General features: G+C 71.3%; 54 protein-coding genes and 1 riboswitch (1 of these 55 cut by a window edge). Of the genes, 31 read left to right on the top strand and 23 right to left on the bottom strand.

Features of this window, described 5'->3' with window-relative positions:
• Together erpA and AB0K28_RS24470 are read left to right on the top strand one after the other, a co-directional pair.
• On the top strand, positions 1-139 hold the 3' end of the coding sequence (gene erpA, locus AB0K28_RS24475) for an iron-sulfur cluster insertion protein ErpA (protein WP_043638338.1). The gene continues 215 nt to the left of window position 1, outside the view; only the last 139 of its 354 coding nucleotides appear in the window; its start codon lies off the left edge, out of view; it ends in the stop codon at positions 137-139.
• Positions 140-249: 110 nt separating this feature from the next.
• Positions 250-1,236 carry a carbohydrate kinase family protein gene (locus AB0K28_RS24470; RefSeq protein WP_364374004.1) on the top strand — a complete coding sequence of 329 codons (987 nt, stop codon included), beginning with the start codon at positions 250-252 and terminating at the stop codon, positions 1,234-1,236.
• 146 nt (positions 1,237-1,382) lie between these two features.
• Here the strand turns inward: AB0K28_RS24470 and AB0K28_RS24465 are convergent, their stop codons facing one another.
• From AB0K28_RS24465 to AB0K28_RS24455, 3 genes are all read right to left on the bottom strand, one after another.
• Positions 1,383-1,817, bottom strand: a complete 435-nt coding sequence (locus AB0K28_RS24465; protein ID WP_364374001.1) for a CBS domain-containing protein — start codon at positions 1,815-1,817, stop codon at positions 1,383-1,385.
• Positions 1,818-1,889: 72 nt separating this feature from the next.
• Entirely contained in the window at positions 1,890-2,135 is a 246-nt protein-coding gene (locus AB0K28_RS24460; RefSeq protein WP_195899870.1) for a sulfurtransferase TusA family protein, read from the bottom strand.
• Positions 2,132-3,274 carry a cysteine desulfurase family protein gene (locus tag AB0K28_RS24455; protein ID WP_364373997.1) on the bottom strand — a complete coding sequence of 381 codons (1,143 nt, stop codon included), beginning with the start codon at positions 3,272-3,274 and terminating at the stop codon, positions 2,132-2,134. The genes AB0K28_RS24460 and AB0K28_RS24455 overlap by 4 nt, the downstream gene beginning before the upstream one ends.
• 175 nt (positions 3,275-3,449) lie before the next feature.
• Between AB0K28_RS24455 and AB0K28_RS24450 the strand changes: the two genes are divergently transcribed.
• The 4 genes from AB0K28_RS24450 to AB0K28_RS24435 all read left to right on the top strand — a co-directional run bounded on the left by AB0K28_RS24450 (position 3,450) and on the right by AB0K28_RS24435 (position 7,692).
• Positions 3,450-4,247 (top strand): cytochrome c oxidase subunit II, encoded by a 798-nt coding sequence (locus tag AB0K28_RS24450; RefSeq protein ID WP_364373994.1) that lies wholly within the window; start codon positions 3,450-3,452, stop codon positions 4,245-4,247.
• 77 nt (positions 4,248-4,324) lie between these two features.
• Positions 4,325-5,914, top strand: coding sequence for a cytochrome c oxidase subunit I (gene ctaD, locus AB0K28_RS24445; protein WP_345409672.1), 1,590 nt, complete (start codon positions 4,325-4,327; stop codon positions 5,912-5,914).
• Positions 5,914-6,327 carry a cytochrome c oxidase subunit 4 gene (locus tag AB0K28_RS24440; protein ID WP_345400957.1) on the top strand — a complete coding sequence of 138 codons (414 nt, stop codon included), beginning with the start codon at positions 5,914-5,916 and terminating at the stop codon, positions 6,325-6,327. Before ctaD ends, AB0K28_RS24440 begins: the two co-directional genes overlap by 1 nt.
• 144 nt (positions 6,328-6,471) lie before the next feature.
• Positions 6,472-7,692 (top strand): Ig-like domain-containing protein, encoded by a 1,221-nt coding sequence (locus AB0K28_RS24435; RefSeq protein ID WP_364373991.1) that lies wholly within the window; start codon positions 6,472-6,474, stop codon positions 7,690-7,692.
• A 76-nt stretch (positions 7,693-7,768) separates the two neighbouring features.
• On the opposite strand, the gene trpD is transcribed toward AB0K28_RS24435, so the two are convergent.
• Entirely contained in the window at positions 7,769-8,815 is a 1,047-nt protein-coding gene (trpD, locus tag AB0K28_RS24430) for an anthranilate phosphoribosyltransferase (RefSeq protein ID WP_364373988.1), read from the bottom strand.
• 6 nt (positions 8,816-8,821) lie between these two features.
• Positions 8,822-9,247, bottom strand: a complete 426-nt coding sequence (locus AB0K28_RS24425; RefSeq protein ID WP_345400966.1) for a hypothetical protein — start codon at positions 9,245-9,247, stop codon at positions 8,822-8,824.
• A 179-nt stretch (positions 9,248-9,426) separates the two neighbouring features.
• On the opposite strand from AB0K28_RS24425, the gene AB0K28_RS24420 reads away from it, so the two are divergent.
• The 4 genes from AB0K28_RS24420 to AB0K28_RS24405 are packed head-to-tail and all read left to right on the top strand — an operon-like array spanning position 9,427 to position 13,704.
• A complete protein-coding gene (locus AB0K28_RS24420) occupies positions 9,427-10,080 on the top strand; it encodes a heme-copper oxidase subunit III (RefSeq protein WP_364373985.1) in 654 nt (217 codons plus the stop codon).
• A 14-nt stretch (positions 10,081-10,094) separates the two neighbouring features.
• Positions 10,095-10,904, top strand: a complete 810-nt coding sequence (locus AB0K28_RS24415; RefSeq protein WP_364373982.1) for a c-type cytochrome — start codon at positions 10,095-10,097, stop codon at positions 10,902-10,904.
• On the top strand, positions 10,901-12,013 hold the full coding sequence (locus AB0K28_RS24410; protein ID WP_364373979.1) for a Rieske 2Fe-2S domain-containing protein: 1,113 nt from the start codon (positions 10,901-10,903) through the stop codon (positions 12,011-12,013). The genes AB0K28_RS24415 and AB0K28_RS24410 overlap by 4 nt, the downstream gene beginning before the upstream one ends.
• Positions 12,010-13,704: a ubiquinol-cytochrome c reductase cytochrome b subunit gene (locus AB0K28_RS24405; protein ID WP_345400978.1), complete on the top strand. Its 1,695-nt coding sequence runs from the start codon at positions 12,010-12,012 to the stop codon at positions 13,702-13,704. The genes AB0K28_RS24410 and AB0K28_RS24405 overlap by 4 nt, the downstream gene beginning before the upstream one ends.
• A gap of 318 nt (positions 13,705-14,022) precedes the next feature.
• On the opposite strand, the gene AB0K28_RS24400 is transcribed toward AB0K28_RS24405, so the two are convergent.
• Both AB0K28_RS24400 and AB0K28_RS24395 read right to left on the bottom strand, forming a co-directional pair.
• Positions 14,023-14,310, bottom strand: a complete 288-nt coding sequence (locus AB0K28_RS24400; RefSeq protein WP_345400981.1) for an Lrp/AsnC ligand binding domain-containing protein — start codon at positions 14,308-14,310, stop codon at positions 14,023-14,025.
• Between the two features lie 17 nt (positions 14,311-14,327).
• Positions 14,328-16,052 (bottom strand): DEDD exonuclease domain-containing protein, encoded by a 1,725-nt coding sequence (locus tag AB0K28_RS24395; RefSeq protein ID WP_364373975.1) that lies wholly within the window; start codon positions 16,050-16,052, stop codon positions 14,328-14,330.
• A gap of 75 nt (positions 16,053-16,127) precedes the next feature.
• Here AB0K28_RS24395 and AB0K28_RS24390 point away from each other — a divergent pair, with 75 nt between their 5' ends.
• On the top strand, positions 16,128-17,639 hold the full coding sequence (locus tag AB0K28_RS24390) for a serine/threonine-protein kinase (protein ID WP_364373972.1): 1,512 nt from the start codon (positions 16,128-16,130) through the stop codon (positions 17,637-17,639).
• Positions 17,629-19,125, top strand: coding sequence for a serine/threonine-protein kinase (locus AB0K28_RS24385; protein ID WP_364373969.1), 1,497 nt, complete (start codon positions 17,629-17,631; stop codon positions 19,123-19,125). Before AB0K28_RS24390 ends, AB0K28_RS24385 begins: the two co-directional genes overlap by 11 nt.
• A 675-nt stretch (positions 19,126-19,800) precedes the next feature.
• On the opposite strand, the gene AB0K28_RS24380 is transcribed toward AB0K28_RS24385, so the two are convergent.
• Positions 19,801-19,929, bottom strand: coding sequence for a hypothetical protein (locus AB0K28_RS24380; protein ID WP_364373966.1), 129 nt, complete (start codon positions 19,927-19,929; stop codon positions 19,801-19,803).
• Between the two features lie 10 nt (positions 19,930-19,939).
• Here AB0K28_RS24380 and AB0K28_RS24375 point away from each other — a divergent pair, with 10 nt between their 5' ends.
• Positions 19,940-21,382 (top strand): hypothetical protein, encoded by a 1,443-nt coding sequence (locus AB0K28_RS24375; protein WP_364373963.1) that lies wholly within the window; start codon positions 19,940-19,942, stop codon positions 21,380-21,382.
• A gap of 71 nt (positions 21,383-21,453) precedes the next feature.
• Here AB0K28_RS24375 and AB0K28_RS24370 read toward each other — a convergent pair whose 3' ends face one another.
• The 6 genes from AB0K28_RS24370 to AB0K28_RS24345 form a co-directional block, all read right to left on the bottom strand.
• Positions 21,454-24,453, bottom strand: coding sequence for an ABC transporter permease (locus tag AB0K28_RS24370; RefSeq protein WP_364373960.1), 3,000 nt, complete (start codon positions 24,451-24,453; stop codon positions 21,454-21,456).
• On the bottom strand, positions 24,450-25,262 hold the full coding sequence (locus tag AB0K28_RS24365) for an ATP-binding cassette domain-containing protein (RefSeq protein WP_364373957.1): 813 nt from the start codon (positions 25,260-25,262) through the stop codon (positions 24,450-24,452). The genes AB0K28_RS24370 and AB0K28_RS24365 overlap by 4 nt, the downstream gene beginning before the upstream one ends.
• 147 nt (positions 25,263-25,409) lie before the next feature.
• Complete coding sequence (locus AB0K28_RS24360) at positions 25,410-26,072, bottom strand: ATP-binding cassette domain-containing protein (protein ID WP_364373954.1); 663 nt, start codon at positions 26,070-26,072, stop codon at positions 25,410-25,412.
• A 185-nt stretch (positions 26,073-26,257) separates the two neighbouring features.
• A complete protein-coding gene (locus AB0K28_RS24355) occupies positions 26,258-27,994 on the bottom strand; it encodes a PH domain-containing protein (protein ID WP_364373951.1) in 1,737 nt (578 codons plus the stop codon).
• A complete protein-coding gene (locus AB0K28_RS24350; protein WP_364373948.1) occupies positions 27,991-28,482 on the bottom strand; it encodes a PH domain-containing protein in 492 nt (163 codons plus the stop codon). The genes AB0K28_RS24355 and AB0K28_RS24350 overlap by 4 nt, the downstream gene beginning before the upstream one ends.
• Entirely contained in the window at positions 28,479-28,703 is a 225-nt protein-coding gene (locus tag AB0K28_RS24345) for a hypothetical protein (RefSeq protein WP_364373945.1), read from the bottom strand. The genes AB0K28_RS24350 and AB0K28_RS24345 overlap by 4 nt, the downstream gene beginning before the upstream one ends.
• A 111-nt stretch (positions 28,704-28,814) precedes the next feature.
• Here AB0K28_RS24345 and AB0K28_RS24340 point away from each other — a divergent pair, with 111 nt between their 5' ends.
• Together AB0K28_RS24340 and AB0K28_RS24335 are read left to right on the top strand one after the other, a co-directional pair.
• The gene (locus AB0K28_RS24340; protein WP_364373942.1) at positions 28,815-30,059 is read left to right on the top strand and encodes a histidine kinase; all 1,245 of its coding nucleotides are present in this window, start codon (positions 28,815-28,817) and stop codon (positions 30,057-30,059) included.
• Positions 30,056-30,739: a response regulator transcription factor gene (locus AB0K28_RS24335; protein WP_364373939.1), complete on the top strand. Its 684-nt coding sequence runs from the start codon at positions 30,056-30,058 to the stop codon at positions 30,737-30,739. Before AB0K28_RS24340 ends, AB0K28_RS24335 begins: the two co-directional genes overlap by 4 nt.
• Here the strand turns inward: AB0K28_RS24335 and AB0K28_RS24330 are convergent.
• Complete coding sequence (locus AB0K28_RS24330; protein ID WP_364373936.1) at positions 30,721-31,797, bottom strand: phosphotransferase family protein; 1,077 nt, start codon at positions 31,795-31,797, stop codon at positions 30,721-30,723. The genes AB0K28_RS24335 and AB0K28_RS24330 overlap by 19 nt on opposite strands.
• Before the next feature lie 144 nt (positions 31,798-31,941).
• Between AB0K28_RS24330 and AB0K28_RS24325 the strand changes: the two genes are divergently transcribed.
• From AB0K28_RS24325 to AB0K28_RS24300, 6 genes are all read left to right on the top strand, one after another.
• On the top strand, positions 31,942-33,264 hold the full coding sequence (locus AB0K28_RS24325; protein ID WP_364373933.1) for an NYN domain-containing protein: 1,323 nt from the start codon (positions 31,942-31,944) through the stop codon (positions 33,262-33,264).
• Between the two features lie 146 nt (positions 33,265-33,410).
• Entirely contained in the window at positions 33,411-34,325 is a 915-nt protein-coding gene (locus AB0K28_RS24320; protein WP_364373930.1) for an NlpC/P60 family protein, read from the top strand.
• A 680-nt stretch (positions 34,326-35,005) separates the two neighbouring features.
• A riboswitch (cyclic di-AMP (ydaO/yuaA leader) is annotated at positions 35,006-35,171 on the top strand.
• Positions 35,172-35,244: 73 nt separating this feature from the next.
• Entirely contained in the window at positions 35,245-35,772 is a 528-nt protein-coding gene (locus AB0K28_RS24315; RefSeq protein WP_364373927.1) for a C40 family peptidase, read from the top strand.
• 132 nt (positions 35,773-35,904) lie between these two features.
• The gene (locus tag AB0K28_RS24310; protein ID WP_345401054.1) at positions 35,905-36,714 is read left to right on the top strand and encodes a hypothetical protein; all 810 of its coding nucleotides are present in this window, start codon (positions 35,905-35,907) and stop codon (positions 36,712-36,714) included.
• Positions 36,715-36,725: 11 nt separating this feature from the next.
• On the top strand, positions 36,726-38,333 hold the full coding sequence (locus AB0K28_RS24305) for a M48 family metallopeptidase (RefSeq protein ID WP_364373924.1): 1,608 nt from the start codon (positions 36,726-36,728) through the stop codon (positions 38,331-38,333).
• An 11-nt stretch (positions 38,334-38,344) separates the two neighbouring features.
• Positions 38,345-39,430, top strand: a complete 1,086-nt coding sequence (locus tag AB0K28_RS24300) for a glycosyltransferase family 4 protein (RefSeq protein ID WP_364373922.1) — start codon at positions 38,345-38,347, stop codon at positions 39,428-39,430.
• Between the two features lie 3 nt (positions 39,431-39,433).
• Here the strand turns inward: AB0K28_RS24300 and AB0K28_RS24295 are convergent, their stop codons facing one another.
• The 3 genes from AB0K28_RS24295 to AB0K28_RS24285 are packed head-to-tail and all read right to left on the bottom strand — an operon-like array spanning position 39,434 to position 42,440.
• A complete protein-coding gene (locus AB0K28_RS24295) occupies positions 39,434-40,291 on the bottom strand; it encodes a carbohydrate ABC transporter permease (protein ID WP_364373919.1) in 858 nt (285 codons plus the stop codon).
• Positions 40,288-41,160, bottom strand: coding sequence for a sugar ABC transporter permease (locus AB0K28_RS24290; RefSeq protein WP_364373916.1), 873 nt, complete (start codon positions 41,158-41,160; stop codon positions 40,288-40,290). Before AB0K28_RS24290 ends, AB0K28_RS24295 begins: the two co-directional genes overlap by 4 nt.
• Positions 41,160-42,440 (bottom strand): ABC transporter substrate-binding protein, encoded by a 1,281-nt coding sequence (locus AB0K28_RS24285; RefSeq protein ID WP_364373913.1) that lies wholly within the window; start codon positions 42,438-42,440, stop codon positions 41,160-41,162. The genes AB0K28_RS24290 and AB0K28_RS24285 overlap by 1 nt, the downstream gene beginning before the upstream one ends.
• A 133-nt stretch (positions 42,441-42,573) precedes the next feature.
• Here AB0K28_RS24285 and AB0K28_RS24280 point away from each other — a divergent pair, with 133 nt between their 5' ends.
• On the top strand, positions 42,574-43,854 hold the full coding sequence (locus AB0K28_RS24280) for a hypothetical protein (protein ID WP_364373910.1): 1,281 nt from the start codon (positions 42,574-42,576) through the stop codon (positions 43,852-43,854).
• 5 nt (positions 43,855-43,859) lie between these two features.
• Here AB0K28_RS24280 and AB0K28_RS24275 read toward each other — a convergent pair whose 3' ends face one another.
• Complete coding sequence (locus tag AB0K28_RS24275) at positions 43,860-45,611, bottom strand: AMP-dependent synthetase/ligase (protein ID WP_364373907.1); 1,752 nt, start codon at positions 45,609-45,611, stop codon at positions 43,860-43,862.
• A gap of 154 nt (positions 45,612-45,765) precedes the next feature.
• Here AB0K28_RS24275 and AB0K28_RS24270 point away from each other — a divergent pair, with 154 nt between their 5' ends.
• From AB0K28_RS24270 to AB0K28_RS24240, 7 genes are all read left to right on the top strand, one after another.
• Positions 45,766-46,533, top strand: a complete 768-nt coding sequence (locus AB0K28_RS24270; RefSeq protein WP_345401079.1) for a metallophosphoesterase — start codon at positions 45,766-45,768, stop codon at positions 46,531-46,533.
• 49 nt (positions 46,534-46,582) lie between these two features.
• Positions 46,583-47,020, top strand: coding sequence for an SRPBCC family protein (locus tag AB0K28_RS24265; protein WP_364373903.1), 438 nt, complete (start codon positions 46,583-46,585; stop codon positions 47,018-47,020).
• 1 nt (position 47,021) lies between these two features.
• Positions 47,022-48,203 (top strand): ArsA family ATPase, encoded by a 1,182-nt coding sequence (locus tag AB0K28_RS24260; protein WP_364373900.1) that lies wholly within the window; start codon positions 47,022-47,024, stop codon positions 48,201-48,203.
• Between the two features lie 27 nt (positions 48,204-48,230).
• Complete coding sequence (locus tag AB0K28_RS24255) at positions 48,231-48,752, top strand: DUF5304 family protein (RefSeq protein ID WP_345401085.1); 522 nt, start codon at positions 48,231-48,233, stop codon at positions 48,750-48,752.
• 14 nt (positions 48,753-48,766) lie between these two features.
• Positions 48,767-49,699 (top strand): ROK family glucokinase, encoded by a 933-nt coding sequence (locus AB0K28_RS24250; RefSeq protein WP_345401089.1) that lies wholly within the window; start codon positions 48,767-48,769, stop codon positions 49,697-49,699.
• 125 nt (positions 49,700-49,824) lie between these two features.
• Entirely contained in the window at positions 49,825-50,523 is a 699-nt protein-coding gene (locus AB0K28_RS24245) for an endonuclease/exonuclease/phosphatase family protein (protein WP_364373896.1), read from the top strand.
• A 38-nt stretch (positions 50,524-50,561) separates the two neighbouring features.
• Positions 50,562-51,671, top strand: coding sequence for a hypothetical protein (locus AB0K28_RS24240; RefSeq protein WP_364373893.1), 1,110 nt, complete (start codon positions 50,562-50,564; stop codon positions 51,669-51,671).
• Between the two features lie 25 nt (positions 51,672-51,696).
• Here AB0K28_RS24240 and AB0K28_RS24235 read toward each other — a convergent pair whose 3' ends face one another.
• The gene (locus AB0K28_RS24235; protein WP_345401098.1) at positions 51,697-52,179 is read right to left on the bottom strand and encodes a hypothetical protein; all 483 of its coding nucleotides are present in this window, start codon (positions 52,177-52,179) and stop codon (positions 51,697-51,699) included.
• A 46-nt stretch (positions 52,180-52,225) separates the two neighbouring features.
• Positions 52,226-52,984 carry an alpha/beta fold hydrolase gene (locus AB0K28_RS24230; protein ID WP_345401101.1) on the bottom strand — a complete coding sequence of 253 codons (759 nt, stop codon included), beginning with the start codon at positions 52,982-52,984 and terminating at the stop codon, positions 52,226-52,228.
• Between the two features lie 162 nt (positions 52,985-53,146).
• Here AB0K28_RS24230 and AB0K28_RS24225 point away from each other — a divergent pair, with 162 nt between their 5' ends.
• Positions 53,147-53,854, top strand: coding sequence for a lysophospholipid acyltransferase family protein (locus AB0K28_RS24225; protein WP_345401104.1), 708 nt, complete (start codon positions 53,147-53,149; stop codon positions 53,852-53,854).
• A gap of 61 nt (positions 53,855-53,915) precedes the next feature.
• Here the strand turns inward: AB0K28_RS24225 and AB0K28_RS24220 are convergent, their stop codons facing one another.
• Complete coding sequence (locus AB0K28_RS24220; protein WP_345401107.1) at positions 53,916-54,377, bottom strand: MarR family transcriptional regulator; 462 nt, start codon at positions 54,375-54,377, stop codon at positions 53,916-53,918.
• 81 nt (positions 54,378-54,458) lie between these two features.
• On the opposite strand from AB0K28_RS24220, the gene AB0K28_RS24215 reads away from it, so the two are divergent.
• A complete protein-coding gene (locus AB0K28_RS24215) occupies positions 54,459-54,887 on the top strand; it encodes a DoxX family protein (RefSeq protein WP_364373887.1) in 429 nt (142 codons plus the stop codon).
• A 17-nt stretch (positions 54,888-54,904) separates the two neighbouring features.
• On the opposite strand, the gene mmuM is transcribed toward AB0K28_RS24215, so the two are convergent.
• Positions 54,905-55,771 (bottom strand): homocysteine S-methyltransferase, encoded by an 867-nt coding sequence (gene mmuM / locus AB0K28_RS24210; RefSeq protein WP_364373885.1) that lies wholly within the window; start codon positions 55,769-55,771, stop codon positions 54,905-54,907.
• Between the last annotated feature and the right edge of the window lie 84 nt (positions 55,772-55,855).

Raw genomic sequence — 55,855 nt, 5'->3', positions numbered from 1 at the left:
TGTGGTCACCGACCGGATGAGCGCCCCCTACCTGATGGGCGCCTCCATCGACTTCGTCGACACCATCGAGAAGCAGGGCTTCACCATCGACAACCCCAACGCCACGGGCTCGTGCGCCTGCGGTGACTCGTTCAACTAAACGGGTCGCGCCATAAAGGCCGCCAGGTCCCGTCCGCCTTTGAGCGGGCGGGACCTTCGCGTATTCTCGTGGGGCTCTTTGGCCTGCTGACAACGAGGAAGAAGAATCCCGTGCGCATCGCCGTAACCGGCTCCATCGCGACAGACCACCTGATGACCTTCCCCGGCAGTTTCGGCGAGCAGCTCATCGCCGAGCAGCTCGACCGGGTGTCGCTCTCCTTCCTGGTCGATGACCTGCAGATCCGTCGCGGCGGTTGCGCGGCGAACATCGCCTTCGGAATGGCCTGTCTCGGCCTGCGGCCGATCCTCGTGGGCGCCGTGGGCAACGACTTCGCCGACTACCGCTCCTGGCTGGAGCGCCACGGCGTCGACTGCGACTCCGTGCACGTCTCCGAGACCCAGCACACCGCGCGCTTCCTGTGCACCACCGACGAGCACCACAACCAGATCGCCTCCTTCTACACGGGGGCCATGGCCGAGGCCAGGCTGATCGAGCTCAAGCCGGTCTCCGACCGCGTGGACGGGCTCGACCTGGTGCTGATCAGCCCCAACGATCCCGACGCGATGCTGCGCCACACCGAGGAGTGCCGCCAGCGCGGCATCCCGTTCGCCGCCGACATCTCCCAGCAGCTCGCCCGCATGGAGGACGAGCAGATCCGCCAGCTCGTCGACGGCGCCGCCTACCTGTTCTCCAACGACTACGAGAAGGGGCTCATCGAGCAGAAGACCGGCTGGTCCGACGCCGAGGTCCTCGACCGCGTGGGCGTGCGCATCACCACGCTCGGCCCCAAGGGCGCCGTCATCGACCGCAAGGGCGAGCCGGCCATCCAGGTCGCCCCCGCTCCCGAGCGCGGCAAGGCCGACCCCACGGGCGTCGGCGACGCCTTCCGCGCCGGTTTCCTGGCCGGCCTGGCCTGGGACCTGTCGCTGGAGCGGTGCGGGCAGATCGGCAACCTCACCGCCACCCACGTGCTGGAGCGCGTGGGCGGTCAGGAGTACGAGCTGGGCCAGCAGGTCTTCCTCGAGCGGTTCGCGGCCGCGTACGGCGCCGACGCGGCCGCCGAGATCGCCCAGCACGTGCGCTGCTACCACCCCTGACCCGCACGCAGGTGAGCCGGGCCGCTCAGTGGCGGTCCGGCCCCGACCCGGACACAGGTGAGCAGGAACGCTCGACGGCGGTCCGGCCCTGACCCGCATGCCGTGAGCCGGGCCGCTCGACGGCGGTCCGGCTCTTTTCCGCGCGGTCAGCGCGGGGCGTAGACGCGGTGGACGAACTCGGCGAGCTTGTCGTCGCTCAGGTGCGCGGCCAGGTCCGCCTCGCTGATCATGCCGACCAGCCGGCCGCCGTCCATCACCGGCAGCCGCTTGATCTGGTGCTCCTCCATGCGGGCGAGCGCCTCTTCCACCGAGGCGTCCGGCGGCACCCACACCAGCCCGGTGGCTAGCTCGCCCGCCGTGGTCTCGGCCGGGTCGTGGCCGGCCGCGACGCATTTGACCACGATGTCGCGGTCGGTGATGATGCCCGTCACCTGGTCGTCGGGCCCGCATACGGGCAGTGCCCCCACCTCGTGCTCGCGCATCATCTGCGCGGCGCGGTCGAGGGTCTCTTGCGCGCTGATGCACTCGGCGCCCGTGCTCATGACGTCGCGTGCGCATTCTTGCGGCTGTGCGCTGCTCATGGCTTCCCCTGGATGTCGGCGGCTTCCTTCGGAAGTCTCCTACCCGACATATCGGGACAAATCGGGCATGCTCTAGTAATTGCGCCGGACGTGGATCGCCCAGCCCCCGTCCGGCAGCTCGTACGAGCCCACGTGGCGATGCGACTTCAGCCTGCACCACGCCGGCACGTCCGTGTACGCCGCGGGATCGTCGGCCAGCACCGCCACCACCGCGTTGAGCGGGACGTAGTTGATCTGCTCGGCGAGCATGATGATCGGGATCGGGCACTTCTTCCCGAGCGCGTCGATCGTCAAAGCCGGCTGGGTAACCTCGGTCATGCGACTCCTGCGTCCTGGCGGATGCGGCGCACCAGCTCGGGCAGCACGGCGAGGAACTCGTCGACCTCGGCCGCTGATGTGCCCCTGGGCAGCGACACCCGGACATTCCCATGCGTCAGCACGCCCATCGCTTCAAGAACGTGCGATGGACGAAGCGTACTAGCGGTGCACGAACTCCCGGACGATACGGCGAATCCGGCCTTGTCGAGCTCGGTCAGCAGCGCCTCGCCGTCGACGTAGAGGCACGAGAAGGTCACGATGTGCGGCGCCCGCTCGACCGGCTCGCCGATGACCTCGACGTCGGGCACGATCTTCGGGACGGTCTCCCTGATCCGGTCGACCAGCGCGGAGAGCCGCGCCTGCTCACGCTCCGCCTCGTCGAGCGAGGCGCGCAGCGCCGCCGCCGCCGCGACCGCCGCGGGCACGTTCTCGAACCCCGGCACCCGCCGCCGCTCGCGCTCGTCGTCGGGCAGGTGGGAGCGGAACCTGGTGCCCTTGCGCACCGCCAGCACGCCCACCCCGGCGGGGCCGCCCCACTTGTGGGCGCTGGCCGACAGCACCGACCAGCCCTGCGGGACGGGCAGCCGGCCGGCCGTCTGCGCCGCGTCCACCAGCAGCGGCACGCCGTGCTCGCGGCACGCCTCGGCCGCCTCGGCGACCGGCTGCAGCGTGCCGACCTCGTGGTTGGCCGTCTGCAGGCAGGCCAGCGCCGTGCCAGGACGCGCCACGGCCGCGGCGAACGCGCCGGCGTCGACCCGGCCGGTCAGGCTCACGCCCACCGTCTCGACCGTGCCGCCCGCGCGTTCGTGCACCTCGCCGGCGTGCAGCACGCTCGAATGCTCGACCGCGCTCGTGACCATGTGGCTCCCGGCCCTGCGCCTGCCGTGTAGGGTGCCGAGGACGCCGAGATGCACGGCCTGCGTGCCGGATGAGGTGAACGACACCTCGTCGGGCCGCGCGCCGAGCAGCTCGGCCACCTCTGTGCGGGCCTGCTCCAGCAGCAGGTGCGCGCGGCGGGCAGCGCCGTAGAGTCTCGCGGGGTCGGCCCAGCCGGCGTCGACGGCCGCCAGCAGCGCCTCGCGCGCCTGGGGGTGCAGCGGCTCGGTTGAAGCCGCGTCGAAATACGCCACGAGACTCATCGTCCCACTTCCGGCGCCATGGAGGGGTCGCGCGGTGGGGCAAGGCACCTGCACGCTAATGTGTCTGCAATCAGCTGTGCATCTGGAAATACGAGCGCCCAAGGGAAAGACTCTTGGGCTTCATCTGTGGGGTAGGCGATCCGTGAGTCCGACTCGCCGTACGACGCGGCGTTCGTTGGCCCGGCGCAGGGTGCCGCGCGCCGCCGCTTTGGCGTTGCTGCTGGCCACTGCTACGGCGTGTGCTAATGACGTCCCCGAGGCCTCCTGGTCTCGCGGCCTTCTTCCCGAACACGTCACCGAGCAGGGCGGCGTCGTTCAGAGCCTGTGGAACGGGGCCTGGATCGCCGCACTCGCCACGGGCGCAGTGGTCATCGTCCTGATCTTGTGGGCCTCGATGTTCCACCGCAAGCGCAGGGCCAAGGCCGAGCTTCCGCCGCAGGTGCGCTACAACCTGCCCATCGAGATCCTTTACACCGTGATCCCGCTGGTCATGGTCTCGGTGTTCTTCTTCTTCACCGCGCGCGACAGCGAGACGCTCACCAAGGTGAGCGGCGACGCGCCGGTCAAGGTCAAGGTCGAGGCGTTCCAGTGGAGCTGGCGCTTCACCACGACCGTCAACGGCAAGACGATCGAGCCGGTCGCGGGCGTGCCGGTCAGCGACTACAACCAGGGCCCCCAGCTGGTCCTGCCGACGAAGACGAAGGTCGAGTTCGACCTGTCGACCGACGACGTCATCCACTCGTTCTGGGTGCCGGAGTTCCTCTTCAAGCGTGACGTCATCCCCGGCATCCCCGAGGACAACCCCGGCCGCAAGTTCGAGATCACCACGCTCGACAGGACCGGCACCTTCGCCGGCCGCTGCGCCGAGCTCTGCGGTGTCGACCACAGCCGGATGCTCTTCTCGGTGAAGCTCGTGCCGCAGGCTGAGTTCGACCAGTACATCGCGACCCACCAGGCTGGGAGTGCCCAGTGACCGCCATCCAAGAACCACCCCTGACGACGACGCCGCGGGTCCGGCCCACCACCAAGGGCCAGATCATCGCCAAGTGGATGTCCTCGACCGATCACAAGATCATCGGGCACATGTACCTGATCACGTCGTTCGCCTTCTTCCTCATCGGCGGCGTGATGGCCCTGGTCATGCGGGCCGAGCTGGCGCAGCCCGGCCTGCAGTTCACCAGCAACGAGCAGTTCAACCAGCTGTTCACCATGCACGGCACGATCATGCTGCTGATGTTCGCGACGCCGCTGTTCGCCGGCTTCGCCAACGAGCTGATGCCGCTGCAGATCGGCGCCCCCGACGTGGCGTTCCCGCGCCTCAACATGGTGAGCTACTGGCTCTACCTGTTCGGCAGCCTCATCGCGGTCTCCGGCTTCTTCACCCCGGGCGGCGCCGCCTCGTTCGGCTGGTTCGCCTACACGCCGCTGTCCAACGCGATCAACTCGCCGGGCATCGGCGGTGACCTGTGGATCATGGGCCTGGCCCTGTCGGGTCTGGGCACCATCCTCGGCGCGGTCAACTTCATCACCACGATCATCTGCATGCGCGCGCCCGGCATGACCATGTTCCGCATGCCGATCTTCACCTGGAACGTCCTGCTCACCAGCATGCTCGTGCTGATGGCGTTCCCGGTGCTGGCCGCCGCGCTGCTGGCGCTGGAGTCCGACCGCAAGCTCGGCACCCACATCTTCGACTCCGAGAACGGCGGCGCGCTGCTCTGGCAGCACCTGTTCTGGTTCTTCGGGCACCCCGAGGTCTACATCATCGCGCTGCCGTTCTTCGGCATCGTGACCGAGGTCCTGCCGGTCTTCAGCCGCAAGCCGATCTTCGGTTACATCAGCCTCGTGGCCGCGACGATCTCGATCGCCGGTCTGTCCATCACGGTCTGGGCGCACCACATGTTCCCGACCGGGCAGGTGTTGCTGCCGTTCTTCTCGTTCATGACGTTCCTCATCGCGGTACCGACCGGTGTGAAGTTCTTCAACTGGATCGGCACGATGTGGCGCGGGCACCTGACGTTCGAGTCGCCGATGCTGTTCTCGGTCGGCTTCCTCATCACGTTCCTGCTCGGCGGCCTGACCGGCGTCATCCTGGCCTCGCCGCCGCTCGACTTCCACATCAGCGACACCTACTTCGTCGTCGCCCACTTCCACTACGTGGTCTTCGGCACCGTCGTGTTCGCGATGTTCGCCGGGTTCTACTTCTGGTGGCCCAAGTTCACCGGCAAGATGCTCGACGACAAGCTCGGCAAGCTGCACTTCTGGCTGCTGTTCATCGGCTTCCACGCGACGTTCCTCGTCCAGCACTGGCTCGGCATGCTCGGCTTCCCGCGCCGCTACGCCGACTACAGCGCGGCCGACGGCTTCACCGACCTCAACATGCTCTCGTCGGTGGGCGCGTTCGTGCTCGGCGCCTCGACGCTGCCGTTCTTCTACAACGTCTGGAAGACCTGGCGCAGCGCGCCCAAGGTCACCGTCGACGACCCCTGGGGCTACGGCGGCTCGCTCGAATGGGCGACCTCCTGCCCGCCGCCGCGGCACAACTTCACCTCGCTGCCGCGCATCCGGTCCGAGCGTCCCGCGTTCGACCTGCACTACCCGCACGCGTCCAGCAAGTCCGCCGGGGAGGTTGAGGCCTGATGAAGGTCCAGGGTTGGCTGTTCCTGCTGTGCGGGATCTTCTTCGCCGGCGTCGACATCGCGTACTGGTTCTGGACCAAGGCGGCCACCGGGCAGGGTGAGCCGGTCGGCACCACCGCGATGGCCATCTCGGTCGGGTTCGCCTTCATGGTGGGCTACTACCTGATGTTCACCTCGCGCCGCATCGGCGCGCAGCCGGAGGACGACAAGCAGGCCGACATCAGCGAGGGCGCCGGCGAGATCGGCTTCTTCAGCCCGAGCAGCTGGTGGCCGTTGTTCCTGTGCCTGGCGGCGGCGTTCGCCTTCGCCGGGTTCGTGATCGGCTTCTGGATGTTCCTGATCGGGCTCTTCCTGGTCATCATGGCCATGATCGGGTTCGTGTTCCAGTACTACCGGGGCCACTTCTCGCACTAGGCCGTACGTCTGGGAACGGGCGTCCTCCCTTGGGGGAGGACGCCCGTTTTTTGGTGTTCTTTACCGGTGTACGGATGTGGTGATTCGATCACTCAGGGTAATAAAGGAGGCAGAAGCGGTTCGATAGTGGGCGAGGGAGTACTCGTGGGGCGCAGTACGTATGGATGCGGCCTGCTGGCCATGGCCCTGCTGGCGGCGTGCTCGGCCGGGTGCTCGGCGAGTGAGCCGGCCGGCGCCCCCAAGGAGGGCGTCGCGATGGCGGGCGGCGCGCAGAGCGCCCCCGTGGGGGTCTCTCCGGCGGACAAGGCCGCGAACGTCCCCACCGACCGGCCCGTGGTCGTCGCCGCCAACGGCGGCACGCTGAAGAGCGTCAAGGTGGACGGAGGCAAGGCGGGGCCGCTCAAGGGCGTGCTGAGCGCCGACCGTACGCGCTGGCGCAGCCTCGGCACCGCCAAGCCGAGCGCGTCGTACACGGTGACCGCGGTCTCCCTGGACGCCACGGGCAAGGAGAGCAGGACCACCAGCGCCTTCTCCACGGCCAAGGGCACCAAGACGTTCGACATCGAGCGGATCACCCCGAACAAGGACGACACAGGACTGACCGTCGGGGTCGGCATGCCCGTCATGATCGCCTTCGACCAGCCCATCGCCGACCGGGTCGCCGTCGAGCGCAACCTCACCGTGCGCAGCTCCAAGCCGGTGGAGGGGGCCTGGCACTGGTTCGACGACCAGCACGTGGACTTCCGGCCGAAGAAGTACTGGCCGGCCAGGACCAAGGTGCGGGTGGAGGCCAAACTGGCGGGGGTGCGCGGCGGGCCCGGCATGTACGGCAAGCGCGACGTACGGCTCGACTTCAAGATCGGCCGCCAGCAGATCACCAAGGGCAGCGTCAACGAGCACGTGCTGGTGGTCAGGCGGGACGGCAAGAAGGTCAGGACGATGCCCATGAGCGCCGGCCAGGGCGGCCAGTGGAAGTACCACACGACCTCCGGCATCCACCTGGCCATGTCGCGTGAGCCCGTCACGATCATGACCTCGCCCGGCATCGGGCCCGGCTCGCCCGGCTACTACCGGCTGACCGTCTACAACACCGTCCGCATCTCCAACAGCGGCGAGTACGTGCACAGCGCGCCCTGGTCGGTCGGCTCGCAGGGCCACGCCAACGTCAGCCACGGCTGCGTGAACGTCAGCCCGGCCAACGCGATCTGGTTCCTGAAGAACACGCTGATCGGCGACCCGATCATCATCACCGGCTCGCCCCGCAAGCTGGAGCCCACGAACGGCTGGGGGCACTGGCAGGAGGACTGGAAGCAGTGGCTCAAGTGGAGCTCGCTCAAGGCGGGCCCCACCGTCACGCTGCCCTGAGAGCGCCGCTCAGAGCACGGGAACGGCGCCGCCACTCCGAGTGAGGGCGGCGCCGTTACTCGTGCTCAGGGGCTGCTCAGGAGCGCGGGAAGGCGCTGCTGACCTCGATCCAGCGGTCGAGGGTGGCCGCGGCGGCGCCGGAGTCGATCGCCTGGACCGCGCGGGCGTAGCCGTCGATCATGGCGGAGTCGAGGTCGTCGCCTGGCCCGTCGAGCGCCACCAGCGCGGCCGCCGCGTTGAGCAGCACCGCGTCGCGCACCGGCCCGGTCTTGCCCTGCACGAGGTCGTGCACGGCCTGGGCGTTGAAGGCGACGTCGCCGCCGCGCAGCGCGCCCACGTCGGCGCGCGGGATGCCGAGCACCGCAGGGTCGAACGTGGTCTGCGTGGCCGTGCCGTCCTTGACCACCCAGACGGTGGAGGTGGCCGCGATGGTCAGCTCGTCGAGGCCGTCGTCGCCGCGGAAGACCAGGGCGGACACGCCCCGCTCGGCGAACACGCCGGCCAGCACCGGCAGCATGCCGGCGTCGTAGACGCCGATGGCCTGCGCCGAGGGGCGGGCCGGGTTGGTCAGCGGGCCGAGGAAGTTGAAGATCGTCGGAACGCCGATCTCCTTGCGCGTCGGCCCGGCGAAGCGCAGCGCGGGGTGGTAGACGGGCGCGAAGCAGAACGCGATGCCCGCCTCGCTCGCCACCCGCGCCGTCTGCTCGGGTGTGAGGTCGAGCCTGATGCCGAGGTGCTCCAGGACGTCGGCGGCGCCGCACGAGGACGACGCGGCGCGGTTGCCGTGCTTGACCACCCTGGCGCCCGCGGCGGCGGCCACGATGGCGGCCATCGTCGAGACGTTGACGGTGTGGGCGCGGTCGCCGCCGGTGCCCACGATGTCGACCACCGGGCCCTCGACGCGGAGCGAAGTGGCGAGGTCGAGCATCGTGCGGGCCAGGCCCACGACCTCGGCCACGGTCTCGCCCTTGGCGCGCAGCGCGATCACGAAACCGGCGATCTGAGACGGCGTCGCGGCGCCGGACATGATCTCCCGCATCGCCCAGGCCGACTCGTCAGAGGTGAGGTGCTCTCCTGACAGGAGGGCGTTGAGCAGGGTGGGCCAGGTCGTCCGGGAGTCCATGGGCACCTACTTAGCGTTGAGACGGGTGGCGGAGCGGCGGCGCATGAGGTCGGCCACGGTGTCGGCGAGCACCAGGGGCTCGAGAGGCTGGGCCACCACGGCGTCGGCCTTCGACCAGTCGGCCAGCCACCTGTCGTCGCGCCTGGCGATGATCAGGCAGATGGGCGGGCAGTCGTAGACCTCGTCCTTGGCCTGGCGCGAGACGCCCATGCCGCCGGCCGGCTGGGTCTCGCCGTCGAGGACGGCGACGTCGATCTCACCGGAGCCGAGCCACTGGTGCACCTTGGGCTCGGTGGCGCACTCCACGATCTCCACGAGGGGTAGGTCGGCCGCGGGGCGCCTGCCGATGGCCTGGATCACCTCGGCCCTGGTGGCGGCGTCGTCGCTGTAGACGAGGACTTTCATCTTCTCGTCGGTGCTCCCACTGGACATCGGTCGCGCTCACTATCAGTCGAAGAGGTATGGTCACCTGGGATCGTACCGGTGCGTGGGCATGCGTACCCAGGCCACCATGCCTGGTGGGCGTTTTATGGCAATTATCCCAGGTTGGTCGGTGGTTCGTACCTGCTAACGGGGGGTCGTGCGCCGGACCGACCACCGGAGCCGCAATAATGCTGCCCGTGGCGACAGCATCCGCAATAACTTCGACGACGACAGCACAGTCGTACCGCAGACCCAACTTGGTCAGCGTGGGCACGATCGTGTGGCTGTCCTCTGAGCTCATGTTCTTCGCGGCGCTGTTCGCGATGTACTTCACCATCCGGTCGGTGAGCGTCGGCAAGGGCCTCGAGTGGGGCCCGGCGCTGCTTCCTGCTGGCGCGCACGCAGCAGAGGCCGCTCACCTGAACATCCCGTTCGCGACGGTCAACACGATCATCCTGGTTCTGTCGAGTGTGACGTGCCAGCTGGGCGTGTGGGCCGCAGAGAAGGGGCAGGTCGGAAAGCTCCGCTTCTGGTACATCGTCAGCTTCCTCATGGGCGCGATCTTCGTGGCCGGGCAGCTGTACGAGTACATTGAGCTGGCGTCAGAGGGCGCGACCCTGTCCGCTAACGCTTACACTTCGGTGTTCTACCTGACGACGGGCTTCCACGGCCTGCACGTGACCGGTGGCCTGATCGCGTTCCTGTTCATGCTGGGACGCACGTACGCCGCGAAGCGCTTCACGCATGAGCAGGCCACCAGCGCGATCGTCGTGTCCTACTACTGGCACTTCGTAGACGTCGTCTGGATCGGTCTTTTCGCGACCATCTACATCATTCGTTAAGGAACGGGATCTCTGTGACTAGGATCACCGCTTGGCGGCGGCATCCCCTCGCGAGATACGCCGTCCTGATTTTGGCGTTGGCGCTGGTCGGGATGGTATACGCCGCCTTTGTCCAGGCGGGTAAGCCTGCCGACGCGGCATTGGCGGCAGGCAAGGTCGATGACGTGGCCGAGGGCAAGAGCCTGTTCGTCCAGCACTGCTCCAGCTGCCACGGCATGAACGCGCAGGGCACCGGCACGGCGCCCACGCTCATCGGCGTCGGCGCCGCGGCCGTCGACTTCCAGATGAGCACCGGGCGCATGCCGGCGGGCGCTCCTGGCCCGCAGGCGCCGCGCAAGCCGCTCGCGCCCTGGGTCAACGAGACCACGACCCGCCAGATCGCCGCCTACGTGCAGTCGCTCGGCGGCGGCCCGCAGGTGCCGGGGCACGAGCAGGTCGACCCCAAACTCGGTGACGCCGGCAAGGGTGGCGAGCTGTTCCGCGCCAACTGCATCCAGTGCCACAACTGGGCAGGCGCGGGCGGCGCGCTGACGCAGGGCAAGTACGCGCCCAACCTGAACGAGGCGACGCCCACGCAGATCTACGAGGCGATGGTCACCGGCCCGCAGGCGATGCCGGTCTTCAACGACACGACGATCACGCCCGAGGAGAAGCGGAGCATGATCGCGTACATCACCCAGGTCCGCGAGCAGCGGGACCCGGGCGGCTTCGGCCTCGGCCGCATCGGCCCGGTCACCGAAGGTCTCGTGGCGTGGATCGTGGGCCTGAGCGCCCTCGCACTCGCCGCCATCTGGATCACCGCGAAGAAGCGACAGAAGCCATGACAGACAACGAGCACGAGATCGAGCAGCCGGACGAGCGCGTCCCCAAGCGCGTCATCGGCACCCCCGCACCGGGCACCTCGATGCTCGGCACGGCGGAGACCGAAGAGGTCGAGCGCGACGTCCCCGGCGTGACGCTGCAGGACGAGGCCAAGGCCCGCAAGGCCGAGAAGATCGTGGCGCTCTGCTTCACGATCACCTTCCTGGCCGCCATCGCGTTCATCATCTCCTACGTGGTGTTCCAGGTCGGCAGTCCCGAGGCCACGGGCACCTCCACCTTCGCGCTGGGCACCTCGCTCACCGTCGCGATCCTCGGCCTGGCGGTCGGCATCGTGATCTGGGTCCGCCAGATCATGCCGAAATACTCGCTGGTCCAGGAGCGCCACACGATGGCCTCCGAGGAGGACGACCGCGAGGTCGTGAGCGACACCTTCGTGCAGGGCGCCAACGAGAGCGGCTTCGTCAAGCGCAAGCTGCTGCGCCGCACCCTGCTGCTGGCCGCCGCGCCGCTGGGCCTGGTCCCCCTGGTCCTGCTGCGCGACCTCGACAACAGCAAGATGCCGGGCGCCAAGTTCAACAAGACGCTGCGGCACACGGTCTGGGGCGGGACCACCAAGGAGGGCAAGCCGCTCAGGCTCGTCGTCGAGGGCACCGGCCAGCCCATCAGGGCGGCCGACTTCAACTCGCCCGGCGGCATCCTGTCGGTCGTGCCCGAGGGTTACGAGCACGACCTCAACGCCCTGGCCAAGGCCACGCTGATCCTGATCAAGTTCCGCCCTGAGGAGATCAAGGGCGGCACCAACAGAAACTGGACGCACGACGGCATCGTCGCGTACTCCAAGATCTGCACCCACGTGGGCTGCCCCGCGGCCCTGTACGAGCAGAACACCCACCACATCCTCTGCCCGTGCCACCAGTCGACGTTCGACGCCGCCGACGGCGCGAAGGTCATCTTCGGCCCGGCCGCCCGGCCGCTGCCGCAGCTGCCCATCACCGTCGACGCCGAGGGCTACCTCATCGCCAAGGGCGATTTCCCGGTGCCCCCCGGGCCCAGCTACTGGGAACGCGGTGACGCGGAGGCCGAGGCCAGGTCGAAGGGAGGCCAGGCATGAGCACCGAGCTGAAGGCCCCGCCCAAGGCCATCGCCGGCCCGTCGAACTGGCTCGACGAGCGCCTTGGCGGTGCCAGCTTCCTCAAGCGCAACATGCGCAAGATCTTCCCGGACCACTGGTCGTTCCTCCTGGGTGAGATCGCGCTCTACTCCTTCGTCGTGCTGCTGCTGACCGGGACGTTCCTGACGCTCTGGTTCAAGCCCAGCATGATGGAGATCGCCTATGACGGCTCGTACGCGCCGCTCAAGGGCGTCATGATGTCCGAGGCCTACGCGTCGTCGCTGGAGATCAGCTTCGACGTCCGCGGTGGTCTGCTCATGCGGCAGATGCACCACTGGGCGGCCCTGCTCTTCGTGGCCGGCATGATGGTCCACGCGCTGCGCGTGTTCTTCACCGGCGCCTACCGCAAGCCGCGCGAGATCAACTGGATCATCGGCGTGCTGCTGCTGACGCTGGCGCTGGCCGAGGGTCTGACCGGCTACTCCCTCCCCGACGACCTGCTCTCCGGCGCCGGTCTGCGGATCACCGAGGGCGTGGCGATCTCGCTGCCGCTGGTCGGCACGTACATCACGTTCTTCCTGTTCGGCGGCGAATATCCGGGTGAGGATGTCATCTCCCGGTTCTACTCGCTGCACATCCTGCTCATCCCGGGCATCATCCTGGCGCTGGTCTCCGCCCACATGGTCCTCATGTGGGTGCAGAAGCACACCCAGATGCCGGGCAAGGGCCGGACGAACAAGAACGTCGTCGGCGCGCCGTTCTACCCGGCCTTCATGGCGAAGGCGGGCGCGTACTTCCTGTTCACGCTGGGCGTCATCACCGGTCTGGCGACCTTCACCCAGATCAACCCGATCTGGCTGTTCGGTCCCTACACGCCGGCCGACGTCTCGGCGGGTTCGCAGCCCGACTTCTACATGGGCTTCCTCGAAGGCGCGCTGCGCATCATGCCGCCGTGGGAGATCAACCTCTTCGGCACCTCGCACGCCGGCACGCTGCCGCTGAGCGTCATCATCCCGGCGCTGGTGCCGATGGGCATCATCATGACCGGCCTGGCGCTCTACCCGTTCCTCGAACGCTGGGTCACCGGCGACAACCGTGAGCACCACGTCGTCGACCGTCCGCGCAACAACCCCCACCGCACCTCGATCGGCATCTCGGCGATCACCTTCTACGGGGTGCTGTGGCTGCTCGGCGCCAACGACGAGATCGCGGCGAACTTCCACATCAGCCTCAACGTGACGACCTACGCCGGTCGAGTGCTGATCTTCGTCGCCCCGGCGCTCGCCTACCTGATCACGTACCGCATGTGCCTCGGCCTGCAGCGCGCTGACCAGGCGATCATCTCGCACGGTGTGGAGTCCGGCGTGATCAAGCGGCTGCCGCACGGTGAGTTCATCGAGATCCACACGCCGCCGTCCGAGGACATGGAAGCGCACATGCGCGGCAAGGCGACCGTGCCGATGCTTCCGGTGGACGAGGACACCTCGGGCATCCCGCCGAAGGGGATGCGCGGGCCGCTCGGCAAGCTCCGCGGCCGGATGTCGCGTGCCTACGGCGGGGAGAAGATCCCGCTGGAGGACCCGCACGGGCACCACGGCCACGGCGAGCACGACGAGCACGGCGAGCACGAGGAAGAACACGCCGCCGTCGGCGCCGGTGCGAGCGACGAGCAGCACAGCATCACCCGCTGATCCCTGACGCCACACAACCGAAGGGCCCGGCCGAGCACCCGCTCGACCGGGCCCTTCGGTGTCCCCGGACATCCACGATCCTGAGCGCGGGGCCTCGTCGGGGCAGCGTGAGGCGGTCCGGCGGCGTCAGGTGTCTGAGCGGCGAGGGCGCAGGATGCCCGGCGAAAGGCTCAGGGAGCCACGGAAGGTGGCCGGCGGCCCGGGAACGGCGTCCCTGAGGCGTGCGGCTGGGGCGCGGGGCCTGGGCGCGGATCCTGAAACCGCGTTCGCCTGGGCGCGCCGGGGGTGCTGAGCCTTGGGCGTGGGGCCGGGGGTAAGTCAGTCGGCTTCGGGGAAGCCGATGGAGAAGGCGGCGTCGAGGTCGTGGCGGGAGTAGGCGCGGAAGGCGATGTGGGTCTCCGTGTGGAGCACGCCCGCCACCTTGTTGATCCGCCCAGGGACGACCTCGGCGATCTCCTCGTAGGCGGCGACCCTGACCATGGCCAGCAGGTCGTATTCGCCGGTGATGGAGTAGACCTCGCTGACTCCTTGAATCTCGGCGATCGTCTGGGCGACCTCCGGGATCCGGTCTACCTCTGCATTGATGTGGACGATAGCCGTGACCATGCATCAACTCTATCGTTTCACCTCAAAGGTCGCCCCTCCCGAGGACGCCGCTGATCGAGATGCCGGTACGCCAGCTCGATGCGCGCCTTGTGCCGGGCCGCACCCCGCGCCGGCAGGCTCCACTCGCCGTCGACCTCCACCAGCCGCACCCCAGGTGACTCCAGCCAGCGCAGGATGCACTCGGTCTCCTCGGCGCTGGCCGCGGGGACCGGCCCGGGACCGGGCAGCACCGCCTCGGCGGCGGCCTTGAGCGAGGCCACGAAAGGGGTCGGGTGGGCGCCCTTGGGCATGACCCCGGCGGCGGCCAGGCGGCCGTAGCGGACGACGTGGATGTCCCAGCCGCCCCCGAAGGCGGGGCTGGCGGCCACCAGCTCGGGGATGCGGGTGATGGCGCTCAGCCGCTGCATGCGGGCCGCCGTACGGACGAAGGAGGCCAGCCGGTCGCGGTCGACCGAGGCCTCCTCGTAGCGCTGCTCGACCGACAGCCGCTCCATGCGGGCGGCCACCGCGCTGAAGACGGTGCCGGCGTCGAGCGTCATGGCGCGGCGCGCGGTCTCGACGTGGACGGCGTATTCCTCCGGGCTCTCGCGCCCCTCGCACGGCGCCCCGCAGCGGCCCATCTCGTGCAGCACGCACGCCGAGCGCCGGGTGCGCAGCGTCACCGGCTGCGTGCACTGGCGCAGCGGGACGGCCTCGTGCAGCGCGATGCGGGCGTCGTCGGCCAGCCGGGTGCTGGTGAAGGGGCCGAGGTAGGTGGCGTCGTCGTCTTTGACCTCGCGCACGATCGACAGGCGGGGGAACACCTCGCGCGTCAGCTTCAGCCACACCATCTTCTCGGGGAAGCGGGAGCGGCGGTTGTAGCGCGGCTTGGCGCCGCCGATCAGGCGCAGCTCCCTGACCTCGGCCTCCAGCGCGGTGGCGCAGACGATGTGGCGCACCCGCTCGGCGATGCCGATCATCTCGCGGATACGCGGCCGGGTCTCGCCCGCGGTGAAGTAGGAGCGTACGCGGTTGCGCAGGTTGGTGCTCTTGCCGATGTAGAGGACCTCGCCGCGCTCGTCCTCGAACAGGTAGACGCCGGGTGCGTGGGGCACGGAGTCGGCGAGATGGCGCTTGCGCTGCTGCTCTGGCGTGGGGGCGCGGACGAACGACTTGAGCTCTTCCAGCGTGTGGACCTGGAAGGACCCGGCCCGCTCGATCAGCCCGTGGAGCACGTCGACGGTGGCCCTGGCGTCCTGCAGCGCGCGGTGGCACGGCTCGACGGGGCTGCGGAAGAACCTGGCCAGCGTGGCCAGCTTGGCGTTGGGCGTCTCGTCGCGGGTCAGCACCCGCCTGGCCAGATCGACGGTGTCGACCACCGGGTTGGCAGGCGGCGGATAGCCGAGCGCGGCGCAGGCCGCCTTGATGAAGCGGGTGTCGAACCCGGCGTTGTGCGCCACCAGGGTGGCGCCGCGGATGAACTCGAGGAAGCTCGGCAGCACCGACTCGATCGTGGGCGCGGCCATGACCATGGCGTCGGTGATGCCCGTCAGCACGGAGATGAACGGCGGGATCGGCCCCCCGGGATCGACCAAGGTGGAGAACTCGCCGAGCACCTCACCGGCCCGCACCTTGACCGCGCCGATCTCGGTGATCGCGTCCTCGGCGGGCGCGCCGCCGGTCGTCTCGAGGTCGAACACGACGAACGTGACATCGCTCAGCGGCGTGCCGAGCTCGTCGAGAGTGCCTTGAACCGGGTCCACGAACCAAGACCATAGAAGGACGGACCGACAGGAACGAGTAAGCACCCCCCTTGATCCTTAGTTACCCTTCCCTTTATGTCCGCGGGAAGACTTGCCGGCCGCTACTCCCTGCTGCGCCCGCTGGGCGCCGGTGGCATGGGGAAGGTGTGGCTGGCCAGGGACGAGATGCTTGAGCGCGATGTCGCGGTCAAGGAGCTCACGCTGCCCGAGGGCATGCCGGACAAAGAGCGCTCCGAGGCGGTGACGCGGGCGGTGCGCGAGGCGCAGGCCACCGCGCGGCTGCGCCACCCCGGCATCGTGGCCCTGCACGACGTGGTGGTCGAGCAGGACAGGCCGTGGCTGGTCATGGAGCTGCTGCGGGGCCGCACGCTGGGCGACACCGTACGCGACTTCGGCCCCATGCCCCCCGACTACGCGGCCAGGGTGGGCGCCGACGTGCTCGAGGCGCTGATGGTCGCCCACGCCCAGGGCCTGCAGCACCGCGACGTCAAGCCGGGCAACGTGTTCCTGACCGAGAGCGGCCGGGTGGTGCTGACCGACTTCGGCATCGCCAGGCAGGAGGGCCAGGCCACGCTCACCGAGCAGGGCCTGATGATCGGCTCGCCCGGGTTCATCGCGCCTGAGCGGCTCGAGGGCCACCCCGGCGGCCCCGCCAGCGACCTGTGGTCACTCGGCGCCACCCTCTACGTCGCGCTGACCGGCGCGCCGGCCTACTCGGGGTCGATGGCCGACCGCGTCCGCGCCACGCTCACCCAGCCGGTCCCGGTCGCGCCGGGCCCGCTCGGGCCCGTGGTGGCCGCCATGATGGCCCAGCATCCCGGCGCCCGCCCCGACCCGCGGCTGGTCGTGGACGCGCTCAGGCAGGTTGCCGCGGGCCTGCCCGCGCCCAAGCTGCCGGCCGGCGAGGTGGCGACCGCGCCCAGCGGGTCCGGAGGGCGCGGCAAGCTCGGCGTGCTGGTCGCCGCCGTCGTCGTGGTGGCGCTGGCCGCCGCGGCCACGACCGGGTTCCTGCTGCTGCGCGACCGCGACGGCGCCGCCGCCTCGGCGTTCACCACCCCCATGGACGTCTGCACGCTGATCGGCGCGCAGGACCTCGGCGGCATCCTGAAGACCGCCAACCCGCCCAAGGCGCAGCCCGACTCCGACGACGCGGGCCCGGAGTGCGGCTACCCGCTCTCGGCGGCGAAGACCGGCGTGAGCCTGCAGGTGCAGAAGGACTCCGACACCGTCGATCCGTGGTCGATGACCGAGGTGTCGGCGCGCAAGCTGTTCCAGAGCCAGAAGCGCACCTGGGGCAGGAACGACACGATCAGCTGGACCTGGCCGGAGATCGGCGTGGCGGGCAACCAGCGGGCCACCCGCACCCCGGTGCACGACGTCAAGGGAGTCGGCGAGGAGGCGTTCGGCTTCGAGCTGCGGGGCCCCGACGGCCGTATGCACTCCGCCTACGTCTTCTACCGGCTGGCCAACCTCGTCGTGAGCGCCTCGTACACCACGCTCAGCGACCGGCCGACCGACGACCAGATCATGCAGTCGGCGCTGAGAGCCGCGCAGGCGAGCGAGCGGACGTTGCGCGATGGCGGGTGACCTCTACCTCCTGGCGAGCCGCTACCGGCTGATCGAGCGGCTCGGGCAGGGCGGCGCCGGCACGGTGTGGCGGGCCATCGACGAGGTGCTCGACCGGCAGGTCGCCGTCAAGCAGGTACGCGTGCCGGAACGGCTGAGCCCGCAGGAGCACGCCGAGTTCATCGACCGCGCCATCCACGAGGCGCGGTCGGCCGGACGCCTGCGCGACCCGGCCATCGTGCTGGTCCACGACGTCGTCATCGAGGGCGCCCAGCCGTGGATCATCATGGACCTGGTCACCGGCCGCTCGCTCGACAAGGTGATCAAGCAGAGCGGGCCGCTGCCCCCCGAGTACGTCGCCGCGATCGGCCTGCGCGTCCTGTCGGCGCTGGAGGTCGCGCACGCCCACGGCATGCTGCACCAGGACGTCAAGCCGGCCAACATCCTGCTCGACGGCGACGGCTCGGCGATGCTCACCGACTTCGGCATCGCGGCGCCCATCAGCGGGGTGGGCGACCGGTTCGGCAGCGCGGGCTCGCCCGGCTACATGGCTCCCGAGCGGCTCAACCAGCAGCCCTCCGGGCCCGCGTCCGACCTGTGGTCGCTCGGCGCCAGCCTGTACACCGCGGTCGAGGGGCGCGCGCCGTTCGAGCGCGGGCTGCCCGCCGCGATCGCCGCGGCGGTGCTGCTGCACGAGCCGCCCTACCCCGCACGTGCCGGCCGCCACCTGGGCGACCTGCTGATGGCCATGCTCGCCAAGGACCCCGCGGTACGCCCCACGGCGGCCCAGGTGCGTCATGCGCTGCACAAGGTGGTCGGCATCTCCACGGGCACCTTCACCGGCACCGGCAATCTCCCCGGCGCCGGAAGGGGCACCGGCACTGGGCCCGGGCCCGCCAAGGCGCGCCGCCGGTGGCTGCTCCCCGTAGTGCTCGCCGCCGTCGCGGTGCTGGGCGCGGGCGGCTGGGTCGCCGTCAACGCGCTCGGCACGTCCACCGCCCCGCCCGGTCGCTACGCCACCGCGCCCGAGCCCTGCCGCTTGCTCACCGACGACCAGGCCGCCAAGCTCATCAAGGGCGCGCCCCGGCGTTCGTCCCCCAAGCCGGGCGAGTGCGAGTGGCTCAACGACTCCACCCGCGGCAAGCTCATCGTGCGGGTCTGGGCCGAGCGGCCCACCGAGGACCTCAGCGGGCCCCAGGTGGCCGAGCGCCGCATGGCCAGCGAGGAGCGTACGCGGGCCGCCGCCAAGGGCACCAGCCAGCGCCAGATGTGGGGAGGAGTCAACGAGGTCGCCGGTGTGGGGGAGCGGGCGATCGTCCAGAACGGCTTGCGACTGTATATCAACTCCAATGAATCGGGCATCGCGGACAGCCGGTTGCTTTTCCGTACCAGTAACCTGCTGGGCGAAGTCATCTGGCATCGTGAGGACGTCCCGACCGACAAGCCCAACGATCAGAAGACCGCGATCGCCGCCGCCCGCCTGGTCGTCGCGGCGCTGCCGGAGTGAGAGGCCTATCGCGCCGCAAGCACCCCGCAAGGGGTGTGACTAGCATGTTTCCCCGCAAGCCAGGGCAACCTCAGGAGTCGCAGTGAATCCCGGTAGTGAGTACGGGCCGCCGAACCCCTATCAGGACCCCGGCAGGCGATCCCAGCCTCCCCACCAGCCCCCGGACGGCCCCCCGCCCCAAGACCCGCAGGCCGGCCCTCCAGGCGCGAACCAAGGCCCGCCTCCGAACACCCCCTACGGTGGCCCTCCGCCTGGCGCGCAGGCCGGCCCCCCGAACGGCCCTCAGGCCGGCTCTCCAACCCGGCCCCCACAGGGCCCCCAAGGCCCCCAGAACGGACCTCATAACGGGCCGCAAGACTGGTCTCAGAACGGGCCGCAGGGCTGGCCGCAGGACGGGCCTTACGGTGGTTTCCCCAGCGGCCCCCGAAGCGGGCCACCCAGTGATCCCCAGGCCGGCCCCCCGAATGGCCCTCAGGGCGGCTCTCCGAGCTGGCCGCCGCACGGCCCCCAAGGCGGGCCTCCCAGCGGCCCTCAGGGTGGGCCTTCGGGCTGGCCTCCGAACGAACCTCAGGGCGGCTCTCCGAGCTGGCCCCAGAGCGGTCCCCAAGGCGGGCCCCCGAGCGGTCCCCAAGGCGGGCCTCCGAGCGGTCCCCAAGGCGGGCCTCCGAGCGGCCCTCAAGGCGGGCCGCCGAGCGGGCCGCAGGGTGGGGCGCCGTATCTGCCGCCTACCCTGCCGCCCGCCATGCCGTCGTCGATGCCGCCGCGCATGCCGGACCAGGCGTTGCCGCCGACGTTGCCTCCCACCCTTCCCCCGATGCCCTCGCCGCAGGGCCCCCAGCGGCCGTCGTGGCTGATGCCCACGCTCGCCGCGGCGCTCGTGGTGCTGGTGGCCGCGACCGGGGTGGGCCTGTTCCTCCTGTATGGCAACAAGGACGACGAAGGCGGCGGTGGCACGCCCCCGGTGGCAGGGACGTCGTCCGCCTCCGGCAGCCCGTCCGCGGCGGCCGTGGGCGTGGACGTGTGCTCGATGCTGCCCAAGGACGAGGCCGACCGGCTGGTGCCCGACGCGACCGTGGACAAGCGGTCCCGTGACAACGACTACACGGTCAACTTCGGCTGCAACTGGACGAACCGCCGCATCTCGTTCGGTGAGTTCTGGCGCAGCAGGGAGATCGACGTCAAGGTCGACCAGCACAAGCCCGACGGCGTGAAGACGGGCCGCGCGATGGCGCAGAACTCGTACGAGGCCGACTACAGCAGCGGCAAGTACCGCGAGACCGCGAAGCCGACCCTCGACGAGGACGAGAAGGAGTACATCTCCCCGGTCAAGGACATCCCGAACGTCGGCGACAGCGCCTTCGCCCAGTACACGTGGCGCCGTTCGGGCAAGATGCTCTGGTACGCGTACGGCACCGCGTACGCGCGGGTCGGCGACATGACGATCGAGGTCAAGTACCAGGCGGGCCAGCAGCGTAAAGACGCCCAGATCCTGACGAACGAGTCCGCCCAGGCCGTCACGGAGGAGAACGCGATCCGCGAGGTGAGCGGCCTGGTCGTGCACTTCGCCAAGGGCGTCGCCGAGTGGCAGCGCAAGCACCCCGACGTGCTGGCCCAGGCCGAGCCGTCGGCCACGCCCACCGCGCCGCCCTCCCGCTCGCCGAGCTCCACGCCGACGCCGTCGCCGACCGTGCTGGCCTCCTTCCCCGCCGACTGCGGGGCCGTCAGCGGCACCGCAGTCAAGCTGGTGCCCGACGCCACCACCCGGGCGCGCGGCAACAGGATCGGCGACGACGACCGTACCGAGTGCCGCTGGCTCAACCTGGACCTGCCGGACGGCGAGGGCAGGAAGAAGGTCCGCAGCGCGCTCATCACCGTGCACCGGTTCACCAACCGGGCGGGGGCCGTGGACGAGCCGGCCGCCAAGGAGTTCTACGCGACGGACAGGGGCCGGTCCGCGGGCAGCGCCGAGTCCTCGCTCGGCGGCATCACCTGGGGCGAGCTGACCGACGTGAAGGGGCTGGGCGACCAGGCCCACCGGCAGTACGTCCAGTCGCGGGTCGGCGATGTGTCGGCCGGCAGCGGCTCGTACGTCATCCGCAAGGGCGCCGTGGTGATCGAGGTCGACTACACCGGACATCAGCGGCCCGAGAACGCGGAGAAGAACGCGTCCAATGTCGTGCTGATGCCGGAGAAGGAGGCGTTCGAGGGCGCCCTCACTCTGGCCAAGGCCTACCTGAACGTCCTGGACGGCGGCTGACACCACCGGCCCGATCGTGCGCGCCGGGCGCCCGTACGGCCGCCCATCCAGCCGCCCATCCGGCCGCGCGCTCAGGCGGGGGCGTCGCGGAGGCGTTCGACGCGGATGCCGCGCAGCAGCAGCTCCGACACCGTCGCCGCGGCCAGCAGCGTCACGAGCAGGGCGGCGCCCACGACGAGCGCGACGGGCGCCGCCGCGATCTCGTGCGGCAGCGGCGGCGTGACCGGCGGCTCGGTGAACTGCGGGATGCGCCGCAGCGCCGCCTGCGCCGCGACGAGCCCGGCCAGCACCCCCGACAGCGTCCCCGCCATGACCGTGATGAGCTGTTCGAGCAGCAGCGACACCCGCAGCGCCCCCATCTTGGCGCCGGACGCCTCCAGCGCGGCCAGCTCGTAGCCGCGCCGCCGGGCCGCCGTGCGCAGCGCCAGCACCGTACGTCCCAGCGCGAGCGCCGCCGCGGCCAGCGCCGACACCAGCAGCAGCAACAGCGCCAGCCCGGGACCGCGCGCCGCGAACGAGGCGGCCAGCTCGCCCGCGTGCCGCCGGCTCACCACCGACAGCCCCTGCTCGGCCAGCGCCCGCTCCAGCGCGGCCACGTCGGACGTCCGCGTCCACACCTGGAACTGGGCCTGCTCGTGCACGCCGTACGCCATCCTGTCGGCCTGCTCCAGGTCCACCACCGCGCCCGCCTCCGTCAGCCCCGGCGCGGCGGCGGAGGTGGCGACGGCGTGCGCGGGGGAGGCGTAGGCGTTGTCCAGCCCTGGCAGCGCCCGCCTGCCCAGGTCCGCGACCGCGAGGGCGGCCGGCTCGGCCCGGTAGGTGTCGGGGCGCAGCGTCTGGTTGCCGACCGGGGTGATGCCGAACGTGCCGCCGCGCTCGCGCGGGTTCTCGTCCACCCGCCAGGGCGGCAGGTCGAGCGCGGTCCAGCGGCCGTCGTCGCGTACGGACATGGCGGTGACCCGCACCCGCACGAACGCCGACTCGGTGTACTCGGCGGGCGGCACCGGCTCGCCCTGGAAGGCGCGCAGCTCGCAGGCGGCGTTCCGGCAGCTCGGCGGCAGGTTCCAGGCGTGCACGCCGGAGCGCCCGCGCAGCTCGCCGAGCGGGATCAGCGTAGGGCTCAGCCGGTCGGGTACGCGCAGCAGCGCCGTCAGCCGGATCGTCCAGCCCTCCGGCGGCAGGTCGTGGGTGACCGCGACACGGAAGCGCTCGCCCTTCAGCCACACGCGCGGCGTGCCGGGCCCGGTCAGCCCCGACACCGCGGACGCCAGCGACCTGCCGCCCGCCAGCTCGGGACGCCAGTGACCGACGGCGGCCAGCCTGGCCGGGTCGGTCGCGATGAGCTGCGGCGGACCCGGCATCCTGACCACCGGCGCGGCCAGGGTGCCCGACGGGTCGGCGGCGTCCACGGCGGCCAGCAGGCGGCTCGGCTCGACCGGGCGTACCGTGATGGCCGTGGGCGCGCCGTTGTGGAACCTCGCCGTCTCCGCGTAGTCGCCCGACGTGGCGCTCCACGCCGACACCGCGAACGTCGCCAGCCCGAACGCCGTGCCCAGCACGATCACGCTGCCCGCCGTCACCGGGCCGCGCGCGACCTGCCGCAGCGCGAGGAACGGCCCCAGACCGCCGCGCCGCCTGGTCACCCCGAACAGCCGCCCGGCCAGCACCGGCACCGCCCGGCTCGCCAGCAGCGCCGTGCCGAGCGCGATCAGTCCTGGCACCGCCAGTGCGCCCGAGCTCTGCCCCGTCACGTCCGTGATCACGCCGGTGGCCAGCAGCTCGACCAGGCCGACCGCGGTCACGGCGAGCACCACAGCGTCCAGCACCCAGCCCCGCGCCGACCTGCGCGGCGTGCGCCGCCACTCCTCGGTGACCGGGCGGGTCGCCGTACGCCAGGCCGCCAGCGCCGCCGCCAGTACTCCGCCCAGCATGGCCGCCACCCCGGCCGCCACCGCCTCCACCGGGAACGTGACCGGGATGCCGGGCGGCAGCAGCACCTTCGCCATCGCGTCGGCCGCCACCCTGCCCAGCAGCAGGCCCAGCGGCACGGCGGCGGCCAGCAGCAGGACCGGCTCGGTCAGCGCGTAGCGCCACACCCGCGCCCGCCCGTGGCCGCGCAGCCGGGCCAGCGCCAGCTCCGCGCTCCTCGCCCGTACCAGGTCGCCCACGGTCTGGAAGAGCAGCATCCAGCCGAGACCGACGAGCTGGGCCACCACCAGCAGCGTCGGGACGCCCAGCGAGCCGGTGTCGGCGGTCAGGCGTCTGAGCGTGTCGGCGACGCGCGAGTACACGATGGCCTCGCTCTGCCTGCCCGCCCGCTCCGCGCTCGCCTGGATCGCGGCCAGCTTCGGGACGTCGGCCCCCTCGACGCGCGACGGGTCCACGTAGACGATGCCGTAGTCGGTCCAGCCGTTCGGGCGGCCGGAGGCGTCGGTGCCGCCGCCGATCGCGTACGTGCCGAGCCGCGTCTCCGGCACCGTGAACAGCGCGTCCGTCCTGCCCTCACCCGGCGCGCCCGAGGGGGAGAACAGCGTGCGGCCGAACCAGAACGGGTCCGACGGCGAGCCTGGACGGTAGATCCCCACGACGGTCAGCGGTGCGGGCACCCGCCGCGTCGCCGCGCCAGGCTCCATCTCGACGATCGAGGTGAGCCGCACCCGCTGGCCCACCTTGAACCCGGACGCCGCGCTCGCCATCACCTCCCTGGCCGCGCTCGGGCAGCGGCCCTTCGCCAGGGTCAGGTGCTCACACTGGCCGTCCTGCCAGAGCAGCGTGTAGACGCTCTCGTCGTTCACCCTGCCGCTGGACGTCTCCATGCCCAGGACGGGCGGGGTGGTGAAGCGGGCGCCCGCCGTGAACGCCGCCAGCTTCTCCTCGATGCCGCCGAACCTCGTCGTGTACCGCCAGCCGCGGCCCTCCACCGGGGCCGTCTCCAGCGCGTTCCTGGCGATGGCGGTGCGGGCGGCGGCCGAGTAGACGGGGCCGACGGCCGCCGACGCGATCGGGACGAGCGCGATGAGCAGCACGACGAGCGAGAGCGTACGGCGTTCCCAGAGGCCACGCAGGATCACGGCTCCGCCCTCCTGAGCGCGATGCCGTCCGGCAGCTCCTCGATCCTCGCCATCGAGCCAGGGGGCAGCAGACGGTGGTACTCGGGCGGCACCTGCACGCCGCCCTCCCTGCCCACCACCACGAAGTCCTCGCCGCGCCTGCCCTCGGCGCCGACCCGGCCGTCCCTGATCGTCACCGTACGGCTCAGCGCCGCGCTGACCGCCGTGTCGTGCGTGACCACCACCGCCGTCGTGCCGTCGGCCGCGGCCGCCCGCTTGATCAGCTCGACCACCCGCGCCCCCGACTCCTCGTCGAGCTGGCTGGTCGGCTCGTCGGCGAGCAGCAGCCTGGGCCGGTTCGCCAGCGCGACCGCCACCGCCAGCCGCTGCTGCTCACCGCCCGACATGCGCCCCGCCGGCCGGTCGCCCGCCTCGTCGAGCCCCACCCTGCGCAGCAGCTCGGCGGCCCTGCGCCGGTCCCTCCTGACCGCCCGCTGGGCGAAGGCGACGTTCTGGGCGGCGCTGAGGTAGCCGATGAGGTTACGCGCCGGGTTCTGCAACACCATGCCGATCCTGGACGCCCGCAACCGGTCCAGTTTGCGCTGGTCGAGCCGCCCCATGTCCGTGCCGTTGAACCACAACCGCCCCGCGCTCGGCCGCACCAACCCCGCGAGCAACCACAGCAACGTCGACTTCCCCGCCCCCGACGGCCCCAGCAGCGCGACCGTCTCCCCCTCATCGATGACGAGATCCACGTCCCGCAACGCGACCACCTCGACGTCGCGCGCCTTGTAGATCTGCACGATCCCGTCACACCTGACGAGACTCATCCCCGTGCCTCTCCGTAGCGGGTGATGGCGTGATGGGGTGCGGGGCGGTGGCGTGACGGCGGTGTGGGGCGATGGTGCGGTGCGGCCGTGGGGCAGCGGTGCGACGGCGGGCGGGGCCTGGCGGTGTGCGGCGGAGGGCGGGGGAGGTCATGAGGTGGTCCTGGCGGGGTGGGTGGGGGCGCGGAGGTCGATGACGCGGTCGCAGCGGTCGGCGACCTCCGGGTCGTGGGTGGCGATCACCAGGGTGGTGCCCTCGTCCGCCGCTGCCAGTAGCTCGTCCAGGACGATCGCGCGGTGGTCGGCGTCCTGTTCGGCCGTCGGTTCGTCGGCCAGCAGGACCCGGGGGCACAGGGCCAGCGCCCTGGCCACCGCCACCCGCTGCTGCTGCCCGCCGGACAGCTCCTCCACCAGGTGGCCGGCGAACTTGGCGACCTTCACGCGCTCCAGCGCCTGCTCCGCCAGCCGCATCGCCTCCGCCGGCGGGCGGCCCGCGGCGCGCAGCGCGACCTCGACGTTCTCGGCCGCCGTGAGCAGGCTCAGCAGCCCGTACGACTGGAACACCAGCGCCAGCTCGGCCCGCAGCGCCGGTTGCTCGTCCAGCGGCACCCCGCGCACCAGGACCCGGCCCGCCACCGGCGGGAGCAGCCCGGCCAGCGTGGTCAGCAGCGTCGTCTTGCCCGATCCGGAAGGGCCCATGAGCGCGACACGCTCGGCGGGGAACAGCTCGAGCGTGAGGCCGGCGATGATCGTACGGCCGCCGGCACGGCAGGTGAGGGCGCGACACGCGAGCGCCGGTCCGCCAGTCGTCACGGGCGGATCATCACCTGACAGGACATCCCCGTCAACGGTTAATGCGGCTGCAACCCGGTTGCAAGTCGGACAAATACCGTTATCAACGTAGGCGCTTGAGCCGCGCGATGGGGTTTGCCCAGTACAGGGGCATGGGCAAACCCCGGGGGATCGCGCGGCTCGCCTGCTTTCCAGCGCCTCCTGGGTCACCTCCGTGAGCAGCCGCGGACTGGGAGGTGGACTGGGAGGTGGACTGGGAAACGGACGAGGAACAGGTCGAGCAGGCCGGGGACGGTGGCGGCGGCCAGGTCGAGGCCGTCGGAGCGGCCGACGTCCACCACCTCGTAATGGCCGCGCCCCGCCGCTGTCGTGGCCGAGACCGTCACCAGGCCGGAGCGGCGCTGGAAGAACGTCTCGGTGAACGTCCAGCCCGCGACACCCCGGCGATCGAGCGCCACCGTACGCCGCACCACCGCGCCTCTCCTCGTGACCAGGTGCTCGGGGCTGAGCGCGTGCCCGAGATTCGCCGCCCCCACCACGGCCAGCCAGAGCCCGTACGCCAGCACGACCAGCGTCCCCACGGCCGCCGCCACGGTCCAGCTCGCACCCTCGGCCCACGGCACGGCTCCCGCCGCCACGGCCGCCGACAGCCCGGCCGCGACGCCGGTCGCCGCCAGCGCGCGCATCACCCGCCTGCGCCGGGCGGCGGCCGGGTGCCGCGTCAGGGCCACCATGGCCTCTCCCAAGGAAGACCCCGCGGTGGTGGCAGCGGTGGTGACCGCCGTGGTGACCGCCGTGGTGACCGCGGTGGTGGCCGCCGTGGTGACCGCGGTGGCGATGCGGAGGGCCTCGGGGCGGGGGAGCGGCGGGGTGAGGGCGGCGGCGTCCTCGGTGTCCTTGTCGTCGGACCTGCTCAGTCCCGTGGCGATCGTCCTGACGCGGGCGGCTCCGGCCAGGCGGAGCAGGAGCGGCTCGCTGAGCTCGAGGCCGCGCAGCCGGCGTTCCTGCATCGTCAGGGAGCGGGTGGTGAGCAGGCCGCGGCGCAGCCGGAGGCGGCCCGGCTCACGGTCGAGCCGGTAACGCCCCCACGACTCGGCGAACAGCAGCATCGCCCCCGCCGCCCCCACCGCCACGTTGAGCGCGAGCAGCGGCGGGACGGCGAGCAGTGGCTGCGCCGCGATCCACGCCCACAGCTCGGACGCCAGCCGCGTGGTGAACCTCTTCATGCCGAACGACTCGGACACCTTGTAGACCGCGCCCAGCACCACCGCCGCGCCGGTGAACGTCCACACCGACAGCGGCGCGTACCTGATCCACGACCACCGCAGCTCCGCCAGCGGCCCCTCACCGGCCGGGGCGCCCTGGCGCAGCAGCGTGCGGCGCAGCGCCTCGGCGTCGTGCCTGGTCAGCGGGTCGAGTGTCAGCTCGGGAGCGTCGCCCGCGTGCTCGCCGGTGCCGACCTTGACCACGGCCAGCCCGAACATCCGGTGCACGGGGTCGGCGCGCAGGTCCACGCTGCGTACGCGGTCGCGCGGGACCGAGCGGTGCTGCCGGGTGATGATGCCGGAGCGCAGCTCCAGCCGCTCGGGGGTCAGGCGCCAGCGGATGGCACGCACCCTGATCCCGTCGTACGCGACCGCGCCCGCCACGACGAGCATCACGGCCCCGGCGCACGCCGCCACGATGCCCCCGACCGGCCAGTCACGGCTGGCGAGGAACCGGACGAGGCCCAGCACGGCCCCCGCCGCGACCGCCAGCGACCTGACCCCGGTCACCCACGGACTCCGCCGCGCCACCTCCCGCCACGCCATGCCGGTTTCCGGCCGCACCTTCGTCCCCACGTCCGTCCCCACGTCCGTCCCCAGATCGGCCCCCGTCGCCGCCCCCGGCTCAGGCCCCGGGACGGGGCCGGGAATGCCGGTGTCCGGCTCGCGCGTGTTCACGTGGCGTCTCCCGGGGTGGCCTGGGTGCGGGTGGTCAGGTGGGCGGCGAGGTCGGCGGCCAGCTCGTGGCCGAGCCCGGCGATGGTGATCGCGCCCGCCGACGACGCCGTGGTCACCGTGACGTCGGCCAGCCCGAACAGCCGCTGCACCGGCCCCCGCGCGGTGTCGACCCGCTGGATCCGCGACATCGGCGCCACCTTCCACGTGTGCGTGAGCAGCCCCCGGCGGGTGTAGACGGCGTCGTCGGTGACCTCCCACCGCTCGACCCGGTAGGACATCCGGGGCGCCACCACGGCGAGCACCAGGCACCCTGCCGCGAACACCGCCACCAGCACCCCCAGCCAGCCGGGCCGCACGGTGAACAGCAGGTAAGCGACGACGGCGGCCCCGGCCAGAGGGACCATGAGCATGAGCCACTGCGCCGTCCACCACGCCACCGCCCGGGGATCGGCCCGGTGGCGCGGCGGACGCAGCCCGGTCGCGCTCATGCCTCCCCCTCCCGCCGCAGCGACCCGGCCACGGACAGCAGCGCGAAGCCGAGCACGCCGATCACGATGGACCCGAACACCTCATATCCCTTCAGCGCGGGCACCACGTTGACCACGAGCAGCCCGTGCGCCCATCCCCACCAGTTCCACAGGGCGTCGCCCAGGCCAGCCACTCCCTGCAGGAGCAGCAGCCAGCCCGACACCCTCAGCACCGCTTGCATGCCGCCAAGCCTGGCCGCGCCGGGGCGCCGGGCGCATCGGCCCTAGGTCTCGCGCGGCATCGACTTTGGTCGCTGTCGCCGTACCTCGCGTAGGGCCTAACCTCGATGAACGTGACGGAACTGCGGGGAGACGGCGTGCCCGCCCACGAATACCGGTGGGCGCTGCCGTCGGTGCTGCTGGGCGACGCCCGTGAGGGCGGGCGCGTGCGCCGCTCCACCCGCGACTGGATCGTCGACACGCTGATGTTCCTGGCCGCCTGCCTCATCACCTACCTGTCGCTCGTCGAGCTGGACAAGAAGCCCGAGCCCGACCCGCTGATGGCGCTGGAGCAGGTGACGGGGGCGCTGGCGTGCGTGGCGGTGTGGCTGCGGCGCCGGTGGCCGGTGGCGCTGTCGGTGACCACCGCGCTGCTGTCGTCCTATCTGGAGCTGGTGGGCGGGGCGTGCGTGGTGGCGCTGTTCACGGTGGCGGTGCACCGGCCGCTGAAGATCTCGGGGCCGGTCGCGCTGCTCAACTTCCTCACCCTCGTCCCCTTCGTGGCCCTGCGCCCGGAGGACGACGACGAGCGGGCATGGGCGGTGGCGCTGGGCGTGACGGTCGTGCTCATGGTGTTCGCGTGGGGCATCGTGGTCAGGGCGCGGCGGCAGCTCGTCTGGTCGCTCAGGCAGCGCGCCGACAGCGCCGCCGAGCAGGCCAAGCAGCTCGAACGCGAGCGCATCGCCAGGGAGATGCACGACGTGCTGGCCCACCGCATCTCGATTCTCAGCCTGCACGCGGGCGCGCTGGAGTTCCGTCCCGACGCGCCGCCCGCGGAGATCGCCAGGGTGGCGGGTGCCATCAGGACCAGCGCCCACCAGGCGCTGCAGGACCTGCGCGAGGTGATCGGCGTGCTGCGGCACGCGGGCCCCGAGGCCGACGTCGTGCCCGACCGGCCGCAGCCCACGCTGGCCGACCTGCCCGCGCTGGTGGAGGAGTGCCGGCAGGCGGGCATGGACGTCCGGCTCGACCTGCGGGCCGGCGACGTGCCCGACGGGCAGGGCCGTAACCTCTACCGCATCGTCCAGGAGGCGCTGACCAACGCGCGCAAGCACGCGGGCGACGTCCCGGTGAGCGTCGTCGTCGCGGGCGAGCGCGGCGAGGAGCTGTCGGTCGAGGTGCGCAACCCGCTCGGGGCACGCCCGGTCCGCCCGTCCGGGGCCCGTCTGCCCGGCGCGGGCGCCGGGCTCATCGGGCTGACCGAGCGGGCCGAGCTGGCGGGCGGCCGGCTGGAGCACGGCGCGACGCCGGAGGGGGAGTTCGTGGTACGCGCCTGGCTGCCGTGGCCGCTGGAGACGACGCGGGAGGACGTTCCATGACCACAGCCGACCAGGACGGCCCGATCAGGGTGCTCATCGTCGACGACGACCCGATGGTGCGGGCCGGGCTGTCGATGATCCTCGGCGGCGCCGGCGACATCGAGATCGTCGGTGAGGCCGCCGACGGCGCCGAGGTGCCGCCGCTGGTCGCCGAGCACCGGCCGCGGGTGGTGCTGATGGACATCCGCATGCCCGGCGTCGACGGGCTGACCGCCACCGAGGCGCTGCGCCGCACGTCCGCGCCGCCCGAGGTGGTGGTGCTGACCACGTTCCATGCCGACGCGCAAGTGCTGCGCGCGCTGCGGGCCGGGGCGGCCGGGTTCCTGCTGAAGGACATCGCGCCGGTCGACCTGGTGGCGGCCATCAGGAAGGTCGCGGCGGGCGAGCCGATCCTGTCGCCCGCGGTGACGCGCCAGCTCATCAGCCATGTGGCAGGCAGAGGGGCCGACGGCGGGGCCGGCGACCGCACCCAGCGGGCCAGGAAGCTGCTCGCCCGGCTCAGCGAGCGCGAGCGCGAGGTGGCGATGGCCGTCGGGCAGGGCAAGTCCAACGCGGAGATCGGGCGCGAGCTGTTCATGAGCGTGCCCACGGTCAAGGCGCACGTCTCGCGCATCCTCACCAAGCTCGATCTCAACAACCGGGTGCAGGTAGCGCTGCTGGTCTACGACGCCGCCTCGTAGCTCGCCAGCAACCGCTCGATGGTGGCGCGGTGCAGCACCAGGTCGTCCGGGTCGTCGGGCATGGCCTGCTCGCCGAAGTGGATGCGCCGCCGCCAGACCCTGGCCATCACGATGCCGTGCCGCAGGGCGGCGTACAGCTCGTAGAAGTCCAGGTCGCGGGGCTCGTACCCGGTCAGCTCGCGGTAGGTGCGGCAGACGTCGGCGCTGCGCATGAAGCCCGGCATGCCGGGCAGGCCACCACCCACGGTGAGGTCCTGGAAGAAGCGGTGCAGGAAGATCATCCAGGACACGTCCAGCTCGGGCGGTCCCACGGCGGCCATCTCCCAGTCGAGCACCGCGGCGGGCGTGAAGTCCCGGTAGATGATGTTGCCGATCCTGGCGTCGCCCCAGCTCAGCACGTCGGGGCCGGGCTCCTTCGGCCAGTGCGCCTCCAGGCAGTCGAACGCGCGCTCCAGCAGCGGGATGCGGTACGTGCCGTGCGCCCACTCGTAGTAGGCCCGTTGCGCCGCGACGTGCGCGCGCAGCCCGGCGGGCCCGAGCGGGGCCAGCTCGGCCGGCGTGAACGCCGTACGGTGCAGCGCCGCGAGGATCCCGACGCTCGCGTCCTGCAGCCGCCGCCGGTCGGCGGGGGAGGCGTCGTAGAGCCATCCCCCGAACGTGTACGGCATCACGTCCGGCGGCACCTCACCGTCCACCCGCTCCATGACCAGGAACGGCGTGCCCAGCGGCGCCGGGTCGGGCTCGAACCAGAGGGCCCTCGGCGCTGGGATCCCAGCTTTTTCCCTGGCCAGGCGCATCAGCTCGAACTGCGTGCGCAGATCGTAGGAGGGGAAGACGGGAACGGCCTCCTGCGCAGGTGCCAGGCGGGCCACGCAGCGGGTGGAGCGGCCGTCCCAGGTGGCGGAGAAGAACAGGGTCTCGCTGGACAGCCCGTTCTCCGCAGGCCTGGACATCTCCGACACCGACGCGCTCGCGCCGACCTTGGCACGGAGCCAGGCGGTGGCGCGTTCCCGCAGTTCGGCCAGGTCGCGGGTGGACGTACGAAGCTGCTCGGCCACGGTGGACCTCCCGGGGGGAGACGAGTCCTGCGACAGTCGTATACCGCCTAGCAAGCGCTTGTCCACAAGCGGGTGGCCGTTACGGTCAGGTACGCAACAGCCGTACCCTTGTCTGAAAGGGCATGTCACGAAGGGACAAGTGGGATGAGTTCAGCGGGTGAAGGCCTGTCTCGCCCGCTTCCCGAGCAGGTGCGGCTCAACGTCGTCGATCTGGCGTCGCAGGTCCTCGGCACGGTGCCGACCGCGACGATCCCGCCACCCCTGCGCGGCATCGCCAAATTCGACCCCCGCAAACGCGCCAAACTCGGCGGCGCGCCCATCGCGGCGCAGCTCGAGAACGACAAGAAGTTCCGCGAGCTGGTCGCCGAGTCCGTCGCCGCGGGCTGGCCCGAGCTGGTCTCCGCACTGGCCGAGGGCAACGTGCCACCGGCGGCCGATCCCGTGCTGGTGGCGGCGGCAGCCTATCTGACCCGGCCGCCGGGTTGGGCGGAAATGATCGAAACCGCCCGAGCCGACCTCGAACGTTCGGCCGTGGCGGCGGAGGGCTCCGAGCGCGAGGAGGCGGTCGCCCGCCTGCGCGAGCAGCTCGCCGCCCAGAAGACCGCCGCCAAGGAGGAGGCCGACCGGCTGCGCGAGCAGCTCAAGGCGGCCCGCGCGGAGAACTCCGACCTGCGCCGCAAGCTCCACGACGCCCGCGAGCGGGCCAAAGCGGCGGTGCGGCGGGCCGAGGAGATGGAGCACGCCGCCGAGGAGGCCAGGACCGCCGCCTCCCACGCGGGCAGCGGCGCCGAGGCCGAGCTGCGGCGGCTGCGCGAGCGCCTCGCCGACGTGGAGAAGCAGCTCGAAGCCTCGCGCCGGGCCGCCCGCGAGGGAAGGAGCATCGAGGACGCCCGCATCCGCGTGCTGCTCGACGCCCTCCAGGACGCCTCCGCCGGGCTGCGCCGGGAGCTGGCGCTGCCGACCACGATCAGCCGGCCCGCCGACTCGGTCGCGGCGGTCACCGGCGAGCGCCCCAACGTCCGCGGCGTGCCCGCCCGCGCGCTGGCCGACGACGACCCGCAGCTGCTCGACCAGCTCCTCGCGCTGCCGCAGGTGCACCTCATCATCGACGGCTACAACGTCACCAAGACCGGCTACGGCACGCTCACCCTCGCCGACCAGCGCACCCGCCTCATGAACGGGCTCGGCGGCCTCGTCGCCCAGACCCGCGTCGAGGTGACGGTGGTCTTCGACGGGGCGGAGCTCAACGCGCCGGTGCAGGTGGTGGCGCCGCGGGGGGTGCGGGTGCTGTTCAGCGCGCCGGGGGAGATCGCCGACGACCTGATCCGCCAGCTCGTCCGCGCCGAGCCGCCGGGCCGGGCCATCGCCGTCGTCTCGTCCGACCGCGAGGTGGCCGAGTCCGTACGCCGGATGGGAGCCAGACCCGTTCCGTCTGGTTTGCTGCTGCGCCGACTGAGTCGCGCCTAAGTTACGAATTGGTAGGTTTAGCACTAGCTCACCCGCCACTTCTGTACTATTTCGCCCCAGATGTAAATCCTGGGGAGGGCGATACAGTGAGGTTTGGCCGGGTGCCGATGGCCGCGGGTCTCGCGTTCGGACTGATGCTGACTCCGATGGGAGCGGCTCTCGCTGATCCCCAGCCCACGCTGGCCCAGGCGAAGGCCAAACTGGAGAAGCTCAACGACAAGGCGGACAAGGTCGTCGACCGGTACAACACCGCCACCGAGCGCTACAAGAAGGCCAAGGGCACCTACTCCTCGCTCGACACGAGCTACAAGCGCAAGCTGGCCACCGTCGCCGACCTGCGCGCCCAGGTGGCCGGCATGGCCGTCGACAGCTACAAGCTGGGCGAGGACATCACCTCATGGCCCGGCATCTTCGGCTCGAACGACCCCCAGGGCCGCCTGTCCGGGCTCGCCGTGGCCGGGCAGCTCTCCCAGGAACGCCTGCAGAAGCTCGCCGCCTTCGACCGGGAGAACCGGGGGCTGAAGATCGAGCGGGACAAGGCGCAGAAGGCGCTCAAGGCCGCCGACAAGGAACGCGACGCCGTACAGAAGGAACGCTCGGAGATCCTCAAGCTGGTCGCGCAGCAGAAGAAGCTGCTGAAGAAGCTGGGGGCGTACAACCCGGGCAACCCCAACAGCACCGGCATCAAGTACACCGGGCCGGCGTCGGGGAGCGCGGCCTCGGTGCTGCGGTTCGCGTACGCGCAGGTCGGCAAGCCGTACGTGTTCGGCGGCACCGGGCCCGGCGGGTACGACTGCTCGGGGCTCACGCAGGCGGCCTGGCGGGCCGCCGGGGTCTCGCTGCCCCGGACGACGTGGCAGCAGTGGGCCTGGGGCCAGAGCCGGCGGGTCTCCCTGGACGCGCTGCAGCCCGGCGACCTCATCTTCTCCGAGGGCCTGGGACACGTCAGCATTTATGCGGGCAACGGGCAGATCGTCCACGCGCCGCAGACCGGCGACGTCGTCAAGGTCGTCAAACTCTCCGCCTACGGCCGCAACCTCGTCGGCGCCATCCGCCCGTAGCCGGCCATCCGGCTCCTGGCCCCCGGCCCCCGGCATCCAGCTTCCGGCTCCGGGCGATCCGGCCGCCGGGGCTTACTGCGTGACAGCGGGGGTTCCGGCCTGGCGTCGGCTCCTGGCGCTCGCCGTTCCGCACGCCCCTCATCGCGGTCGCGTTCAGCATCAGCACTCTGCGCAAGCGGTGGCCGCTCGGCTGTGATCCATGTCGCAGCTCATCTACGAAGATCGATAGTTGCCAAGGTCCTTGATCGGCGTGCCTTCGACGGGCGTGACCTCCTGATCGGTCACTACTAGGGCGAGTCGTACAAAGGGTGGATTTTTCGGGGTGAGCGTCCCTCGCGTCCGGCCGGCCAGCGGGGGCGAGAAGGGTGTTCGCGTTTGTGACTGCTGTGACTCATGTGACTGCTGGGACCTGACAAAAGCCCGGGAAAGCAAGTGTGAGTGAGGTCACATTTTGGTCACAAGACCTGGGGTTCCAGCAGGGGTTTCAAGTCTGACAAATCCCGCTATCCGATCTTTACAGGGCCATTCACGCTTTGCAGATTCTTGACCCTTCGGCGTAGCTTCTGGCGTCGTCGCGGTGAACAAGCCATGTCGCCGCGAACCGGCATCGGTCCCTCCCGATGTGAGACAGACAAAAATCCGCCGGTCGGCCCTGATATCCCCATCGCACTTCTGATCGGGGTGCCGACCTGCCGAATCCGTGCAGCCAGGAGGCACGGAGCCGGGGACCCAGCGATCCCACGTTCCCCAAGGGATCAGGGGTGAATCGGCGCGCCCATCGCGCCGTAGGGCGACTTCCACGCCCGAATCCGTCAGCTAACCCGGTAGGCGTTCGTGGAAGACACAAGGAGAAATCCTGTCTAACTCCCTGCAGAACCCCCGCCTGTCCCGCCTTGCCCTGAGTGGTGTCGCACTCACGATGACCGTGACGGCCGGAGGTATGGTCCTCCATGCTCCGGCAGCTCAGGCGGCGACGACCCGCGAGACCAGTGCGGCGGCCGGCACGACGGTGAAGGCGGCGACCACCGCCCGCACCACGGCGTCGGCGAAGGCCCGTAAGAAGGCCGCCAAAGCCGCCCGGCAGAAGGCGAGGGCCGGCAAGGCCGTCGCCGTGGCCAAGAAGCAGATCGGTGACCCGTACCGTTACGGGGGCACAGGACCTGGTTCGTTTGACTGCTCAGGCCTCGTCCAGTTCGCCTGGAAGAAGGCCGGCGTCAAACTCCCGCGCGTGACGAACAGCCAGTTCGCCCGCACGAGGAAGAAGGTCTCCTGGCGCCATCTCAAGCCAGGTGACCTGATGTTCTTCAACGGGCTCGGCCATGTGGGCATGTACGTCGGCAAGGGCAAGATGATCCATTCACCGCGGACAGGTGAACGGGTACGCATCGACAAGCTGAGCGGATGGCGAAGGTCGTCCTTCGTCGGCGCCGTCCGTCCCGGCGTGTGAAGAAGCCCCGTCCGGATCCTCCCCGATCCGGACGGGGCTCTCGCGTTCCCGAGCTTCGACTCGTGGGGTGCGTACGGGGGCTCTCGCGTTCCCGACCCTTGACCCGCAAGGCAGCGCATACGATCGGGCACTGTGTCCGAGCAGGTGAGCCGACGAGCCGCGGTGACCGGGCTGGTGCTCCTCGCCGTCTCGGCCGCCGCTCCGCTGCCTGACGCGCCCGTCCTGCCTGCGCAGGCGCGCGACCTGTGGCCGGGGCTCCACGTCGTACGCCGCGGCCGGTGGTCCACGGTCGTGGGCCACGACGCCGCGGGGCTCGACGAGCTGGCGCGCAGGGCCGATACGGCGGGCCGGAGGGTGTCGGCGGTGCTCGCCCGCTCCGTACGCCCCCTGATCGTCGTCCCGGCCGGCGCCCGTGAGGCCGCGCGCCTGGCCCGGGTGGGCGGGGTGGACGGGCTCGCGGCGGTGGCCGACGGCGCGCGGGTGATCGTCGTCCCCGAGGCGTTCGCCACCCTCAACCCCGTCGGCAGGGACGTCGTCCTCGCCCACGAGCTCACCCACGTCGTCGCCGGCACCGACAATCTGCCCGTCTGGCTGTACGAGGGTTTCGCCGACTACGTCGCCTACCGCGACGCCGGACTGCCCGTGGCGACGGCCGCCGCCGAGCTGGCCGCCGAGGTGCGCGCCGGGCGCCTCCCGACCGTTCTGCCCGGACCTGCGGCTTTCGCGGCGGACGGGGGTGACCCGGCCGGGCTCGCGCGGGCGTACCAGGAGGCGTGGCTGGCGTGTCGCTTCCTCGCTGACCGGTTCGGTGAGGGGACCCTGGTGAGGCTCTACCGTGCGGCCCGCGTGGACGGGGCCGATCGGGCGCTCGCCGCGCTCGGGCTCTCCGTCGCGACGCTGACCGCGCGGTGGCGCGCGTACGTGCGGGATCAGCTCGTATGAAGGGGAGGCAGATGAGCGAACGACAAGACCCGGACGACCGGGAGACGAACCACGCCCCGGAGGAGGAGACCCGAGAAGCGGAGGGCGCCCTGACAGCGGTGGGCGCCCCGAGCTCACCGGCCACGGAACCAGCCGCGAGCGATCCGGCGAACAGCGGGCCGAACGAGGGCAAGGCCCGCAGCGGCGGGCCGGACGGCGGGGCCGCCGGGAACGGCGGTGAGGAGCGCAGGGAGGGCCGAAGCGGCGGGCCGGATGGCGCGGGCGCCGGGGGCGGCGGTGAGGAGCGCGGACAGGACCGGGGCGGCGGGCCGGATGGCGCGGGCGCTGCGGGCGCCGGGGGCGGGGGGAAGGGTGCGGGGATGGACGAGCGGGGGGTGACCACGCCGGCGCTGCGCCGTCAGGCGGGCGTGGCGCTGGCGCTGCTGGGCATCGTGATCCTCGCCGTGGCCGCGTTCACCACGCCGTGGCACGTCCTGACGGGCGGCCCGCCCGACCCGGCGCGCGACTTCACCGCCGCCCAGATCGCCAGGGGAGAGGCGTTCGACGCGGCGACGAGCCTGCCGAGCTATCTCTCGCTCGCGCTCACCCTCATCTTCGCCGGCCTGCTGGTGGCGACCCCGTTCGGGGCGAAGGTGCTGGGCGTGCTGAAGGGCCCGTGGTGGCTGCGGGTGATCATCGGCACCGTGGTGATCACCGCGATCGTCGAGGCGCTCAGGTGGCCGCTCGGCATGTGGTTCGAGACGATCTTGCGCGAGTACGGCCTGTCCACCCAGGACTGGGCCGGCTGGACGGCGGACCGGCTGAAGAACCTGGGCGTGGAGACGGTCCTGCTCAGCCTCATGCTGCTGGTCCTGGTCGCGCTGGCCCGCCACGTGCGGCGCTGGTGGATCCCGGCGGCGCTGGGGGCGTTCGCGTTCACGGTGGCGGCCTCGTTCGTCTACCCGGTGGTGTTCGAGCCGCTGTTCAACGAGTTCACCCCCATGCAGCAGGGCGCGCTGCGGACGAACCTGCTCGACCTGGCCGCGCGCGACGGCGTGCCGGTGGAGGACGTGCTGGTGGCCGACGCCTCACGCAGGACGACGGCGCTCAACGCGTACGTGTCGGGCTTCGGCGCGACCCGCCGCATCGTCGTCTACGACACGCTGCTGCGGGCCCCGCAGCGCGAGGTGGAGCTGGTCGTGGCGCACGAGCTGGGCCACGCCAAGTACGACGACGTCCTGCACGGCACGCTCATCGGCGCGCTCGGCTCTGCGTTCGGCGCGATCCTGCTCTACCTGGTGTTCGACCCGCTGCGGCGGCGGACGAAGGTCACCTCGATCACCGATCCGCGGGCGGTCGGCGCGCTGCTTGGGCTGATGACGATCGGCGGGTTCCTGCTGGGCCCGGCCCAGAACCTGATCAGCCGGCACATCGAGGCCAGGGCCGACGTGCACGCGCTGGACCTGACGCGGGATCCGGCCACGTTCATCGCCATGCAAAAACGCCTGGCAACAACCAACATTTCCGACTTGACGCCAAATGCGGTGGAATATGTGCTCTATGCCTCCCATCCGTCAAGTCCCGAGCGCATCGCCATGGCCCGCACATGGGCCCGGCTGAACGGCGTGCCCATCCCGTGACACCTTCCGCCGTGCTCTTCGTCACGAACGACTTCCCGCCCCGCACGGGCGGGATCCAGTCGTTCGTGCACGGGCTCGCGCTGCGCACGCCAGGCGTGACGGTCTACGCCCCCGCCTGGCCGGGCAGCGCCGAGTTCGACCGGCGCCAGCCGTTCCGCGTCGTGCGGCACCCCACCCGGCTCATGCTGCCTGTCCCGGCCGTCGCGCGCACGGCGGCCGGGCTGGTGGCCGCGCACGGCGTGCGGACCGTGGTGTTCGGGGCGGCGGCGCCGCTCGGCCTGCTCGCCCCGCGGCTGCGCGGGGCGGGCGCCGAGCGGGTGGTGATGCTCACCCACGGCCACGAGGCGTCGTGGGCGAGCGCGCCGGGCTTCCGCTCGGTGCTGCGCAGGATCGGCGGGCACGCGGACGTGGTGACGTACCTGGGGGACTACACCCGCGCCAGGCTGGCCCCCGTCATCCCGCCGGGCAAGCTCGTCAGGCTCGCGCCCGGCGTGGACGCCGAGCAGTTCCAGCCCGGGGCGGGCGCGCCGGTCAGGGCCCGGCTGGGCCTCGGGGAGCGGCCCGTGGTGGTGTGCGTGTCGCGGCTGGTGCCGCGCAAGGGCCAGGACCGGCTCATCGCCGCCTGGCCGCAGGTGCTGCGCTCGGTGCCGGACGCGGTGCTGCTGCTGGTGGGCGGCGGCCCGTACCGGCGGCGGCTGGAACGGCTGGCGGGCGGGCACGAGTCGATCAGGTTCACCGGCACGGTCCCCGCCGCCGACCTGCCCGGCTACTACGCGGCGGCGGACGTCTTCGCGATGCCGTGCCGCACCCGGCTACGAGGCGTGGACGTGGAGGGCCTCGGCATCGTGTTCCTGGAGGCGTCCGCGACCGGCCTGCCGGTGGTGGCCGGCCGGTCGGGAGGGGCTCCCGACGCCGTACGATCCGGCGAGACCGGCCTGGTCGTCGACGGCGAGGACCCGCGCGAGATCGCGCAGGCCGTCGTCGAGCTGCTCACCGACGCCCAGAAGGCCCGCAAGATGGGCGCGGCCGGCCGCGACTGGATCACCGGCGAGTGGACCTGGGACGAGGTCGCCGCCCGCTTCCGCGCCCTGCTGTGACTCTCACCCCTTCGTCGAGCCCAGCGTGAGCCCGGCCACGAACTGCTTGTGCAGGAGCTGGAAGACGATCAGCGTCGGCAGCGCCACCAGCATCGACCCGGCGGCCAGCAGGTTGTAGTCGGTGAAGAACTGGCCGCGCAGGTTGTTCAGCGCCGAGGTGACCGGCAGCTTGTCGCCCGACGACATCAGCACCAGCGCCCACAGGAAGTCGTTGTACATCCAGGTGAACTGCAGCGTGCCGAGCGCCGCCAGCGCGGGCCGGCACAGCGGCAGCGTCAGCGTCCAGTAGCGCCGCCACACCCCGGCGCCGTCCACCAGCGCCGCCTCGGAGATCTCCTCGGGGATCGTGCGCATGAAGTTGGCCAGCACGAAGACGCAGAAGCCGAACTGGAACGCCACGTGGATGAGGATCAGCCCCAGGTAGGAGTCGTAGAGCGACTGCGAGTCCGACAGCCACGCGGGCAGCGGGACCAGCGTGTAGAGGGTGTAGAGCGGGGTGATGAGCACCTGCGGCGGCAGCAGGTTGCCCGCGGTGAAGACGATCAGCAGCGTCCTGCGCCCCGGGATGCGCAGCCGGGCGATCGCGAACGCCGTGAACGAGGCCATCAGCAGCGTCACCAGCACGCCGGGCACCACGATGTAGAGCGTGTTGAGGTAGTAGCGGGGCAGCTCGGCCTGCGTCCACGCCTCCGCGTAGTAGGTGAGCGTCAGGCTCTCCGGCAGCGAGAAGTAGCCGAGGCGGGCGGTCTCCTCGTACGGCCGCAGCGAGGCGTACACGGCGAGCACCAGCGGCAGCAGCCACCCCAGGGCCACCAGGGCGAGGAAGGCGTGCAGCAGCACCCGCAGCGGCCGCCACCTCATCGCTCCTCCCTGAACAGCTGCGACAGGTACGTGACGATGAACCCCAGCGAGATCACCAGCAGGATCACCGCGATCGCCGAGCCGAACCCGATCCTGCTGGCCTCGCCCACGATGTTCTCGGTGACCAGCACCGACAGCAGCTCCAGCCCGTTCCTGCCCTTGTTGATGGCGTAGACGATGTCGAAGGCCCGCAACGCCTCGATGACCGTGATCACCAGCACGATCACGTTGACCGGGCGCAGCGTGGGGAACACCACCCGGAAGAACGCCTGCCGCTCGTTCGCCCCGTCGATGGCCGCGGCCTCCTTCAGCGCGGGATCGACCGCCTTGAGCCCGGCCAGATAGATGATCATGACGTAGCCGACGTGCCGCCACGCCGCCGCCACCATGACGACCCAGATGTTGACTGCGCGGTCGCCCAGCCAGTCCACGCTCAGCCCGGTCACCGCGTTCAGCACGCCGTAGTCGGAGGAGTAGACGAGCTGCGCGATGAACCCCACCACCGCCAGCGAGAGCACGACCGGCATGTAGAGGGCGCTCTGGTAGAAGCGCGACAGCCGCAGCCGCCGGTCCAGCAGCACCGCGCAGAACAGCCCGAACGGCGTCGCCACCAGCCCCAGGAAGCCCAGCCACAGCACGTTGTTGCGGACCGCCGACCAGAACGGCGGATACTCCGCCGCCAGGTCGTGATAGTTCTCCCCGCCCACCCACTCGATGGGCCCGATGCCGTTCCAGCTCGTGCCGGAGAGCCAGACGGAGGCCAGCGTGGGCCCCCAGACGAGGCCCACGTTGACGACGATGGCCACCCCCAGCCCGATGACCAGGATGGTCACGTCGCGGGCGGAGTAGCGACGGGTCTTGGCGGCCATCAGCGGAAGATGTTCGCCTTCTGCTTCTCGATGGCGGCCAGCAAGGGGTCGATCTCGTTGGGTTCGCCGACGAACGTCTGCAACGACGGGATCATCACGGTCGAGGCGAAGTCGGGCCGGGTGTCGCGGTCGAGGAACTGCGCGATGTGCGTGGCCTTCGACACCAGCTCGGCGCCGCGCTTCTGCAGCGCGCTGTAGCCGGAGGTGTCGGCCTTGGAGCTGGCGGCCAGCGTGCCGGGATCCAGCTTCGTGGCGATGTTCTGGGAGGACGCCTGCGCGAAGTGCTTGATCAGGGCCTTCGCGCCCGCCACGTTCTTGGCCTTGGCGGAGATCATGTAGCCGTCGATGGGGGCGTCGATCGAGTCGGTGCCGTACGCCGGGTTGATCTCGGGAAAGGTGAAGAAGTCCAGGTCGTCCCGGTCGGCCTCGGGGAACTGCTGGGCGACGAACATCCCGAGCAGGTACATCCCGGTCTTCTTCTGTGCCAGCGACTGCCCGGCCTCCTGCCACGTACGGCCCAGCGCGGCCGGCTGGTGGAACTCCATCAGCCCCCGCCAGGTGTCGAACACCTGCCTGACCCGGGGGTCGGTCCACGACTCCTTGCCCGCCATGAGGGAGATGTGGAAGTCGTAGCCGTTGATCCGCATGTTGAGGATGTCGAACGTGCCCATCGCGGGCCAGCCGTCCTTGTCGGCGAACGCGATGGGCACGATGCCGTCCGCCTTCATCTTCCTGGCCAGCGCGGTGAACTCGTCCAGCGTCGCGGGCGGCTCGTAGCCCCGCTCCTGCCACAGGCTCTTGCGATAGAACACCGCCCACGGATAGTAGGTGAACGGGACGAAGTACTGCTTGCCGTCCACGCCCGTCGACTGGTCCTTGAACGCCTGCGTGTAGTCGCCGCCGATCTCCTGCCACACGTCCGAGATGTCCACCGCGAGGCCCTGCTCGGCGAAGAACTGCATCCGGTACCCGGCGAACCAGGTGAACACGTCCTCGGGGGTGCCGCGCAGGTAGCGGTTGATGTTCTCCTGGAAGGTGTTGTGGTCGACGGTGTTGATCCTGGTCGTGGCCTGGGTGAAGCCCTTGACCACGGTGTCCAGCGTCTTCTTGGGGATCTCGTCGGAGGCGTTCGAGCCGATGGTGACCGTGCCCAGTCCGCCGCCGCCCTGACCTGTCGGTGACGGGGCGTCCGTGCCGCAGCCGGCCAGGACGGCGGGGACGCCGAAGGCGGCGGCTCCTAAGATGAGGTTGCGGCGGGAGATCGGCGATGGTTGGTCCATGTGGGTGCCTCCTTGCCGGAATTCCCCCGACTTTGCGCACTTTCCTTCATCGAAAAGGCCCCTTTTCGGACTGTCAACGCCCGTTTTCATGACAACCTGCGCCCTAGCAGGTCGTGTCCGGAATAATTCGCCTATGTTCTGGCGACCTGTGCCCGTGGTTCTGGCGGCTGTGGCGGTGCTCGCGGGCGCGGCCGGATGCGCTTCAGGAGGGCCGGAGCCGGCGGCCACGCCCAAGCCGTCGGAGGGCGCGGCCACGTCCGGGCCGTCGCAGCGCGCCGCCGCCCCCGACTGCACGAAGGCCGGGCCGCGGGACTTCGACGGCGACGGCCGGGACGACGTCGCCGTGGGGAACAGGATGCTGTCGGGCGGCCAGGTCTCCCTGCTGACCGCCGGCAGGCTCGTGCCTCTGACCATCCAGGACGAGGCCGCCGACGCCGTCGGGTCGTCGGTGGCCCTGACACGGGTGGACGCCGACGGCTGCGCCGACCTCGTCGTCGGAGCGCCGTACACGAAGGTGGACGGGAAGGGCGGCGCCGGCGCGGTCTACGTCCTGTACGGCGGCGGCACCCGCCCCCACCGCAAGCTCGTCGCCCCCGAACCCCAGGAGAACGCCAGGTTCGGCAGCTCGGTCGCCGCGTACGGCGGCACCATCGCCGTCGGAGCGCCCCTAGAGGAGGAGCGGGGCGCCCGCGCGGCGGGAGCCGTGTACGTCTTCCCCGAGGGGGCCGACGCCCGCCGCATCAGCCAGGAGACCGAGGGCGTACCGGGCAACAGCGAAATGGGCGACCGTTTCGGCCACTCCCTGGCGCTCGGCCCCCTGCCGGACGGGCGGCTGCGCCTGCTCGTCGGCGCCCCCGACGAGCGCAAGGACGGCACGGGCCAGCAGCTCGGGCGCGGGGGAGCGGGCCACGCGGGCTCCGTCACCCTGATCGACGAGGTACGGGCGGAGCGTTACCAGGCACTCAAGTTCGACGGAGCATCGGAGGAGTGCGCCTACGGGGCGGCCGTGGCGCACCTGCCCGGCGACCGATGGGCGGTCACCGCGCCCCGCTGCGGCACCCTCCAGGTCAACGGCACCTCCGGCCCGGTCAGGACCGTCTCCTGCCAGGCCTGCGCCGGTTCCCTGTCGGCGCTGGCGGTCTCACCGGACGGCCGCCTGGCGGTGGCGTGGGGCGACTCGGCGGTGGTGCTGGTGCCGGACGACGAGGAGGGCGTACGCGACCAGGTCGTCCCGACGCTGCCCGGCGGCAACTGGCCGGTCGCCTTCTACGGCTCCAAGCTGGTCTTCGGCCGCCCCAGGGACACCCCGCCGCTGACCGTGACCGTCCACGACCCCGCCACCGGCACGGCGGAGGAGGTCGCCATCGAGGGCGGCACCGGCGACGTTGAAGGCGTCGGCGAGGCACTCGGCTGACGTATCTACGATCGGGAGTCGTAGAGCGCTTCGATCTCGCCGGCGAAGTCGCGCATCACCAGGTTCCGCTTGACCTTGAGGGTCGGCGTGAGGTGGCCGCTCTCCTCGGTGATGTCCGCGTCGAGGATGACGAACTTCTTGATCTGCTCGGCCTTCGACACCATCGCGTTGGCCCGGTCGACCGCCCCCTGGATCTGCGCCAGCACCTCGGGGTCGGACTTGAGGGCGGCGACGGTGGCGCCTTCCGGCAGGGCCTCGGGGTCGAGGGTGATCAGGGCGGCGACGAACGGCCGCCCGTCGCCGATGATCATGGCCTGGGAGACCAGCGGGTGGGCACGCAGCGCGTCCTCAAGGGGGCCAGGCGCGACGTTCTTGCCGGCCGCCGTCACCAGGATCTCCTTCATCCGCCCGGTGATGCGCAGGTAGCCGTCGGCGTCGAGCTCGCCCACGTCGCCGGTGTGGAACCAGCCGTCGGCGTCGATCACCTCGGCGGTGGCCTCCTCGTTCTTCCAGTAGCCGTGGAAGACGTTGCGGCCCTTGGCGAGGATCTCGCCGTTGTCGTCGATGCGCAGCGTGACGCCGGGCAGCGGCTTGCCGACCGTGCCGATCTTGTTGCCGCCCGGCATGTTGACCGAGACGGGCGCGGAGGTCTCGGTGAGGCCGTACCCCTCGAAGACCTCGATGCCGACGCCGCGGAAGAAGTGGCCGAGCCGGTCGCCGAGCGCGGAGCCGCCGCTGACCGCGGCGGACAGCCGCCCGCCGGTGGCCGCGCGCAGCTTCGCGTAGACCAGCTTGTCGAACACCGCCCGCTGCAGCCGCAGCCCGAGCGGCGCGCCGCCCGAGCTCTCCGCCTTGCTCCAGGCCACCGCGACGTCGGCCGCGCGGGCGAAGATCTTGCCCTTGCCGCCGGAGATCGCCTTCTGCTCGGCGGCGTTGTAGACCTTCTCGAACACCCGCGGCACGCCCAGCAGGAACGTCGGCTGGAAGTCCTGCAGGTCGGGGGCGACGTTCTTCATGTTGGGCGTGTGCGCCATGATCGCGCCCGCCTCGATGAGCACCACCTGGATCATCCGGGCGAAGATGTGCGCCAGCGGCAGGAACAGCAGCGCGGCCGGCTCCTTGCGGGCGAACATCGGCTCGAGCGGGCCGCGCAGCACGTTGAGTGCGGTGAACAGCAGGTTGTCGTGCGTGATGCGGCAGCCCTTGGGCCGCCCGGTGGTGCCCGAGGTGTAGACGACGGTGGCGAGGTCGGCGGAGGTGACCTGCTTCCTGCGCGCCTCGACGTCGGCCTCGGTGACGCCGCCGGTCTCCAGCGTGCCGTCCACCCGCCACAGCGCCTTGAGCTCGGGCGCGGCCTCCTTGACGGCCTGCTCGTGCGCGTCGAGCTCGACGAACGCCGCCTTGGCCGCGCTGTCGGCGATGATCCACCTGATCTGCTCGACGGAGGAGGTCTCGTAGACCGGCACGGTGACGGCGCCGATCGTCCAGATGGCGTAGTCGACGAGCGTCCACTCGTAGCGGGTGCGCGACATGAGCGCGACCCGGTCGCCGTGCTCGACGCCGGCCGCGATCAGGCCCTTGGCCACCTCGACCACCTGGTCGCGGAACTCGGCCGCGGTCACCACCGGCCAGCCCGACTCGGCCTTGCGCCGCATCACCACGACGCCCGGCTCCTGCTCCGCGCGCCGGAAGACGGTGTCGGCCAGGCCGGCGGAGGCAGGCACATCGACCAGGACGGGGACGCTGTACTCGCGCACGAACTCAACTCCTCTTCGGACTCCGCCTGGACGTTACCGCCTGAAGTTACGCGCCGGTAGCTCCGTCATTGAGGCGTTATGAAGGGCGTTTCACACGCTAGCAAGCCGAAGGCCGTCCTGCGGTGCGGCGGCGGCCGCGCATAGGATCTGCCCCATGAGGGTCCACGTCGTCAGCGACGTCCACGGCAGGGCGGACGCGCTCGCCAAGGCGGGTGACGGCGCCGACGCGCTGATCTGCCTCGGCGACCTCATCCTGTTCGTCGACTACGACGACCACGCCCAGGGCATCTTCGCCGACCTGTTCGGCGCCGACAACGCCACCCAGTTCATCGCGCTGCGTACGGCCAAGCGCTTCGACGAGGCCAGGGCCATGTCGGCGCGCCTGTGGGCGACGCTCGACGGCGACCCGCGCGAGCACATCGAGCGCAACGTCCGCGCCCAGTACGCCGCCCTGTTCGCCGCCATGCCCACCCCCGCCTACCTCACCTACGGCAACGTCGACCTGCCGCGCCTGTGGTCCGACTACGTCAGGCCGGGCCACCAGGTGCTCGACGGGCAGGTGGCGGAGATCGGCGGGCTGCGGTTCGGGTTCGTCGGCGGCGGGCTGAAGACGCCATACCGCACGCCGCACGAGATCAGCGACGAGGAGTACGCCGCCAAGGTCGAGGCCGTCGGCGAGGTCGACGTCCTGTGCTGCCACATCCCGCCCGCCCTGCCCGAGCTGCTCTACGACGTGGTGGCCAGGCGGTTCGAGCGCGGCAGCGAGGCCACGCTGGAGGCGATCAGGCGCACCCAGCCCCGCTACGCCCTGTTCGGCCACGTGCACAATCCCCTCCACGCGCGCGCCCGCGTGGGCCGCACCGAGTGCGTGAACGTGGGCCACTTCCGCAGCAGGGGCGTCCCGTACGTCCTCGAATGGTGATCTGGGCCCTTACGCCGCCACCGACGGTTTGTGCACTAACGTGGTCGCCATGGCTGATCGGACCACTTCGAGCACCACGATCGGCGCCGGGCGCGCCGACGTCATGGCGGTCATCGCCGACTTCCCCAGCTACCCCCAATGGGCCGGCCAGGTCAAGAGCGCCGAGGTCCTGACCAGCGACGACGCCGGCCGGCCGAGCACCGTGCGGTTCACTCTCGACGCCGGGCCGATCAGCGACACCTACACGCTCGGCTACACCTGGCAGGGCGACGAGGGCGTGAGCTGGCAGGTCGTCGAGCCCGGCAAGATGGTCTCCGACCTGCGCGGAAGTTACCGGCTCTCCGACTCGGGCAGTGGCATCGACGTGACGTACGAGCTGACGGTCGACCTCAGCGTCCCCATGATCGGCATGATCAGGCGCAAGGCCGAGAAGGTCATCGTGGACACCGCGCTCAAGGGCCTCAAGAAGCGCGTCGAAGGCCGCTGAGGTGCACCCGCGGGTTCTGCTCTTCACCGGCAAGGGCGGGGTGGGCAAGACGACGGCCGCTGCCGCGACGGCCACGCTGGCCGCCCGCCGCGGGCTGAAGACGCTGATCGTGTCCACCGACACGGCCCACTCGCTGGCCGACGCGCTCGCCGCCGAGCCCGGCGAGATCGCGCCCGGCCTGCACCTGCACCAGGTGGACACGCAGAAGTCGATGGAACGCCACTGGGGCGAGCTGCGCGACTACGCGCGGGGCGTGCTGGCCGAGCTGGGCCTCGACGAGATCACCTCCGAGGAGATCACCGTCCTGCCGGGCGCGGAAGAGCTGATCGCCCTGCTGGAGCTGCGCCGCCACGCCCGCGACGGCTGCTGGGACGTCATCGTCGTCGACTGCGCGCCCACCGCGGAGACGCTGCGGCTGCTGGCGCTGCCCGAGGCGCTCGACTGGCACGTCAACCGGCTCATGCCGGTCGGGCGCCGGGTGCTGAAGCTGGTCTCGCCGTTCGTCCGCGGCGTGGCCCGCGTCAGCGCGCCCGGCGACGACGTCATGAACGCGGGCGAGCGCTTCCACCGCGGCCTGATGGAGGTGCGCGAGCTGCTCACCGGCGACCACGCCTCCGTGCGGCTCGTGCTCACCCCCGAGTCGGTGGTGCTGGCCGAGGCCAGGCGCACCCTGACCTCACTCAGCCTGTACGGCTACCGCGTCGACGCCGTCATCGCCAACCGGGTCTTCCCCGGCGGCGACGGCGCCGACGCGTGGCGCAACGGATGGGTGGAGGCGCAGTCGAGGCTGCTGGCCGAGGCCGAGCAGTCGTTCGCGCCGCTGCCCGTCCACGTCGTGCCCTACCTGCCCGCCGAGCCCGTCGGCAAGGACGCGCTGGCCGAGGTGGGCGCCGCGATGTACGGCGACGCCGACCCGTTCGCCGCCCACTCCGTACGCCCGCCGCTGCGCATGAGCGCCGACGAGCTGGAGCTGGCCCTGCCCGGCGCCGACCGGGAGAACGTCGACCTGGCCCGCAAGGGTGACGAGCTGATCGTCACGGCGGGCCCGTACCGCAGGATCCTGGCCCTTCCCGCGGCGCTGGCCCGCAGGGAGATCAGCGGAGCGGCGCTGCGCGACGGTGTGCTTCGCGTCACGTGGTCCGCCGAGGGAGCGAATCCGCGACCTGATGAGTTGAATGGATGAGCGACCCCACGAGCTTGGAGGACCAGGATGAGCGACAACAGTGACAGGAACGGCAGAGACGCCCATAGGGACACCCATAGGGAGACCGGGCGGGAGACCCCTGGCCAGGCCGACAGGGACCCGATCGGCACGGTGGCCGACGAGGCGCGCAAGCTGTTCGAGTCGCTTCAGGGCCGGGCCACCCGCCAGGTCGGCAAGAGCGTGTTCGACTCCTTCACCGGCTCGCTGTCCGGCGCGGTCGGCGGTCGCTCCCGCAGGGAGCGCGACGTGTGGGAGGAGGCCGTCTCCGAGTCCCACGACGAGTACATCTGCCGGGCCTGCCCGGTGTGCCGGGCGATCGCGGCGCAGCGCGAGTCGGGCGGCGACGTGACCGGCCACCTGGTGGCCGCCGGCGGTGAGCTGTTCGCCGCCTTCCGAGGCGCGCTCGACGCGCTGAGCAAGCCCGCCCCCCGCGGGCCCCGTGACCGGCGCGACACGCAGCGCGAGGACCGTGACCATCGCGACAGTCGCGACAGTCGCGACAACGTTCAACACATAGATCTGGGATAGGGAGACACGCGGCAATGCTCACGATCGGTGTCGACATCGGCGGGACGAAGGTGGCCGCCGGTGTGGTCGACGACAACGGCGAGATCGTCGACCACACGCTGAGGCCCACCGCCGCCGACCGCCCCGACAAGGTGGCCGAGACGGTGGCCGACGTCGTTCGCGAGCTGTCCGAGGGCCGGGACGTCGAGGCGGTCGGGGTCGGCGCGGCCGGCTTCGTCGACGAGAGCCGGTCCGTCATCCGCTTCGCGCCCAATCTCGCCTGGCGCGAGGAGCCGCTGCAGAAGAAGATCAGCGGCCTCGTCGGCCTGCCGGTCGTCATCGAGAACGACGCCAACGCCATGGCCTGGGGCGAGACCAGGTTCGGCGCGGGCAGGGGGCAGTCCCACGTCGTCTGCCTGACCCTCGGCACCGGCATCGGCGGCGGGCTCGTCTTCGACGGCGCCCTCTACCGCGGCCGCTGGGGCATGGGCGCCGAGCTGGGCCACATGCAGGTGCAGCCGGGCGGGCGCGAGTGCGGCTGCGGCAACATCGGCTGCTGGGAGCAGTACGCCAGCGGCCAGGCCCTGGTCAAGGAGGCCAGAGAGCTGGCCGACGCGCAGCCGGAGCGGGCCGCCACGTTGCTCGGGCTGGCCGGCGGCAAGATCGAGGGCGAAGAGGTCACCGAGGCCGCCAGGCTCGGCGACGAGGTCTCCCTGGCCGCCTTCGCCAACCTGGCCGACTGGCTCGGGCAGGGCATGGCCGACCTCGCCTCCATCCTCGACCCCGGCTGCTTCATCGTCGGCGGCGGCGTGTCCCGCGCCGCCGACCTGTTCATCGACCGCGCCAGGGAGGCGTTCGCCGAACGGCTCACCGGCCGCGGACACCGCCCTCTGGCCGAGATCCGCCTGGCCGAGCTGGGCGCCTCGGCCGGCGTCGTGGGCGCCGCCGACCTCGCCCGCCGCCGCTAGCCCCTGCGGCCGGTGACGACCTCCCCAGCCGGTGCCGGGGCCCGGCGACTCGTGGCCGCCTGGCCGGTCGGCGGGGCCCGGCGATCCGTGATGCCAGGGCCCGGCGGCGACTTGTGACGCTTCCTGTGCACGTCCGGGTCGGGACGTACAACCTGCACGGGATGCGGGCCGGGCTCGCCGCGCTCGCGCCGGTCGTCGTCGCGCTGCGCGCCGACGTGCTGTGCGTGCAGGAGGTGCCGAAGTTCGTGCGATGGCGGGCCAAAAGGGGCGCGCTGGCCGCCTCGGCGGGGCTCGCCGTCGCCACCCACGGCAGGGTGGGCGGCGTCGCCGTGCTCACCGGGCCTGGCATGCGCGTGCTGCACGCCGAGCACCACGCGCTGCGCCCCTTCCGGCGGCTGGAGCGCCGCGCCCTCGCCCTGGCCGTCGTGGAGCCGATCGGGGACGAGGGCCGGCTGGTGGCGGGGTCGTTCCATCTCGACCTGGACGAGGCGGCGCGGGCGTACCACGTCGAGGAGATCATCGCTCTCATGGAGGACGCCGCCGCCCGGTACGACGCCTCCATCGTGCTCGGCGGCGATCTCAACGAGCATGACCACCAGCCGGCCTGGCGCCACCTGGCGGCGCGGCTGGCCGACTGCCACGCCGAGGCGCCGGCGGGCGGCGGCCCGACGTTCAGGTCACCGCGCCCGCGCCGGCGCATCGACGCGGTGTTCGCCGCCCGCGAGATCGCCGTCGTGTCGTGCGGAGTGCCGCTCAACGGCACCGATCAGGCGGGCGCGAGTGACCATTTCCCGGTCGTGGCGGAGTTGAGAGTTGGGCACTAACGGGCAAGACAGGCGCGTGAACCCGTAGCATTTCCCTCATGACCCGTCGCTCTCAGCGGCGTGCGCTCTCTCTGATCTTGGCGACGTCCGTGGCCTTGACGCAGGTCACGCCCGCCGCGCATGCCGATCCCCGGCCCGCCGCCGAAGCGTGGCAGCAGTCGACCAGCGTGCGCCTCCAGGCCGACGGCTCGCTGTCCGACGTGCTCGCGATCACCGCCGACAACGTCTGGGCGGTGGGCCAGCAGGAGATCTGGGACGTCTGGAAGAACCGCGGCACCATCCGCCACTGGAACGGCAGCAGGTGGGCCGAGATCGGCATCCGCGACGCCACGGCCGCGGGCAGCCTGCGCAGCCTGGCCGCCGCGTCGGCCTCCGACGTCTGGGCGGTCGGCGACGGGCACGACGGCCTGCCCTACCTCGCCCACGGCGACACGGCCGGGTTCGACCGGGTCAGGCCCCCAGGGCTGCGCGCCGGCGACTGGCTCGGCGGCATCGACGCCAAGCCGGGCCGCGTCGTGGCCGTCGGCAGCCGCGAGAAGAACGGGCTCATCCTCACCGGCCAGGGCAACACCTGGAGCGTGCAGCAGACCAAGGAGAAGGGCGCCCTCTACGCGGTCTCCGGCGGGTTCGCGGTCGGCGACACCGGCACCAGACCGCTGGTCGTCCACTACTCGGGCGGCTCGTGGAAGTCGATGACGCTGCCCTCCGTCCCCGGCGGCTACCTGCGCGACATCCAGGTCGACAGCTCCAAGCGGGCGGTGGCCGTGGGCGGCGTCTACCGCGGCCCCGGCGACATCTCGCCGCTCGCGCTGGTCTGGAACGGCAAGCGCTGGAGCCGCCTGCGGCTGCCCGGCACGTCGGAGGCCAGGCTCTACGGCGTCACCGGCGACGGCAAGGGCCGCTACTGGATGACCGGCTACGACCCGGCCCACGCCGCCGTGCCGTTCATGCTGCGCTGCGAGAAGGGCTCCTGCACGATCATCCGCGGCGCCACCCAGAAAGACCGCGACAGCGTACGCCTGCAGGCCGTCACCTACCTCGCGGGCAAGGGCACGGTGTGGGCGGTCGGCCACGCGGTCGACCCCGACGACCAGTACACCGACGTGGTGGAGTCCTTCGTGCCCAGGACCAGCACCCAGAAGTCCTAGCCCCGGGCCCGCACCCCTTCAGCGCTCACAGGACGGCGCCGTCGTCCCAGCCCGAGTCGTTGGGCGGGCCGTCGCCCATGCGCACGACCAGCGCCACGAACCCGCCGATGAACGCCGCCACCGCCGTGAACAGCGCCCACCCCTCCATGTGCCAGCTCGCCATGGCCGCCACCAGGAGATAGGCGGGACCGCCGAACAGGGCGACCCACGCCAGCTTGGTCACCAGGTCGAGCTTGGGCAGCGGAGGCGGCGGCGGAGGCACGAAGTGGCCCTCCTCCGCCTCCTCGTCCTCGGAGCCCTCGCCCGTGCTGTCGTCGGCGCCGTCGCGCGGCAGGTCGTCGTCCTCGCCCGGCTCGCCCTCGGGCGGCTTGACCACCCGGCGGGTCGGCTCGGCGGGGAGGTTTTCGCTGTCCGGCCATGGCTGGTCGGCCGAATCGCGCTCGGCTGTGTCGTTGAAGGACGCGACGATCTGCCGCCAGACCTCGTCCTCGTCACTCTGGGGCGTCACCTAGATGGGCCTCTCCGCAGCGATCGCGACTTCCCCCTGGGTGCGATCAGTCCCTCTGCAAGGGTACCGAGGCATGTGTCCGGATGAAGTCGAGGCTCCCGGCAAAGATCCTGTCGGCATCGTTGTCCAGCGTCGCAACATGGTAGCTATCGGTAAGCTCCTCGATCGTGGCCTGCGGGACCTTCGCGCGGATGATCGCGACACTCGTCGGCTTCACCACGTGGTCCTCCGTGCTGTGGAAGACCAGCAGCGGTTGTGTCACCTTCGCCAGGTCGGCCTGCACCAGCGACCACAGGCCCGGCAGCGAGGCCGCCGCCTTGACCGGGGTGCGCGTGTAGGCCAGCTCCGTCACGCCGGGCTTCTTGACGTCGTTGGCGACGCCTGGCACGGACGCGACGAACCACTTGAGCAGCGGAGCCAGCCTCAGCAGCGGCACGTCGAGCGCGATCGAGGGGTTGACGACCATCACGCCCCTGATCGCCGCGCCGTGCACCTCGGCGAGTCGCAGCGCGAGGCAGCCACCCAGTGACAGCCCCGCCACGAACACCTCCGCGCAGCGGCCCTGGAGATCGGCGAACGCCTTCTCCACCTCGGCGTACCAGTCCTCCCAGCGGGTGCGGTTCATCTCCTGCCACCTGGTGCCGTGACCGGGCTGGCGGGGCAGCGAAACGCTGAGCCCGTGGCCGGCCAGGTATTCGGCCCACGGCCGCAGCGACTGCGGCGTGCCGGTGAACCCGTGGCACAACAGCACGCCCACCGGGCCTGCATCATGGTGGTAGGGCTCCGCGCCTGGCATGAGCGGCATAACAGCTCCTCCGTGCTGTTTCATTCCGGCAATTTCTGTCGGAACGGCCCGATCGTCGCACGTTCTGGGGTAATTGTGCGAGAGGTGAGGTAGGAGCAGGGCCCGCGAGGTGGGAAGATGACTCTGCCGATCTCGACGACGTGAGCAGGGAAGAGGTGCCAGGTGTTCTACTGGGTGGTCAAGGCCATCTTGGGGCCGTTTCTCCACCTCGTGTTCCGGCCCTGGACCGAGGGCGCGGAAAACGTGCCCAAGCAGGGGCCCGCGATCCTCGCCGGCAACCACCTGTCCTTCGCCGACCACTTCTTCGGCCCGCTGCAGATCCGCCGCAAGGTCATCTCGCTCGGCAAGGCCGACTACTTCACCGGCCGCGGCGTCAAGGGCTTCTTCACCCGGCTGTTCTTCAGCGGCGTCGGCACCGTGCCCATCGACCGCTCGGGCGGCAAGGCCAGTGAGGCCGCGCTGCGCACCGGGCTGCGCATCCTGCGCGAGGGCAACATCCTCGGCATCTACCCCGAGGGCACCCGCTCGCCCGACGGCCGCCTCTACAAGGGCAAGACCGGCGTGGCGCGGCTCGCGCTCGAGTCGCGGGTGCCGGTGATCCCGTGGGCGATGATCAACACCTACGAGATGATGCCACCCGGGCGCCCGCTGCCCAAGCTGGGCATCCGTCCCGGCGTGAAGTTCGGCAAGCCGCTCGACTTCTCCCGCTACTACGGCATGGAGGACGACCGGCTGGTGCTGCGCGCGGTCACCGACGAGATCATGTACGCGCTCATGGAGCTGTCGGGCCAGGAATACGTCGACAAGTACGCCGCGAGCGCCCGCGTCGAGATGGAGCGCGCGGCCCGCGCGGCGGCCGCCAAGAGCTGAAGGCCAGAGCTGCGGGGCAGAGTTGCGGGCCAGAGCTGTGGGCGAAAGCTGAGGGGGCCGCTCACGCGGAGGAGCGTAAGGCCTCCTCCGCCCTGCGCATGGCGCTCGTCATCGCCTGCAGCTCCTCCCTGCTGAGCCGGTCGATGAGGTACGCCCGCACCACCTCCAGGTGACCGGGCGCCACCCGCTCCAGGCAGCGCACGCCCGCCTCGGTCAGCACGGCCAGCACACCCCGGTCGTCCGACGGGCACGTCTCCCGCTCGACCAGCCCCGCCTTCTCCAGCTGGGTCACCTGGTACGTCAGCGCGCTCTTCGACACCACCACCCCCCTGGCCAGCTCGGTCATGCGCAGCCTGCGGCCGGGGGCGGCGGAGAGCCGCACGAGGATCTCGTACTGCGGGTGGGTGAGCCCGGCGGAGGCTTTGAGCTGTTCTTCGATGCGCCGCTCAAGCAGGTGGGAGGTGGCCAGGAAGGCGCGCCATGCGGCCATCTCGGTCGAGTCCAGCCATCGGGGGTCCGTCACCGACTCAGTGTACTGTCGTTCGAATTTGAACCATCACTGCTAGAGTTGTCGTTCAAATCTGAACATCAAGAAGGAGCACGCATGGTGGATCAGGGGCGCCCCGTCGTCCTGCTGCTCGCCAGGGTCGCCGTCGGGGTGATCTTCCTGGTGCACGGCTATCAGAAGTTCGCGACCATGGGCATCGAGGGCACGACCAAGTTCTTCGAGTCGGTGGGCATCCCGCTGGCCGGCGTCGCCGCGCCCGCCGTGGCCGCGCTGGAGGTGCTCGGCGGGCTGGCGCTGATCCTCGGCGTCGCGCTGCCCGTCGCCGGGTCGCTGCTGGCCCTCGACATGCTCGGCGCCATCGTCTTCGTGCACGGCTCCAACGGGCTGGCCGGTGAGGGCGGCTACGAGTTCGTGCTGGCGCTGGCCGCGGCCAGCCTGGCGGTCGGCTTCACCGGCGGGGGAGCGTTCGCCCTCGACAACGTGCTCCTGCGCCGCCGCCGCCGCACCGCCCCGGCCGTCGCCTGACCCGTAAGGATCGTGGCTCAGGACAGGTGGGCGCGGATCTGCCTGACGTACTCCGGCGTCGTGCGGCAGCAGCCGCCGATCAACGACGCGCCCGCCTGTTGCCACTCCTTGGCCGCCTGGCCGAACTCCACCGGGTCCGCCAGGCCCGTCCAGCGGCGCAGCCCGGCGTCCCACGTCTCGCCCGAGTTCGGGTAGACGACCACGGGCAGCCCGCCCGACAGGCAGCCGATCAGGCCGGGGATGTGGCGCGGCGCCGTGCAGTTCGCCCCCACGGCCACCACCTGCGGGTTGCCGCCGAACACGGCCGCCGCCTGCGCGATGGGCGTGCCGTCGCTCAGCCGCTCGCCGTCGCGGCACGAGAAGGCCACCCACGCCTTCACCTCGGGCGTGCCTGCCAGCAGCCGGGCCAGCGCCCGCGCCTCCGGATAGGAGGGGATGGTCTCGCAGGCCAGCAGGTCGGCCCCGGCCGCCGCGAGGATCTCCCAGCGGGGGCGGTGCCAGGCGTACAGGCCGTCCTCGTCGAGGTCGTAGTCGCCGGTGTATTCGGCGCCGTTGGCCAGATAGGCGCCGTACGGGCCCACCGAGGCCGCCACCAGGCCGCGCCCGTGCTCGTCGCGGGCCTGCGCGGCGAGCTTCACCGACAGCCGCAGCAGCCGCTCCGCCTCGCCGGCGCCGAGCCCGCGCCGCTCGAACCCCGGCAGCGTCGCCTGGTAGCTGGCCGTGGTCGCCACATCGGCGCCGGCCGCGAAGTAGCACGCGTGCGCGCGCCTGATCAGCTCGGGCTCCTCCAGCAGCAGCCGCGCCGACCACAACTCGTCGCGCAGGTCGGCGCCGAGGCTCTCGAGCTGGGTCGCCAGCCCTCCGTCCAGGACAAGTGTCGTCACCCGTTCAGCGTACGCAGCCGCGGCCCATGCCCGTCGCGACGGGCATAGCCCAGCAGGTTCTGGAAGTACTGCATGGCCACGAAC

This window comes from Nonomuraea sp. NPDC049504 (assembly GCF_040676845.1).
In the GTDB taxonomy this organism is placed as follows: domain Bacteria; phylum Actinomycetota; class Actinomycetes; order Streptosporangiales; family Streptosporangiaceae; genus Nonomuraea; species Nonomuraea salmonea.
The sequence above is the reverse complement of the archived record's forward strand: the minus strand, read 5'-3'. Positions and strand labels throughout refer to the sequence as shown.

Bases quoted from the DNA above. Each gene is read 5' to 3' on its own strand.
- AB0K28_RS24465 (WP_364374001.1), bottom strand. From the start codon at position 1,817: ATGAGCAGCGCACAGCCGCAAGAATGCGCACGCGACGTCATGAGCACG.
- AB0K28_RS24460 (WP_195899870.1), bottom strand. From the start codon at position 2,135: ATGACCGAGGTTACCCAGCCGGCTTTGACGATCGACGCGCTCGGGAAG.
- AB0K28_RS24455 (WP_364373997.1), bottom strand. From the start codon at position 3,274: ATGAGTCTCGTGGCGTATTTCGACGCGGCTTCAACCGAGCCGCTGCAC.
- ctaD (WP_345409672.1), top strand. From the start codon at position 4,325: ATGTCCTCGACCGATCACAAGATCATCGGGCACATGTACCTGATCACG.
- AB0K28_RS24440 (WP_345400957.1), top strand. From the start codon at position 5,914: ATGAAGGTCCAGGGTTGGCTGTTCCTGCTGTGCGGGATCTTCTTCGCC.
- trpD (WP_364373988.1), bottom strand. From the start codon at position 8,815: ATGGACTCCCGGACGACCTGGCCCACCCTGCTCAACGCCCTCCTGTCA.
- AB0K28_RS24425 (WP_345400966.1), bottom strand. From the start codon at position 9,247: ATGTCCAGTGGGAGCACCGACGAGAAGATGAAAGTCCTCGTCTACAGC.
- AB0K28_RS24420 (WP_364373985.1), top strand. From the start codon at position 9,427: ATGCTGCCCGTGGCGACAGCATCCGCAATAACTTCGACGACGACAGCA.
- AB0K28_RS24410 (WP_364373979.1), top strand. From the start codon at position 10,901: ATGACAGACAACGAGCACGAGATCGAGCAGCCGGACGAGCGCGTCCCC.
- AB0K28_RS24405 (WP_345400978.1), top strand. From the start codon at position 12,010: ATGAGCACCGAGCTGAAGGCCCCGCCCAAGGCCATCGCCGGCCCGTCG.
- AB0K28_RS24400 (WP_345400981.1), bottom strand. From the start codon at position 14,310: ATGGTCACGGCTATCGTCCACATCAATGCAGAGGTAGACCGGATCCCG.
- AB0K28_RS24390 (WP_364373972.1), top strand. From the start codon at position 16,128: ATGTCCGCGGGAAGACTTGCCGGCCGCTACTCCCTGCTGCGCCCGCTG.
- AB0K28_RS24385 (WP_364373969.1), top strand. From the start codon at position 17,629: ATGGCGGGTGACCTCTACCTCCTGGCGAGCCGCTACCGGCTGATCGAG.
- AB0K28_RS24375 (WP_364373963.1), top strand. From the start codon at position 19,940: ATGCCCTCGCCGCAGGGCCCCCAGCGGCCGTCGTGGCTGATGCCCACG.
- AB0K28_RS24365 (WP_364373957.1), bottom strand. From the start codon at position 25,262: ATGAGTCTCGTCAGGTGTGACGGGATCGTGCAGATCTACAAGGCGCGC.
- AB0K28_RS24350 (WP_364373948.1), bottom strand. From the start codon at position 28,482: ATGAGCGCGACCGGGCTGCGTCCGCCGCGCCACCGGGCCGATCCCCGG.
- AB0K28_RS24345 (WP_364373945.1), bottom strand. From the start codon at position 28,703: ATGCAAGCGGTGCTGAGGGTGTCGGGCTGGCTGCTGCTCCTGCAGGGA.
- AB0K28_RS24335 (WP_364373939.1), top strand. From the start codon at position 30,056: ATGACCACAGCCGACCAGGACGGCCCGATCAGGGTGCTCATCGTCGAC.
- AB0K28_RS24325 (WP_364373933.1), top strand. From the start codon at position 31,942: ATGAGTTCAGCGGGTGAAGGCCTGTCTCGCCCGCTTCCCGAGCAGGTG.
- AB0K28_RS24320 (WP_364373930.1), top strand. From the start codon at position 33,411: ATGGGAGCGGCTCTCGCTGATCCCCAGCCCACGCTGGCCCAGGCGAAG.
- AB0K28_RS24315 (WP_364373927.1), top strand. From the start codon at position 35,245: ATGACCGTGACGGCCGGAGGTATGGTCCTCCATGCTCCGGCAGCTCAG.
- AB0K28_RS24305 (WP_364373924.1), top strand. From the start codon at position 36,726: ATGAGCGAACGACAAGACCCGGACGACCGGGAGACGAACCACGCCCCG.
- AB0K28_RS24295 (WP_364373919.1), bottom strand. From the start codon at position 40,291: ATGAGGTGGCGGCCGCTGCGGGTGCTGCTGCACGCCTTCCTCGCCCTG.
- AB0K28_RS24290 (WP_364373916.1), bottom strand. From the start codon at position 41,160: ATGGCCGCCAAGACCCGTCGCTACTCCGCCCGCGACGTGACCATCCTG.
- AB0K28_RS24285 (WP_364373913.1), bottom strand. From the start codon at position 42,440: ATGGACCAACCATCGCCGATCTCCCGCCGCAACCTCATCTTAGGAGCC.
- AB0K28_RS24280 (WP_364373910.1), top strand. From the start codon at position 42,574: ATGTTCTGGCGACCTGTGCCCGTGGTTCTGGCGGCTGTGGCGGTGCTC.
- AB0K28_RS24270 (WP_345401079.1), top strand. From the start codon at position 45,766: ATGAGGGTCCACGTCGTCAGCGACGTCCACGGCAGGGCGGACGCGCTC.
- AB0K28_RS24265 (WP_364373903.1), top strand. From the start codon at position 46,583: ATGGCTGATCGGACCACTTCGAGCACCACGATCGGCGCCGGGCGCGCC.
- AB0K28_RS24255 (WP_345401085.1), top strand. From the start codon at position 48,231: ATGAGCGACAACAGTGACAGGAACGGCAGAGACGCCCATAGGGACACC.
- AB0K28_RS24250 (WP_345401089.1), top strand. From the start codon at position 48,767: ATGCTCACGATCGGTGTCGACATCGGCGGGACGAAGGTGGCCGCCGGT.
- AB0K28_RS24240 (WP_364373893.1), top strand. From the start codon at position 50,562: ATGACCCGTCGCTCTCAGCGGCGTGCGCTCTCTCTGATCTTGGCGACG.
- AB0K28_RS24230 (WP_345401101.1), bottom strand. From the start codon at position 52,984: ATGCCGCTCATGCCAGGCGCGGAGCCCTACCACCATGATGCAGGCCCG.
- AB0K28_RS24215 (WP_364373887.1), top strand. From the start codon at position 54,459: ATGGTGGATCAGGGGCGCCCCGTCGTCCTGCTGCTCGCCAGGGTCGCC.